Here is a 57,671-nt window from a genome sequence, read left to right as displayed (position 1 = left end):
ACCGTCAACAACTTTTTGACATCATGTCGACTGGTCCATCTAACTCACCGTTTATGCAATTTTGTAAAAACTATGCAGTTGATAATGTTAGCGACCTTGGTTTCTCGATTGCTAATGCAAACAAAGATTTAGGCTACTTCCTACAAATGGTAGAAGACCTAGGTACTGAATCAAAAATCGCTGAAGGTTCATCAGCTAACCTACAAGCAGCGTTTGACGCTGGTATGGGTCAAGGTAACGTTCCTGAAATTTTTGATTACTTCAAAAAGCTAGAAAAGTAATACTTCTCGACCTTATTGAGCGCTTTAAGCTTTTGGCTTAAGGCGCTTTAACACACATGACACCAATTGACTAAAGTCTTTGTGCAATGTCAGCTTTTTTAAATTCTGATGAAGCACTACTTTCAGTCACAACGAAAAAGAGTTAACTATGCGTTTGATTAACACAATAAAGCTTAGTCTAGTTCTCATCGGTTGCATATCCACACAAATAGCGGCCAAAGATTATTTTGTAGAAAGTAAACAAGCTTTTAATGATATCGCAGCTAATCTAGTTGCTGGCGACAAAGTAGTACTTAAAAATGGTACTTGGTCTGACTTCGAAATCCTACTTGAAGGCCAAGGTACAAAAAACTCTCCTATTTTATTGACCGCTGAAACTAACGGTAAAGTAATTTTATCGGGTCAATCGAACCTAAGACTTGCAGGTAAATACCTTGAAGCCTCAGGTTTAGTATTTAAAGACGGCTACACACCGAGCTCAGCTGTAATAGAGTTTCGTAAAAATAAAAATGAATTAGCCTACAATTCACGAGTTACTCAAACAGTAATCGATAATTACAGTAATCCAGACAAACGAGAGTCTGATTATTGGGTTGCATTATATGGACAACATAACCGCTTTGATCATAGCCATTTAGTTGGCAAACGAAATAAAGGTGTGACAGTTGCTGTTCGTTTAAACACTCAAGCAAGTCAGGAAAACTATCACCGCATAGACAACAACTATTTTGGCTACCGTCCAACTTTTGGTTCGAACGGTGGTGAAACCCTACGTATTGGCACCAGCCATTACTCATTAACTGATTCGCATACATTGGTAGAAAATAACTATTTTGAACGCACCAATGGTGAAGTAGAAATTGTTTCGGTTAAGTCAGGCAAAAACATCCTTCGTAATAACGTATTTTATGAAGCGCGCGGTACATTAACGCTGCGCCATGGTAACGGTAACCTTATAGAAGAAAATATTTTTATTGGTAATGGTGTTGACCACACAGGTGGTATTCGCGTTATCAATAAAGATCAAATTGTAAGAAATAACTACCTACAAGGTCTAACAGGGTATCGTTTTGGCAGTGGCTTTACTGTGATGAACGGCGTACCAAATTCATCTATAAATCGTTATCACCAAGTTGAAAATGCGACAATTGAAAACAACACATTTATAAATGTGCGTCATATTCAACTTGCCGCTGGTAGCGATGCTGAGCGTAGCGCTGCACCTAAAGATAGCGTAATGGAAAACAACTTAATCATAAATCAAGATGGTGAACAGCCATTTACAACATTTGATGATGTAAGCGGGCTGGTACTAAGTAACAACATTGCTGATACAAAAGTACTTTCTGAGCTAACGTACGGTGTAAAAAGAGAAAAAATCACGCTTAAAAAAGCAAGTAATGGTCTACTTTACCCAACATCTAAAAGTTTAAATGTAGGTGCAAAACGCGACTTAAAAGTACTTAAAAAAGAAGATACCGGTGTTAGCTGGTATGCAAAAGTACCAGCACTTGTTGAGTTTGATTCTGGTAAGACACATTCTGTTAAAGCTGATGTAAGTGCATTACTAGACGCTATTGATAATGCAGAGTCGGGCGATGTTCTAGAACTAGCGCCTGGCCAGTATGATGTTTCTAAACTGGTTAAAATTGATAAAACGTTGACAATTAAAGCAAAGCAGAACAAAAAGTCTAAACTTACTTTTCAACGCTCTACCTTGTTTGAAATACATGATGGCGGCAGCTTAAAACTAGATGGTTTATCTATTTCAGGTGAAAACGCGCCAGATGCAATAGGTAACAGCATTGTTCGTACGCAAAAATGGGGTATGGTTGATAATTACCGCTTTGTAATGACCAACTCAGAGTTAAATGCTTTAGATATTAATCATTCATTCCATTTCTTTATCACTGGTAAAGGTGCAATGGCTGACGAAATTATTGTTACAGGTAATACCTTTAATACAGTAACAGGTGACATTTTACGTCTAAATACTGAAATTGAAGACTTAGGTGTTTATAACGCGGAATACGTTATTGTAAATAATAATACATTTAATGATGTGCAAGGTGGTGTACTTAAGCTTTACCGTGGTGGTACTGATGAAAGTACATTTGGCCCTCATTTTGAAATGACAAATAACACGCTTAATAACGTCGGCCTTGGTAAGCGTAACAAAGAGCAAGCGAGCATTTATGTTCACGGTGTTCAGGTTACTAATATCAAAGATAATAAATTTGTTAAATCTGCTCCTATTGTTGTAGAGCACACAGTAGGCGAGCCTAAAACTGAAATCTCAGACAATACATTTGATGCAACCAAAGCACCAAGTGTTAAAGAGTTAAGAGTTAAAGGCCCACATACAGCAGTATTAAAAAATAACAACATTTTAAATAAGGCAGGGTAAATACTATGTACTTATTAAAATGCCAAACAGGTTTTAAAATAGCGGCTGTAGCAGCACTTACATTACTTACATCATTGGGTGCGCATGCAGCGCACCCAAACTTAGTAATTACTACTGATGACGTAAGTCATATGCGCCAAGCAATAGGCAGCGAAGGTAAATTTTCTACTGCGTTTGAGCTATTAAAAGCGCAAGTAGACGAACAAATAGCTCAACCAATTGCGGTACCTGTACCAAAAGATGGTGGTGGTGGTTATACACATGAACGCCACAAAAAAAATTATCAGCTTATGTATAACGCAGGCATCATTTATCAACTAAGCCAAGATGATAAATATGCAAATTACGTGCGTGATATGTTGCTTGAATATGCAAAATTATACCCAACGCTTGGTCTGCATCCAAAACGTAAAATGGACTCGCAAAATCCAGGTAAGTTTTTTTGGCAAAGCCTTAATGAAGCAATGTGGCTTGTGTACACAATACAAGCTTATGATCTAATTCATGACTCGTTAAATGCCGATAACATTAAAACAATCGAGGATGACTTACTACGTCCTGTTTCGTTGTTCACATCAGTAGGCCAACCCTCTACATTTAATAAAGTACATAACCATGGAACATGGGCAACAGCGGGTGTTGGCATGGCAGGGTATGTATTAGGTGAACCTGAGTGGGTAGAAAAATCATTATACGATTTAGAAAAGTCGGGTAAAGGTGGCTTTATTAAGCAGCTAGAAATGCTGTTTTCACCACAAGGTTACTATAACGAAGGTCCTTACTATCAACGCTTTGCACTATTACCCTTTGTAACGTTTGCTAAAGCGATTGAAAACAACGAACCACAACGAAAAATCTTTGAATATCGCGATGGCATATTATTAAAAGCGATTGATACGACGATTCAACTTAGCTACAACGGTTTGTTTTTCCCAATTAACGATGCAATAAAAAGTAAAGGTATCGATACTATTGAGTTAGTTAATGGTGTAACGGCAGCATATGGCTTAACCAACGATGCAGGCTACCTTGATATTGCTAAGCAACAAGACCAAATAATTCTCTCGGGTGATGGACTAAAAGTAGCTCAAGCACTAGATAACAAAATGGCAAAACCTTATTCGTTTAAATCTGTTGCCTTCGGCGATGGTAATGACGGTAAACAAGGTGCTCTAGTTGTAATGAGAACGCAGGTAGGTGGCGATCAAGCTCTACTATTTAAACCTGCTGCACAAGGCTTAGGTCACGGTCATTTTGATAAACTAACATGGCAGTTTTACGACCACGGTAATGAAATTGTATCTGATTATGGCGCAGCACGTTTTTTAAATGTAGAAGCTAAATACGGCGGTCGTTATTTACCTGAAAACGAAACTTACGCTAAACACACTGTTGCGCACAATACGGTAGTGGTTGACGAAACAACGCATTTTAATGCAAATGTTGAAGTAGGAAATAGTAATTACCCTACACTTAACTTTTTCGAAACGAATGAATACGGCACGGTTTCAAGCGGCGAAATAAGCACAGCTTATAAAGGCGTTGATCTTGAACGTACGCTTGCACTTATTAACTTACCTGAACTACAAAGCACAGTTGCACTTGATATATTTGATGTTGCTGCAAATAAAGCGCATCAGCTTGATTTGCCTTTGCATTATAAAGGTCAGCTTATAGATACCAGCTTTGAGCTAAAAGCGAATGCAACACAACTGTCTGCATTAGGTACTAAAAATGGCTACCAGCATCTATGGCTTAAAGCTCAAGCGCAACCTCAAAGTGGTTTAGCTAAAGTAACGTGGTTAAACGAAAATGGTCGCTTTTATACGCAAGCGAGTTTGGTTAAAGGTGATGAGTCTTTCTTGTTTACTCAAATAGGCGCAAACGACCCTGATTTTAACTTACGCAACGAAAACGGTTTTATTCGTCGTGTTGAGGGTCAAAAGCACCATAAATTTATATCTGTATTAGAGCCTCACGGTGAATACAATCCAAGTAAAGAATATACCTTAGAAGCTGTTAGTAGAGTTACAAAGCTTGAATATAGTCAGCAGGGCGATTTAACACTTGTTGAACTTGATATTAAAGGCAAGTCATATTTAGTGGCTATTAATAAAGCACCAACCTCAGCTAAAAATACATTCAATTATCAAAATAAAGAGTTCACTTTAAATGGCCGATTAGGCGTTTATATGATGAACAATAATCAGGAGTAAATAGGATGCAAAAGCAAAGCGCAAACTTTTCATTTGGCAACGAGACCGAAATTGAAGATTTAGGAAATGGTCTAAAACGTCAAATGCTAGGTTATAACGAAGAGCTAATGGCTGTTAAAATTTGGTTTGAGAAAGGGGCTATTGGTTATAACCATGCTCACAGACATTCTCAAGTAACGTATGTTGTTGAAGGTGAGTTCCACTTTAACATTGATGGCGTCACTAAAATCTTAAAACCGGGTGATAGCTGCTTAATCCCACCATTTGCTGATCATGGAGCTACCTGCCCAACAGGCGGAATCCTGATTGATACTTTTAGCCCAGCGCGTGAAGACTTTCTTGAGGATTAATTATGCAACTTAAAGGCTTACGTTGGTGGGTTATAGCGCTAATTGCGCTAGCTACCATTATTAACTATATCGACCGTCAAGCACTTAGTGTGCTTTGGCCGGACATCGTTGAAGATTTATTTCCTGATGAATCAGCGCTAGAACGCAAACAAATATACGCTAATATTTCAATTGTGTTTGTATTTGCTTATGCATTTGGTCAAGCCATATTTGGTAAAATATTTGACTGGGTAGGCACACGCTTCGGTTTTGTTTTATCGATAGGTGTTTGGTCTATTGCAACCGTTGCACATGCATTTGCACAAGGTGTACTTAGCCTTAGTATTTTTCGCGCAATCTTAGGTGTAGCAGAAGCCGGTAACTGGCCGGGCGCAGCTAAAGGTAATGCTGAATGGTTTCCTACTAAAGAGCGCGCCTTAGCACAGGGTATTTTTAACTCTGGCGCTGCTATTGGCGGTATTATTGCTATTCCTTTAATTGCTTATTTAACTATCTACTTTAGCTGGCAAATGGTGTTTGTTTTTGTGGGCGTATTAGGTTTTCTTTGGTTAGTGCCTTGGTTAATTTTGGTTAAAGCGCCGCCTAGCTCTCATCCTTGGCTTACTGCACAAGAGCGTGAATATATCTTAACAGGTCAAAGACGTGTTGATGATAATGGCGATGTAACAGGCGAAGACGAAGAAGAATATAACCCTTCAACTGCTGAGTTACTTTCTCGTAAGCAAAGCTGGGGTGTAATTATTGCCTCTGCTGCGATTGACCCTATTTGGTGGTTATTTGTTTTTTGGATACCTATTTACCTAAACGAAGTATACGGCATGGATGTTAAGTCTATTGGTATATATGGTTGGGTACCTTATGTTGGCGCTATGTTTGGTGCTTGGTTTGGTGGCTTATTAGCTCAAAACCGACTCAAAGCCGGTTGGAATACAGATAAAACACGTAAGCTAACTATAACGCTGGGCTGTTTAATTATGTTACCTGCGTTACTTGCAATGGCAAATCCAGGCGGACCAACGACAGCGGTACTAATTATGGCTGTTATATTATTTGGTTTTCAAACTGCAATTGGTAACGTGCAAACACTACCAAGTGATTTGTTAGGCAAAAAAGCTGTAGGTACATTATCAGGTTTCTCTGGTATGGCGGCAAAACTTGGTGCTGTAGGCCTTACATCGCTTGTGCCTATTCTTACTGCTGATGGTAACTATACGCCAGCATTTGTTATTGGTGCTTCTTTAGCCATTATAGCAATGGCAGCTGTTTGGATTTTAATTCCAAAAATAGAACCTCTTAAAAAGCCTCAATAATCTAGATAATAACTGCTATGCCAACATGTTTTGTATAAGCGCATAGCAGTTAACTACATAGGGTAACTTCCAAGATGAAAAATATTTACTTTATCGGTGAATGCATGGTCGAGCTTAGAGCTATGAGCGCAGCCACACTACACCAATCATTTGCAGGCGATGTTTATAATTCTGCAGTGTATTTAAAACGTTGCTTCCCGCAGGTTACTACTTCGGTTGTTACGGCTTTAGGTCAAGATAATTTAAGTAAAAAAATGCTAGAACGCTTTGAAAGTGAACAAATAAATACACAACTCGTATTTGCTCACGATACCAAAGTACCTGGCATGTATTACATAGAAACCGATGAGCATGGTGAGCGTAGCTTTATTTATTGGCGTAATGATTCTGCAGCTAAAAAGGTTGTTGATTTTTTAGATGCTGATGCACTCGAGCAGCTTAGCCAAGGTGATATGTTTTTCTTTTCAGGAATTTCATTAGCAATAATTGAAGAAAGTGCGCGTGAGCATTTTTGGAAAGTTGTAGAGCAGCTCAAAGATGCTGGGGTTAAAATAGTTTTTGATCCTAACTACAGAGCGCGTTTGTGGAATAGTGTAGAGGAAACTAAAGAGCAATATCATTTAGCCTTTACGCTTGCAGATATTACCCTACCAGGCGTTGAAGATTTAACAACACTTTATGACGTTCATAGCGTAGAAGCGGTTGTTGAATATTTAAAACCTTACCAAATTGAAGAAATTGTTGTTAAAAATGGCCCTGAATCGGTAGTGACAAAAGAGGGCGATACGCTTCAAAGCCACACCATAATACCGGTAACAAATGTTGTAGATACGACATCCGCAGGCGATGCTTTTAACGGTGTTTACTTAGGTGCTCGTTTATCTGATAAATCAATTTCAAGTGCTGTACAACTTGCTGCAAAAGCCGCCGGTGCGGTTATACAACAGCCAGGCGCTATTGCTCCAAAAGATATATTTCAGCTAGCAATGGTTGAAGCTGGTATCTGATACCAATTTTATTAAAAACATGATCACCTTAGCGTATTAAATAACTCACTAACTACGTCAAAAATTATTTATATAGAACAACTATGTATCATAATTTTAGCCTTGTTATTGAGCTATTTTCTTGTCGCTATAATAGCTCATTAATTTAATGCAATTGGTATAACAAAATAATTAACCTGAACTCTGGTTAAGAGATTTACTAACATATTGAATCATGGTGATATTTAAAATTATTTTCTCTAGCTAGAGATTTTCAGTGAAAACAAGGCGAATTTACGCGTCAATAGCGGGCCTATTGCAAGTAAATTCAAAGCAGTTAGCGCTGAAAATAGCTGCTTGAGATAGATTTATTATCTAGAGTTCAGGTTAATCAAACATTAAAGGCCGCCATACCTCGGCCGCATTACTTTTTATAAAGGAACAACGTTATGACTCGCTTTTCTGAACTTATGTCAGGACAAACACTGCTACCTATAATTCAAGCTGATACGCCAGAGCAAGGTGTTCAAATAGCGAAAGCTATGGCTAACGCTGGCCTTACTTTAGTTGAAGTAGTACTAAGAACAGAGGCTTCTTTAGAAGCATTAAAAGCTATTAAGGCGCAAGTGCCAGAGCTAAAAGTCGGTGCGGGTACAGTCATAAATACTGACATTTTAGAGCAAGCACTTGAAGCAGGTTCTGACTTTATTGTAACGCCAGCAGTTTCTCCTGCATTACTTACAGCACTTGCTAAATGCAATGTGCCGGTACTTCCTGGTGTATCAAACACAGGTGATATTTTAATGGCACTTGAATATGGCTTTGAAGAGCAAAAATTATTCCCGGCTTCGCTTGCCGGAGGAGCACCTTTTGTATCAGCTGTGTCGTCAGTATTTAGAGCAGTCAGCTTTTGCCCTACAGGCGGCGTTAGCGAAAGTAACAAAATGGACTATCTTTCTTTAAATAATGTATTCGCCGTTGGCGGTACTTGGATAGCGAAAAAAGAGTGGGTTGAACAAGAAAATTGGCAAGCAATTACTGATTCTTGTATCCAGGCTTTAAAATAGAAAGGATTTCATAAATGAATTATTTAGCCCCAACAATACTGCCAGGCGTAATCGTTGGCGATGAAGTAAGTGCTGTGTATGAACATGCCCGTACTAATCAATATGCGTTGCCAGCGGTAAATGTTGTTAGTACAACATCTATAAATGCGACGCTAGAAGCTGCTAAAAAGAAAAACTCGCCCGTTATTATTCAGCTTTCTAATGGTGGAGCTCAATTTTTTTGTGGTAAAAGCTTATCTTTACCAGAGCAACAATCAGCAGTGCTTGGGGCGGTAAGTGCTGCAAGATATGTACATTCAGTGGCAGCACATTATGAAGTAGCAGTGATGCTTCATACTGATCACGCAGCTAAAAAGCTACTACCTTGGATTGATGGTTTGCTTGATGAAGGTGAAAGACACTTTGAACTGACTGGCAAACCACTGTTTAGCTCGCATATGATTGATTTGTCAGAAGAGCCTTTAGAAGAAAATATCGAAATTTGTGAACGTTACTTAACGCGTATGGCAAAAATAGGTATGACGCTTGAAATTGAGCTTGGCTGCACGGGCGGCGAAGAAGACGGTGTTGATAACTCACACCTAGACAGCTCTTCTTTATACACTCAGCCTGAAGATGTTGCATTTGCTTACGAACGTTTAAGTCGTATTAGCCCTAATTTTATAATTGCAGCGTCTTTTGGCAATGTCCACGGTGTATATAAGCCGGGTAACGTTGTTCTTACACCAACTATTTTAAAAGATTCACAAGCTTACGTATCAGAAAAATTTAATCTACCAAGCAACTCAATTAACTTTGTATTTCATGGTGGTAGTGGTTCTGAGTACGATAAAATTGCAGAGTCTTTAACCTATGGTGTAGTTAAAATGAATATCGATACCGATACGCAGTGGGCGTGTTGGACAGGTATTTTAGACTACTACAAAGGTAACCAAGCATACCTACAAGAGCAAATTGGTAACCCTGATGGGGATGATAAGCCAAACAAAAAATATTATGACCCTCGCGTATGGTTGCGTCATTCAGAGCAAAGTATGGTTGCAAGACTAGAGCAATGCTTTGACGATCTAAATTGTGTAAATAGGTATAGCGCATGAAAAGACTAAATACAGTATTAAAAGAAGACGGTGTAGATACCGATCTTATTTTACTTATTCGCACAATTTTAGCGACCAGTAAAGAAATTGCTTTTCGAGTAAGCCAAGGTGAATTAGCCGGTGTTTTAGGTTCAACATTGAATGAAAACATCCAAGGTGAAGTTCAAAAAAAGCTAGATGTAATTGCAAACCAACTACTTAAAGACATCCTACTTGACGACAGCAGCGTACGATCAGTTGCATCAGAGGAAGAAGATCATGCGGTAGGTGGCCATCCTGAAGGTAAGTTTATTGTTGCTTTTGACCCACTAGATGGCTCTTCTAATATTGATGTTAATGGGCAAATAGGCACTATATTTACTATTTACTTAGCCCGTGATGATGTTGCCTTCGACAGCGACGAGCAATTTAGTCAGCCTGGTGTAAATCAAGTATGTGCAGGCTATGTGTTATACGGCCCTTCATCATTACTTGTAATGAGTACTGGCGGTCCAACGCGTTGTTATACATTAGACTCAACGCATGGCGGTTATCTACTGACAAATAAGCAGTTAAGTGTGCCAGAGCAGAGTCGTGAATTTGCCGTTAATATGGCTAACTACCGTTATTGGGACGAACCGACACAAGTGTATTTTGATAAATTGCTTTACACCTGTGAAAGCTTTGAAAAAAGCTCAATGCGTTGGAATGCAGCGATGGTAGGCGACGTTCATCGTATATTATGCCGAGGCGGGTTATTTTTGTATCCGCAAGATAAACGCAGTGGTAACGATAACGGAAAAATAAGACTGCTTTATGAAGCAAACCCGTTAGCGCTTTTAGTTGAAAACGCAGGTGGTAAAGCAACCTCTAGAGGAACGCGTATTTTAGATATTGCGCCAACTAGCTTGCATCAACGTGTGCCTGTTGCTTTGGGCTCAAATGAGCCTGTAGAGTTTTATAATAACGCTATTTTATAAACCAGTACTTAATAAAAAAGGGGCAAGAAAATAGCCCCTTTTTTACCCTTATTTTTCATTCTCTCTGTAAATAATCCTTTTTATACAAACTCACTTCATTTCTTAATTTTCTTATAGTCTTCAAATAAGAATACTTCATATATATTAAATAAATCTGATTTACTTAACCCCATGTAAAACCAATTTTTTACTATAAGGTTATGTATTTTCGCAGTAATTGTGCATGATTGAATTCAATTTTTGACCTGCGATAACAGTGCAGGGTTAACTTTGTGTTTATTTGTTGTTATTTAATTGGGTGGATATAGTGGAAAAAGTTATTTTATTATGGTTATATTACCAAGTTGGTTAACAATTTATTTGCAATTTAAATGAATTTGGTAATAAACGCATGATTTATTTGGTAACACACACAATAGATAACCAAATATTAAAACCATAAATTTGGAGAATAGAGCCACCATGAAATTAAAACATTTTGCGCTATGCGCTATTGCAGCTGCAATAGTTGGTTGTGACACAAACTCAAACAACAATGACAACAACTTGGGCTCTATTGCTCTTAGTGGAACTGTTACAAGCGGACAAACATTAACAGCTGAAGTTAGTGACCCTGATGGTATCTCAGGTGACGTGACTTACTATTGGTATGCAGATGGTGAGGCAATTACAGGTGCAAATAGCGCTTCGTTTACACTGACTGACGATCAGATAGGGTTACCAATTACAGTTCAAGGGCTTTATACCGATGATGGCGGTATCAATGAATCGCATATTACAGATCCAACCGCAGATGTTGCCGCAATCGCATTCCCTGCAAGTTTAACTATTACGGGCGACGCTCTAGTTGGTTCGCAACTAACAGCCAATGTAGCTGACGAAAATGGCTTTGATGGCGATACAGTAACTTATAAATGGTTTGCTGATGACATAGAGATTGCAGATGAAGCACTTTCAACGCTCACGTTAACAGACGCACAGTTTGGTACAGTTATAACAGTTAGTGCATCTTTTGAAGATAGCCGTGGGTTTAACGAGTCTGTGACTTCAACGGGTACAGAGGTTGTAGCACGAACAAACTCCGAAGGCGAAGTTACAATTAGTGGCACGCCAACCGTTGGTAATATATTAACAGCAGAAGTTGCTGATACCGACGGGACAACAGGAGATATTACTTACCAATGGCTTGCTGACGCACAAGAGATAGATGGCGCAACACAAAGCACCTTTACAGTTGATGCATCACTTTTAGGTCAAAAGATAAGTGTTCAAGTTGCTTACACAGATGATAATGGATTTATCGAGGATAATACATCAGAGGAAACAATTGCTGTTTCTGCTGTTGCGGTTGACGAAGCCGGTAGCGTCGCCATTATGGGCGTAGCGCCTTATTTGACAAGTGGCGAGTTAACCGCTGAGATAACTGATAACAACGGTGTTGAAGAGGCAAACGTTACTTATACTTGGTCTGCTGATGGCGTTGAAGTAGCCGACAGTAATAGTAAAACATTTACACCTTCTGCTTACGCTGGCTCAATAATGTCGGTAAAAGCTACGTATACAGATAACGATGGTTTTGCGAGTGAGGTTACAAACTCACTTGATACATTAGTTTACACACAATTAGTTAGTAACCCTGAAGCACTCCTTGGTGCTTTAAGCGGCGGTTTAGCTGATGGTGATGTTATTGGCTTAAACACCGGTGTTTATGCTGATATGGACGCAGTTTTATTAACCAGTGCAGTAACGCTTCGCGCTGTAGAAGGTCAAACTCCTGTACTTAGCGGTGAAGTATGTGTGCATGTAGCTGCTGGAGTAGATGGCGCTGGATTAACAGGGCTTACCTTTAAGAATATAGATACTAAAGCGGGTGCATTTTGTGAAACCGAAGAAGGTGCTGTTATTTACTCAGAAGGGGATAACTTTACTTTTTCGCAAAACACGATGGATGGAGAAGAAGCTACACTCAATAACTCTGAATACCATTGGCTGATGATAAAAGGTCAAAGCGCGTTGGTTGAGCGAAATACATTCTCTAATCGAAATGTAGCAGAAAAAGGGTCTGTGATAAAAATATCATCATCAAGCTCTGATCACGTTATTCAATATAATTTATTTAGCGACAGTGATAATCCAAACTTTGGTCAATCAAGTTTATATTTAATCAATGCAGGTAGCACAACGGGTAGCGGTGCAGCTGATAACGCAAACTTTACTATTCAGTATAACCGCGTAGAAAACTTTGTAACGGGTCGTCGTTTAATCAAAGTACAAACCTCAGGCGCAACTATCAAAGGCAATACAATTGTAAATCCTAATGGTGGTATTTCACTAGAAGATGGTGGCTTCAACAGTGTTACAGACAACATTATTATTCGTACTACAGATATTGCAAGCTCTGATGACCGGCCAGCGGGTGTATTAATTACACCACTTGGTCACACCGTAAGTAACAACTACATTGCAGGTATTCGTTCTGGTAATAAAGAAGCGGGCGGTATTGTATTTACAGCTAACCCATTTTCGCAAGATGATGGTGGTGTACCAAAGTCAGGTAATCAGGCAGTGCTTGATAGTGCCGGCGACTTTACACTAAATGTAACAAATAATACAGTTTTGAATTCACAGCAACCTATTGTATTTAGTACAGAAATAGGCTCTAAAGCACCAACAAGTGATTGTGATGAGTTAACCGCAGCGAATGCGCCGGTGCTATACGGCCTAACCAAAAATGCGTTTGTTATCAACTTTAATGGAAATTTAATTGCAAACGGTTTAGGCGATCAAACAGACGAAGACACAATAAATAGCAGTGCTACAACTCAAGGCTTATTTTACCCAAATACACTTGAAAGTGACCATGCTTTTGAATATGACTGTGACTTAATTAATCATGATAGTTCGGTGCTAAGTAACAACTTTGGTTATATGGATAGTCGAGTATCAGGCGATGCAAGCGGTGACTGGGTTGAAATTAGAAAACTAAATGGTAATGGCGCATTCGATACTGATGGTGCAATTGACCAAGACCCAGCAACTAATGGCAAAGAAGTACTTGAGTACGTTACAGCAACAAGTACGTTATTAGAAACTGACCCTGCAGGCCTTCAGGCAGAGGCAGGTGCTAAAGGTCTTCATTATATTCAATCATCTGAAGTCGGTGTTGGATCTACATGGAAAATACAAAACGATTAAATAACCAATTAATCAGTTAACTTTTAAAAGCCCCAAATTTGGGGCTTTTTTATTATTTATTAATAATCACCACACTTTCTCAACCTACATTACCCATTTATAAACTAGTTTAGAGCGGTTTATATTCTAGTAAAAAACCTGCCTGACCTACTGGTAATGCCGCTAAGTTAAAATTGGTATACCTTATGGTAATATTAAAACGTCAAATTGGTTGATCATCGTGCTGCGTTTAAGTATATTAACGTCAAAGGTCACATAAAATATACATAAGCATAACAAGCTAACACACTAAAATCACACAACAACAACCAGCGGAGAATTCAAATGTCGTTGAAGTCACGAGATAACAATAATTCTACAACAGGGCAGTTTGCAATGCGCCCAGTTGCAAAATGGGTAAGAACAGCGGTCATCGCAGGTATGGCAAGTTCTTGCGTATTTACAGCAAGCGCACAGGAAGATCAGGGAAAAGCGACAGAAGTTGAAGAAGACGTTGAAATAATTAGTGTTACAGGTACACGTAGAACGATTCAAGACCAAATAGCAATTAAACGTGAAGCAACAACGGTAGTTGATGGCCTGTCATCTGAAGATATTGGTGATTTACCAGCACTGTCTATCGGTGAAGCACTAGAATCAATTACAGGTGCTGCATCTCATCGTGAAAACGGTGGTGCAACAGAAATCACTATTCGTGGTCTTGGTCCATTTTTAAGTGCAACGCATATCAATGGTCGTGAAGCGACTAATGGTAGTGGTGACCGCTCAGTTAACTTTTCGCAGTTTCCGTCTGAACTTGTAAAAAAAGTAGCAATTTATAAAACGCAAGATGCGTCAATGATTGAAGGTGGTGTTGCAGGTGTTATTGCACTTGAAACTATAACTCCACTTGATTTTGGCAAGCAACGTGTATCAGCTGAAGTTAAATTAAACTACAACCCTGATGAAGGTAATGTAGATAACTCACTGCAAAGTGACGCGGGTTACCGTGGCACGTTTAGTTATGTAGACCAGTTTGAATTTGATAACGGCCAAGCCGTTGGTGTGTCTTTTGGTGTACAGCGCCAAGATATCAGCCAACCAGAAGCTGAATACAGAAGCTCTAGCCCATCAGGTTCTTCATTATGGGCGTGTTTAAACGATCCTAATAATACCAATGAAGGTTTTTATCGTAGCAGCGCAGGCGACTGTGAAGACCAAGTTAGTGGCAGTAGCAACCAAGGTTACGATACAGAAATTGATCCTGAAACAGGTAAAGCAGTAAGTGATGGTACTCCTTACGCTTGGACTGGCAGCAGCCGTAGTTACCGCCAAAACGAGACATCAGATGAACGTGATGCAATGTTTTTTGCACTGCAATACCAACCGTCAGCTGATTGGGATGTTAACTTTGATGCACAGATTTCAGATAGAACACAACAAGAAGCACGCCACGATTTAATCTTTTTACAAAAACGTGCAACACCTGGCGTAACAGGTCCAACACTTGTTACTAATGATGTAGGCGGTATTTTGCACTGGGAAGGTGAAGAGCGCATTGAATCAGCGGGTGAGCAATTTTCTCGTGAAGAAAACTACCAAGGTTACGGCATAAATATAGAACATACAGTTACTGATAGATTAACTGTTGACCTAGATTTAGCGTACTCAAAAACAGAACGTGAAGAACTTCAAATATCTAACCGTGGTAGAACATCAGGTCGTAATTTCTTTTCTTGGGATATGGGCGATGAGATCCCTCATTTCACACTGACAGATTTTGACGTAACAGATATTTCAAACTTTACAGATAGCCTAAGAACACGACTTGACCGTGAAAATGTTCGTGAAAATGAAGTTATCTCAGCGCGACTAGATTTTGACTATACCTTAGATGGCAATGTTTTCACCAGTATTCAAGGTGGTATTAGAACATCTGAAATGACCTTCCTACAGTATGGTGGTAGCCAAGGTAACGGTTCAAGAAACGAATTTACACTAGACTCTGGTACTGAAGCGCTTGATGTATTACAAGGTTGTCAAATCGATTTCCCTGAATCAGGCTTTTTATCAAGTGTATCTGATGGCGATATCGTAACAAATGTTGATAGTGACGGTAACGTTGTAGATAGCGGTACAGGTTCATCATGGGCTACATACGACAACGTATGTTTCTCACAAGCTGTAGCGGGTTCTAACGCTGATGGTGTGTTTGCTTACCCAGAAGTTGAATATGAAAATGCAGGTACAATCGATGTAACAGAAAAAACAACATCAGTGTACTTAATGGCTAACTACGATACTGAAATGTTTGGTAAATTCATTCGCGGTAACTTTGGTCTTCGTATTGTAGACACAGAAGTAACTTCGATTGGTTTTAGAAATAGCTTTGACGTAGTAACAAGCGACACCGGTGTACTTTCTCTGGTTGAATCTGATAATGGTTCATTGGATAAAATAAAAAGCGGTGGTGACTACACGAAGTATTTACCAAGTTTTAACCTAGTTATTGACTACAGTGAAGATATTTTATTCCGTGCAGGTATATACCGTGGTATGTCACGTGCAGATCCATCTGATTTAGGTTACAGCCGTACATTCCAAGAAGATACAGAAGGTACAGCAACTTCAATCAGCGATTTATTAGTGGGTGTAAATGGCTCTGGTAACCCGGACACTCAACCGCTTATGTCGTGGAACTACGATGCTGCGTTTGAATGGTACCCTAACGAAGATTCAATCTTAGCGTTAAGCTTATACTACAAACAGTTCAACGGTGGTTTTCAACAACAAACAGTAATTGAAGATTTTACTGTTGCCGGTGAAACTGTTTCATTACCAATTACTAACTCTGTTACATCAGATGAAGACAGTGAAATATTAGGTCTTGAAGCTTCATTTTCTTACCGCTGGGATAATGGCATCGGTATGAAATTTGGTTACAACTATGCAGACACTGATTTTGAGTTCCAAGATAGCTTATACGGCGATACGTTTGAGACTGACGTAGATGGTAATACTACACAGTTAACTGACGGTATTATTGAGTCGGCTTCAGTACCTGGTTTCTCAAAGCATGTATTTAGCAGTCAGCTGTACTACCAAATTGGTGGATTTGATACTGCTGTTATTTACAAATATCGTAGTGAGTATTTCCAACCATATACTACAAATGGTACTCGACTTCGTTATGTTGATGGCGTAGGCGTATGGGAAATGCGCGCATCATACAAAATTGATGAGCACTTTAGAGTTAAAGCAGAAGCAATTAACTTGTTCAGTGCACCTAAATCACAAGACTTCTTTGTTGAAGGTAACTTAGGTGAAGTGAATGACTATGGCCCACGTTTATTCTTAGGTTTAAGCTACAAGCTGTAATAATAGTTAAACATTAGATCACATTAAAAAGGCGGTTTTACCGCCTTTTTTGATCCTCAAATTCTTCAATTTTATATTTTCGATAATACTAACAAACAGTACTTAAAAAAAACTCACTCCAGAATTACGCTACTTGACTAAAAAACAATTAAATTGGTTAACCAATAATACTGTTTATTAAGCACGCCCAACATCATCGGTTTCTCCTGCCTAAATTATTTCATTTTTAAAACGATAACTATTCTAACCTTTGTTATTGACAGCCCTATTTCTAATAGAATTTAAAAACCATAAATAACATCAACTTAAAATGTAAGTTTTGCTTTTAACTTGAAATTTAGTTAGGTTTTTCTATTTTGGTAATAACATATTGCATAATATTTGATCTAAATTCATTACCAAAAGGTTGACCTTTGTAGGTGTGGGTGTAAATATAAAGTTAAGACTTTGTAATAAGAAAGGGCTTTTAATAAAAACAATAAAGTAGCTGGTTAAACATAGCATTTCACACACACAGGAAAAAAACTATGAGTCACAAGTTATCTAAAATTACACTGGCAGTTATATCGGCAACCGCACTTGGTATGTCTTTGTCTACACAGGCGCAAGAAGCTCCAAAAAAAGCTGCAGACGATCTTGAGGTTATCGAGGTTTCAGGTATTCGACAATCGCTTACAAATGCTCTTGCACAAAAGCGTTCAGCAGATAGCCTTGTTGAAATTATCGAGGCTGTAGATATTGGTAAGCTACCAGATCAAAACCTCGCAGAAGTACTTGAAAACGTAACAGGGATTCAAATTACACGTGAAGCAGGGGTAGGTACGGGCGTTCAAATTCGTGGTACCAACGCCAATCGTACAGAAGTGAACGGCGTATCAACAGTTGGCTCAGGGTCTGGACGAAGTGGCATTAGTTTTGAAGATGTATCAGCTGCAATCATCTCTGGTGTAGAAGTAATTAAGTCACCTGAAGCAAAAACAATCGAAGGCTCTGTGGGCGCAACAATAAACCTTAAAACAATTCGCCCGTTACAGTTAAATGAAACTCTAGGCTCAATTAGAGTTCAAGGTGAAGATAGTAGCTTATCAACAGATGGCGTGACTCCTAGGGTATCGGGTGCTTGGGGTGATAACTGGGAGCTTGATTCGGGCGGTAAGTTTGGTGTTGTATTTAGTGGTAGTTACAGTGAGCAAGACGTAACCGCATTTCGTCCTCGCGCAGATAGAGATAATTCGGTAGCCGCTGATAGTGGTGCTGCAAGTGCACAATCGTTTGATTTTCTACCAGTTCAATTTTTAATTCAAGATTACGATAATTACGAATACGAGACAAAAAACTTCGCAGGTACATTTGAATATGCGCCAAACGATAATATGAAATTCTTTTTTGATGCAGTTGTTAACGATCAAGAGCGCCGCCAAGAAAGCTCAAGAGTACAAGCATCTGGCCTAAGTGATCTTAGAAATGTATCAATACCGAGTGAATTTGAAACAGTTAATTTTGGTTCACTTGACGGACAAAACCTAGGCAGCATACAAGCGGCCGTAAGAGGCGTGATTCCGGTTGAAGACGGTGGTGGCGATCCTAATTTACGTTTTTCTAGCGATACTAATTCACGCATAACAAAAAGCAAAATATTTAGAATAGGGGGCGAATGGCAAGGCGATAGATTATTTGCAAGTGTTGAAGCCTCAACCTCTCGTTCTGATTCAACTACACCAAGCTTTAATACAACGCTTAATTTTATAAATCCAAATGTTGCTACTAATTCGTCAAATGAAAACGGGACTCCTTTTGAGTATGATCTTACAGGTGATGCACTTACGTTTGGGATTGCAACGGGGGAGGCAAACGCGCCAACAATGGCTCAATTACTCGACCCTGCAAATGTTGTTCTACGTGACGTAAACCAAGGGCAAGATGAGTCAGAAAATACAGAAGATGCGTTTCGTACAGATTTTACATATTACTTAGATGATGTAATAACGTCAGTCGATTTTGGTTACCGCTACAGTAAAACGAGTAGTGTGTCGGATCAAGTTCGCTCTAACGTTGGTTTAAGAAATATGGCTGATAGCCCAACGGGTGATTTATTTGCACAATTATTAACTGCGGGCCCAGATAACTTTAACGATGGTGATGGGCGAGCACTCTATATTCGTGATTTCTTACTTATAAACCCAGAGCTTGCATCCTCTGATCCACAAGCCGTATTAGCAGCGCTTAACCAAGCGATTGAAGCTAATAATGCAATAACGGGTTCCGATCGTGGTCCAATAAGCTCACCAACGTCTCAAGTAAATGCATTTTTTGATATTGAAGAAGAAACACATGCCTTATATGCACAAGCAAATTTTGAGTATGGCATGTTTCGCGGTAACTTTGGCCTACGTTATTTAGAGACTGAAGTTACATCGCTAGGTAACTCTGTTACTCAAGATGGAAGTGGCAACGAACTGGTTACTCAGCTAACGTCAAAAGGTGATTACGATTTCTTTTTACCACGATTCAATTTAGCCGCGAATGTAAGTGAAGATGTGATTGTTCGTTTAGGTTGGTCAAAAGATATTAGACGCCCAGATTTTGATGACCTATCTACATCTGTTACGTTTGGCACCAGCCCTAATAGTGCCGTTTCAATTGGTAATTCAGGCTTAGCGCCAGAAGAAGTAACCTCTTTCGATATATCCACAGATTGGTATTTTGCACCCGCTGCTTTGTTAAGTGTGGGGTACTTTCATAAAACACGTAGCGATTTGCACGTTACACAACAAGTTGACCCATTTGAAGACCCAAGCACAGGCTTTCGCGATACAAATGGTCCAGAGTGTGAAGGCGGCGGCATATTTAATCCAATTGCAGACATAAACGTGTTTGGCCCAGATGCTGGCGTAGGGTTATGTGTTCCTACGCAAACTACTATTAATGATTCTGGTGAAACAACGCAGCAAGGTATTGAGCTTGCAGCTCAATACGACTTATCAAGTTTTGAAAAAGAGCTAGGTTGGGCATCAGGTTTTGGTGTGGTTGCTAACTATACCTATCAAGAATTTTCTGGTGGTGAATCATTTGACACTGCAACGAGTCGTGCAAATGCAGTTTTTGCATTAACAACCGGTAACCCGGATGCAGACATAAGTGCTAAGCAATCACTAATTGATCTGTCAGAAAACGCATATAATATTACATTTTACTATGAGAAATACGGTCTATCTGCTCGAGCGCGTTACACGTGGCGCGAAGGGTACCGTTCAACTGACTTTGGTAGCACCTCAAGCTTCCCATGGGGTTTCCCTGTTGTACAAGAAGACAGAGGGCAGCTTAATGCCAGCATAAGTTATGATGTGAACGATCAGCTAAATATCGGTATTGAAGCCGTTAACTTGACTGAATCAGAAGTTAGCCAGTCTTGTGTTAACGAAGGTGCTTTACTTTGTTTCCAAGGTATTACAGACCGCCGTATTACATTTGGCGCTAGCTATAGATTTTAAAAGTTATAGTTAAATCGAGTCTATAAGTGTGTGTATTTAAAGACGCTAAAAGCAAGCCATCTGGCTTGCTTTTTTTTTACTTAAAATTAGTTAACATTTATAAAAATGATTTATTCCACTTTGTATTTTACTTTTAAATACTGTTACAGCGGCAATGTCTTGCGGCACTGCCACCAGTAATTATACCAACCTGCATAAATCTTTGATCAATTTAACGAATTAAATTGCACTATAACGTCGTTAAAAATTTTTTATTTAGAACAACTAGATACAAAAATTTTTGCCTAGTTCTAGCGTAATTTTCTTAACGTTAAATAGACCCCGTATATAAGCAGATTGGTATTATTATCGAGATAGTATTAAACCAATACCGTTACTTCTTAACCTTACCCTTAAGAACATAAATTTCACCATCGAAACTGCCTTGTATCGTCAGTCCTTGGCTTGCCAACTCTTGTAAATATTCAATATGGTCATTAGTGATATGCTGGCCTGGGACTAAAAGCGGAATGCCCGGTGGATATGGAGTAACTAAACCTGCACAAATGCGGTTGTTGCTTTTACTGATAGGCACAGATTCGCGGTCGCCATAAAAAGCATCGCTTGGAATACACGCCAAGTCGATGGCAGGTAAATTTTCAGGTAAGCGAGCTCTGCGCGTCGATTTCGATAGTTTTACCTTACCGCTGTCTAGCTTTTTCAACGCATTGTACAAACGAATTATTTTTGAGCGCGTGCCGCCAAGCGTCAGTAAAACCAAAATAGTGCTGTGTGTGTATTTTTCTATCTCTAGCCCAATTTCATCCAGTAGATATTTATGAATATCTTTTAATGAGTAAGGTAGCTCACTAATATCAATAAGGATTTTTAATGGGTCGTGACCCATATTATCACCACTAAAATGCGGGAATATTTCCATAAAGTCTTGCTTAGCTAATACTTTAATTTGCTTAAGCGAGGCCATCTGTTGTTTAAACTCTTCAACATGATTTAGCAGCGCATTGAGCAACTTGTAGCCTTCCATCTCTAATTGCTTTTGGCACACGTCAAGCGATGCAATAAGCTGATATTTGGGCGATGTGCTGGCGTAGATACTATAAATCTCTCGAAAGAAATCAGCATCAAAATCGGGATCGTTAATATGAATATAAGACGCCTGAGAAAACGCCGATACTACTTTATGCGCCGAATGCGTAATGTAGTCAGCCCCAGCATGTATTGCAGAATAATGACGAAAGCTAGGATGAAACAAAGAGTATGCAAACCAGGCTTCATCTATAAACACCTTAATACCATATTGATGAGCATAATCTACGACTTGTTTTAGGTCGCTAAGTAGGCCATCGTAAGTACAACCGGTAAGCACTAGTAATTTAGCATCAGTATTGTTTTCAATTGCTAACTTGATGTCGGCCAAAGACGGTGGCGCGAAAATGCCATATTTTGGATTTAAGATACTCGCCAAATAAATGGGGTAACTAGCTGATTGCAAGATGCCATAGTGTACTGACTTATGGCAATTACGGTCGACAATTACTTTATCTCCCTTGCGCAGGAGTGTCTGCAAGATGATTTTATTTGAGGTAGATGAACCATTTGTAACAAAGTAGGTGTGCTTAACTTCAAATGTCGCCGCGGCTGATTCTTGAGCGCGACCAATGGTATTGGTGCTGTCTGACAATGAACCTAGCGAGTCTACCGAAACCGACAGGTCGCCAACAAATACATTGCGGCCGTAAAACTGATAAAAATCTTTGATGTAAGGTGAGTTTCTAAAGCTAGAACCCCCACTATGACCCGGTGTATGCCAAGAGTCGTTTGCTTCACCAACGTAACGACGATACGCCGTCCAAAATGGCGTTTCAGAGCGGTCGTCAAAATCGTTGATCATATAACCTAAAATCGCTTCTGGGTCAGAAATCACTTCATCTTTAAAAAAGAAAGATTCGATTTCTTCTGATTCGTTTACGATCTCCAGCCCTTTAGTGTCGTCGCCAATAACATAAACCGGTAACTCAAGACGAATTGCCTTTAAATCCTCGATAAAGCGGCTATACATCCGCTCACCCACTTTGTTGTGCATATCCCAGCTTAGAACTACGGCTTGAATATCACCATCTTCCTCTACATGTTCCAACGCGCGTTTAAGCTCAAGGCATTCAATAATATCGATATGAATATCGTCTCGCTCAAAGTTAGGAATGGTCTTTGACAGATTAGTTGAAAGCCCTTGTAAGGTGGCTGGGTCTTGTTCAATTATCAAGATACGAAGTAGAGGTAGCATAGAGGGTTTCGCAATATAATTTTATAATGCTCACTAGCATAACCAAAGGACTGAGACTTGTGAAATTAATACTTTGAAAATGTTCTATTAATTGTTCTATTTCACTAACATGCCTTCACGTATAAAAATGTTTTATCTAGATGGATTGATAGGCGCGGCTTTATGTCGCACTTTTGGGGTTTTGGGGCTTGTGCTTTATTGCGCGAGGTAAACTCGCGACTACAGGGTTGGCGTTGTATTTGTAGGCGTGGCTTTCTGCCGCGCTTTTGGGATTTTGGGGCTTGTGCTTTATTGCGCGAGGTAAGCTCGCGACTACAGGGTTGGCGTTGTATTTGTAGGCGCGGCTTTATGCCGCGCTTTTGTGGTTTATGCTTTATTGCGCGAGGTAAACTCGCATCTACAGGGTTGGCGTTATATGCGTAGGCGGGGCTTTATGCCGCGCTTTTGGGGTTTTGAGGCTTGTGCTTCATTGCGCGAGGTAAACTCGCGACTACTTGCCGCGCTTTTGGAACTAATCAGTTTTTTCTTTAAACTCACACAAGTCTTCAATAATACAGCTGCCACACTTTGGTTTACGCGCTACGCAGGTGTAGCGCCCGTGTAGTATTAGCCAATGGTGAACGTCTACTTTAAATTCTTTTGGTACAACCTTTTCAAGCTTTTGTTCTACAGCGACAACATCTTTACCCATGGCAAGCTTTGTACGGTTAGATACACGAAATATATGTGTATCCACGGCTATTACAGGCCAGCCAAAGGCTGTATTGAGTACAACATTAGCGGTTTTACGGCCAACGCCTGGTAGGGCTTCTAGGGCTTCACGATTTTCTGGCACGATGCTGTTATGTTCATCCACCAAAATTTGGCACATTTTGTACACGTTGGCAGCTTTAGAATTAAATAAGCCGATGGTTTTTATATAATCACGCAGTGTATCGTGACCTAAGTCTAAAATGGCTTGCGGTGTATTAGCAACAGGGAACAACTTTCGAGTGGCTTTATTAACGCCTACATCGGTTGCTTGCGCTGAGAGTGTTACTGCTACTAGTAACTCAAATGGGCTTGAATATTCAAGCTCTGTAACTGGGTGTGGATTATCGTCGCGCAGGCGCGACAGTATTTGGTGACGTTTTTCTTTATTCATGCAACTTAAAACGTATTAGTGCTAATTGTTGCTCTAATACGTTTTCCCCTTAAGTTAAGCTAGTAACACGTGCTCGAGGGCCTTTTTCAGCCTCTGGCGGTGCAATTTGCTTTGATTTTATTTGTGCGTCAATTACGTTTTTAGCAGCAATAAGTAGTCCAAGACCTAAAAAGGCACCCGGTGGTAAAATTGCGAGTAAAAATTGGTTATCAAAATTAAATACTTCTATGCGCAAGCTCTGTGCCCATGGGCCAAGTAATAAGTCGGCACCGTCAAACAGCGTACCTTGGCCGATTAGTTCGCGCATAGTACCTAATACTAATAGTACAGCCATAAAGCCTAAGCCCATCATTAGGCCGTCAAATGCTGATAAATGAACAGGGTTCTTAGAGGCATATGCTTCGGCGCGGCCAATAATGGCGCAGTTAGTTACAATCAACGGAATAAAAATCCCTAATGATTGATATAAACCAAAGGTATAAGCGTTCATGAGTAATTGAACTATTGTTACAAAGCCCGCGATGATCATTACAAATACAGGTATACGAATATCTTTTGGCACCCAGTTACGCACAATTGATACGGTAACATTTGAGCCTATTAGTACGAGTAAAGTTGCTAAGCCTAAACCTAAGGCATTTGTTACAGTTGAGGTAACGGCAAGCAGTGGACATAAACCTAAAAGCTGCACAAGGGCAGGATTATTTACCCATACACCTTCTTTGTATAATGTTTTTAACTCACTCATTTAGCTACCTCCATACATTCGGCATTAGGTGCTGCAAAAATATCATCAAAATTAGTTTGTGCGAACAATACGGCATTTTTAACAGAGCCCACAACAGCACGTGGCGTTATGGTCGCGCCTGTAAATTGATCAAACTGGCCGCCATCTTTTTTTACAGCCCAGCGAGCGTCTTCTTCGCCTTCAACCGTTAAGCTTTTAAATGTTGTGATCCAAAGTGATTTTTTAACTTCTACTTTGTCGCCTAAACCAGGAGTTTCTTCGTGTTTAGTCGTACGCACGCCAGCAATAGTGCCATCGCTCAATACAGCTGTTAATAAGTTAATATCGCCACTGTAGCCGTTTGGCGTAACATGCCTAATAACAACAGCGACTGGTTTATTGTTTTTACGAGCACGGTAAATTACTTGGTTTGCGTGTGGGCCTAGTTTTTCGTCAGTAATAATTACGCAATCTTGTGATAATTGATTGTCGTACGATTTTGGGTCGAGCACTTCTTGTAGCTGCGCAGTAAGTTGCAGTTGTTCTTGCTCTGCAATTTTATCAGCAGTAAGTGCATTGATAGAGGCAACTAAGCCCGTTGTTGCTAACGCAAACGCAGTTAAAATAGCACCATTTTTAGCCATTGACGAAATGATCATTTTACTGCTCCATGGCCATAAGTACGTGGCTGTGTGTAGTAGTCTATTAGCGGCACTGCAATATTAATCAATAATACGCTAAATGCGATGGCATCAGGAAAACCACCAAAGGTACGAATTAAATAAATTAGTAAGCCAATTAGCGCGCCATAAATTAAGCGCCCTTTGTTAGTTGTTGCTGCAGATACCGGATCGGTTGCTATAAAAAAGGCCCCCATCATAGTGGCACCACTTAATAAGTGAAATAGGGTGCCCGGCTCTGTACCTGGTGATGCGATATAACCAATAGCACTACATACAGCTAAACTTGCGATAAAACTGACAGGAATATGCCAGTTAATTATTTTTGCTTTTAATAAGTATAAACCACCTACTAAAAAGCCTAAGTTAACCCACACCCAACCAAGGCCAGCCCATTCGTTAAATAATGGCTTTTGCATGCTTTCAGTAACGGTTAAACCGTGTGCTATGTCTGTTTTAACAGTATCCAGCGGTGTTGCCATTGTTAGGCCATCAACCCCTGCACGTACTTGATCAAGGCTAAACCCAGAGGCCGTAAAATCGGTGAATATTAGCCTTAGCTGATCAGCAAAGCCTATTGGCGTATTTATTAAATCGGTGACAGGCAACCATGCGGTCATTTGTACCGGAAACGAAACTAAAAGCAGTACATAAGCTGCCATTGCTGGATTGAATAAGTTAAACCCAAGGCCGCCATAAAGCTGTTTAACTATAACAATAGAAAATAAACAGCCAATCACGATTATCCACCAAGGCGCAAGTGGCGGAATACTCAATGCCAATAACACGGCAGTAAGCCACGCACTGCCATCACTTAATGCAGGCCAAACAGGGCGCTTTCGAATTAGCATTATTGCAGCTTCAAATACGCTTACAGCAACAAGCGCTAGTACCAGTTGAATAAGTACACCTGTTCCAAAAAAGAAAACTTGAGCAATTAGCCCAGGAATACACGCAGCAATAACGCTAAGCATTAATCGCGTTAACGATTTATGGCTGTGATTATGCGGCGAACTGGCCATGGTTAATTTCATGACTGATTATTTCCTTCTTTTTGTAACTTTTTAGCTTTTGCTCTCGCAATTGCAGCAGCCACGGCGGCTTTTTTCTTATCGTCGGCTGATTTAGGTTTATCTGCGTTAATAAGAACTGATGAGTCATCGGTGTTACTTTCTGCACTCTTAGGTGCTGCGCTATCAACTTGTAGCTCTTGGGGCTGAGTTTGTTCGGTATCTTCTAGTGTTTTAGCCGCTTTTTTAGCTTTAGCACGAGCTATGGCCGCAGCTACCGCTGCCTTTTTATCATCAACGGGTGCCGCGCTTTGTGGCTCTTCACTCACGGTTTGCTCGGCTTCTTCTAATGCTTTAGCTGCTTTTTTAGCTTTTGCACGCGCAATAGCTGCCGCTACTGCTGCTTTTTTGTCATCAACAGGCGAATCGCTTTGTGGTTCTTCACTCACGGTTTGCTCGGTTTCTTCTAATGCTTTAGCTGCTTTTTTAGCTTTAGCGCGGGCAATAGCCGCCGCTACCGCTGCCTTTTTGTCATCAACAGGGGCATCAGTTTGTGGCTCTTCACTCACTGCTTGTTCAGTATCCTCAAGTGCTTTAGCCGCTTTTTTAGCTTTAGCACGCGCAACAGCCGCCGCTACTGCTGACTTTTTATCATCAACAGGCGGCTCTTCACTTACTGTTTGTTCAGCGTTATCTAATGCTTGTGCTGCCTTTTTGGCTTTAGCACGAGCAATGGCCGCCGCTACTGCTGCTTTTTTATCATCAACAGGGGCATCAGTTTGTGGCTCTTCACTTACTGTTTGTTCAGCGTTATCTAATGCTTGTGCTGCTTTTTTAGCTTTAGCGCGAGCAATGGCTGCAGCGACTGCTGATTTTTTATCATCAACGGGTGCAGTCTCGGCCGATTCATCTGTTTGAGATTTTTGCTCTTTATATTTACGCGCTTGTTCTTTACGTAGTGCGCGCTCTTTTGCTACTTCGCTGTTGTCAGGTTCTAATTCAGCAGATTGATCGCCTAGCTTTTTAGCTTTAGCGCGTGCAATAGCGGCTGCAACAGCTGATTTTTCATCGCCGTTATCTGATTTATTTTTAACGCGGGCTAGTGCCTCTGCTACTTTTTGCTTTTCGTCAGCAGATTTAGCGGCAGGTTTACGTTTATGGCGGTTTTGACGTTCTTCTTGCTCACGATCTAAACGCTCTTTTCGTGCATCAAAACGCTCTTTTGCTCTGTCGGCTTTAATTTTGTCAGCTTGTTGTTCTTTAATTTCAACTTTGGCTATACGGTAGTACTGCACAAGAGGGATTTCACTTGGACACACATATGCACAAGCACCACATTCAATACAGTCAAATAAATTGTGTTCTTGTAGTTTGTCGTACTCTTTTGATTTAGCAAACCACTGTAATTGCTGTGGCAATAAAGAGGCAGGGCAGGCATCAGCACAGGCGCTACAACGTATACAGGCTTTTTCAGGGCCGGGCTCCGCAAGCTCTTTATGATCAGGCGCTAAAATACAGTTAGTTGTTTTAACTATGCCAATACGTACTGTGGGTAGCGTAAAGCCCATCATTGGGCCGCCCATCACAACACTTTGCTGCGGTACAGGTGAGAACCCTTGGCAATCAAGTAAGTGTTTTATTTCAGTGCCAAGTAGTGCCCATACATTCCCAGGCTTATGAATAGTGTTACCTGTTACCGTAACTATACGTTCAATGAGCGGTTTACCTTCATAAACGGCTTGTTGTACGGCAAACAAAGTCCCGGTGTTATGCACTAAAATACCAATATCGGCAGGAATACCAATGCTAGGAACTTCACGGTTAGTAAGTAATTTAATTAATTGCTTTTCACCGCCAGATGGATAGATAGTTGGCACCGTTTGAATAATGATTTTTGAGTTATGCTCAGCTGCTTGCTTCATTGCTGCAATAGCTTCAGGCTTATTATCTTCTATACCCACAATGCACAGTGTTGGGTTTAAAAGTTGCTGCATTATTTCAATGCCTTGGATAACTTCTTTAGCGTGTTCGCGCATTAAAACGTCATCGGCAGTAATATAAGGTTCGCACTCAACAGCATTTACAATCAAAAATTCGATAGGTTGCTTGGTATCCGCTTTTACATAAGTAGGAAAACCAGCACCACCCATACCGCTAATACCGGCTTGGTGAATAATATTTATCAGCTCATCATGACTAAGCTCAGCAGGATTTTTATTTTTATTTAGAGCTACCCATTCGTCTTTGCCGTCTGGTTCAATAATAACACTTAGTTCAGGTAGGGCCGATGGATGTGCTGATGGCATAGGTGCAATATCAGTAACCACACCAGAGCTTGGCGCATGCACAGGTACCGACCAGTTAGCAGCAGGCGCTGTAAGTGGTTGGCCTTTTAAGACGTGTTGGCCTTTTTCTACAAGTAACTTACCGTTTGCGCCTATGTGTTGCTTAAGCGCAACAATGAGTTTGTCGGGCAAAGGTAGGCGAGTGATACTCGCACTATTAGAGAGTGATTTTTGTTGTGGTGGGTGTATGCCGCCAGGAAATGCCCACACGGTGCCTTTTTTTATTTGTTCAAGTAACTTGTCCACTCAAACCTCTAATCTATTTGTGTAACAGGAATAGCATCTAGCTGCCATTTCCAGTTTTGTTTAGTTTCGGCTACAGGTAGCATATCAATGCAATCTACAGGGCAAGGCTCAACACATAAATCACAGCCAGTACATTCATCAATTAATACAGTGTGCATTTGACGAGTTGCGCCCAAAATGGCGTCAACCGGGCAGGCTTGAATACATTTGGTACAGCCAATACATTCATCTTCGCGAATATAAGCCACTGTTTTTATAGGTTCTGCTTGCTCGCCACCGGCAAGTGGTTTTTCATCAACACCCATTAAGCCGGCAAGCTTTTTCATGGTTGATTCGCCGCCCGGTGGGCATTTATTTATTTCATCGCCATTTGCAATTGCTTCGGCATAGGGGCGGCAACCCGGGTAGCCACATTGACCACATTGGGTTTGTGGTAAAATGGTGTCTATTTGCTCAACAATAGGGTCGCTTTCTACACGAAATCGTATAGCGGCAAATCCTAAAATCAACCCAAAAACCAGCGCTAACGAGCCAAGCGCTATTAAGGCATAAAACAAGGTCATATTAAAACTTCACTAATCCAGTAAAACCCATAAACGCCATCGACATTAAGCCTGCAGTGATCATTGCAATAGAGGCGCCTTTAAAAGGCGTAGGAACGTCAGCAGCGGCTAAACGTTCTCGTAGTGCTGCAAACAATACAAGCACTAAAGAAAAACCAACCGCAGCACCAAAACCATACACCGCAGATTGTAAAAACGAATGATCTTCTTTGATATTTAATAAAGCCACACCTAATACCGCACAGTTAGTGGTGATCAGCGGTAAAAATATGCCTAATAAACGATATAGAGTAGGGCTTGTTTGACGCACCACCATTTCGGTAAATTGCACTACAACGGCAATCACTAAAATAAAGCTCATGGTGCGTAAAAAGGCGATATCCAGAGGGATTAAAATATATTGATTAACTAAATAGCTAGTTACAGAGGCAAGAGTAAGCACAAACGTGGTTGCCAAAGACATACCAATCGCCGTATCAAGCTTACCTGATACGCCCATAAACGGACATAAGCCTAAAAATTGTACTAATACAAAGTTATTAACCAGAACGGTTCCAATCAATAACAAGACATATTCTGTCATGTGTGCCTCACGCTATAATAAACGTGGGTATTATCCTTTTTTCTTTATCGATTAACAACACATGAGAAGCAAATAAACGACTCAATCAGTAATGATATTAAAGTGACTTAAGATTTCAGGTGTAATTAGAATAGGATCGATATTATATGGCTTTAAAATATCTTTAAATTGATCGTGCTCTTGGTATAAATCTAATAGTGCTTTATTAAATAGGGCAATTTGTTCAGGAGATAATTGAATTTTATTAAAACCAATAAAATAGGGGGATTCGCTTTGTAAAAAGGCCAAATTAACATGATGTAAGTTAAACTGTTTTAGCCTAGCGCGTGCTTGTAAAGTATTGGCAAAGTAGCCATCTATACGATTGTTTTCTATCATTTTTACACCCGTACCATTGGCATCAGTGAGTAAAACAATATCAAATTCCCTCAATCCGTCTTTAATCATTTGTTGCTGTATTTTGATTAGTTGAAAAGATGCATTTGAAGGGCCAAAAACAGCAATTTGCATTTTTTGTAGATCATTGAGGCTTTTGATGGTTTTTTTTGCACCCTCAGGTTGAAAAAATCCATATTGCATTTTCATAAGCGGGATCGAAAAATAAAGCCATTCGTTGCGGTCAAGATTCCAGCCCATAGGAAAGTTTCCTTGAGCTTGCAGGTTTTTTAACATGAGCTTAGAGCGACGATTTGGTACGCTGATAAACTCACATTTATAATTGAGGCGTTTACACGCTAAGGTAAGTATATCAACAAAGGGGCCAGCGGCATTATCGTGTTCATCAACAAATGAAAATGGAGGATAGTTGTGAGTGCTAAAAACTAATTCTTTTTGCGGGCCGTTTGCGTACAAACTCAAAGGCATAATAAAAAGTATAATAAAGGTAATTACTCTTTTCATGATGCCTCCAATAGACTATATGTCTTTAGGTTTTTCTATGTAATAACCTTGAACGCCATCTAAACACAACGTTTCTATAATGTGCTTTTCTTCTTGGCTCTCAACGCCCTCAGCAAATACGCTAACACCAATGCGGTGGGCTAAATCGACCATTAAGCGCATAAAGTACTGATTGTTTTTATCGTCTTCGAGGCCGCGAGTATAACTTGCATCCATTTTAATAAAATCAGGTTTTAAATCGCGGAAAAACTTAAATGAAGTTAAGCCAACACCAAAACGTTCAACTGTAACGCGTGCGCCAACACGGTGAACCATGTCGATAAAGCGCTTACTAGCCTTGATGTTTTGCTGTAAACCAAACTCACTTACTTCAAATACTAGTTTAGATGCAATATGCGTATCTTTCAATAATCGGCGCTCTAGCCAAATTACAAACTGATCGTTGTGTGCACTAGAGGCTGTTACGTTTAAACCAAAAAACTTTTCAGATAAATTACGGCTTTTAACCTTTTCAAGAGAAGAGTCAATTATCAGGCGATCAATTTCTATTGCCATATCAAGCTTTTCGGCCATCGCTAAAAAAGAAGCGGTAGGCAGTACTTGATTGTCTTCTGTTTTAAATCGAACTTGTACTTCAGCGTAGGCTTTTATGCTTTTACCAAGCGGCATAATGTTTTGCATCACTAAATGCACACGCTTAGATTCAATAACTTCTTTAATAACCTTACGCCAGTTTTGATTACCAAAACCCGCACTTACGTTATTAACTAAATCGGTTTCGCGTTGTACGTGCCATGCGTTTACTTGTTTTGATTGCGCCATGCTCATCGCGTTATCAACAACAGAAAGCAATTCGCCTAACGGCTTACCTTTTTCGTATCCTACAATACCCGTATTAGCTACCGAGCTTAACTCTTGGTTTTGTTGGTACTGCGTGAAGCGCGATTGCAGGTTTTCACCAAAGCGCTCAGCTTCTTTTAAAGGAATGTGGGGGAGTACTACCGCAAAGTCAGAGCTGTTTAATCTAAATACTTGGCTGCCAGTGTAAGTGCCGCTTATGTGCTTAATAATATCGGCAACGCCTTTTACGTACTCATCACCTTTTTGATAACCACGGCTTTGGTTTATAGCTTGTAGTTCGCTACAACGAACCATAGCTAAAGAGCCAAATGTACTTTGCTCAGTGTTTTCAATATTTTTTTCGTAGTACTCAACAAACATATTACGATTACCAAGCGAGGTAATTACATCTTTGTACGCTTCATGCTTAATAGTCATAGCAGCGCTTTGTATGTCTTCGTTTTTGTTTTTTAAGAAATGTGATAATCGATTAAAGCTAGGTACTAAATCTTTTCCCATTTTTTTCAATCGAGTGCCATCTAGTGCTGTTTCTAAATCATTATCAACTTGGTTTTGATTGATATAAATATCGATAATGTCAGCAACTGTTGTACTTATGTTTTTATTTAAATGGTAAAAAATAGATTTCATTAGAATTATTGGAATAATAACTAAAATGGCAGAAATCAAAATAACAATAAAAAGGGACGTTTGTAGCTGCGACGCTAAATGCTCAATGTTAAGTACAAATTCAACTTTTATATCTGAGGCGTCATTTACAGCAAATTGAGGGCGCACTGAGTTAAAGTTAGAGAGTACAAAATCAGCAAACATTGGTAATTGAGTAGGGGGGTTAATGCTAAATATTTCAGCCCCTTGGTAATCTCTTAGAGTGAAGCTTGAAAACGTTTTACCATCTGCAATTGATTGTTTTAAGTTTTGAGCAGAAATATCGTCTAAAGAAAGGTCATTAATATACTTAGTAACAGTAGTTTGCGCACTTTTTTGTGCATCACTTACCGCAGTATCAAAGCTTATAGATATGAAGTAGCTTCCTGCTGCAACACACAATAACCAAGAGATAATTTGTATAAAAATAAGTTTTTTAAATCCAGCCATGTTTTCAGTCTTTTAATAATTCAAAAGGGAAGGAATCAAGTCCTTGATTAATAAACTAAGTACAGCGCATTAAGGAATAAACTAATGCTTTAGTTATATAAGGAAGAGTAGTGGAATTAGCTTGAGATGTCTATGAAATTCTTAGAATTGGCTCCCCCTCCCCGACTCGAACGGGGGACCTGCGGATTAACAGTCCGTCGCTCTAACCAACTGAGCTAAGGGGGAACTAAAGTAGTGATATTATTATGATGATTTGGCTCCCCCTCCCCGACTCGAACGGGGGACCTGCGGATTAACAGTCCGTCGCTCTAACCAACTGAGCTAAGGGGGAACTACATCATAAACATAAACTTGGCTCCCCCTCCCCGACTCGAACGGGGGACCTGCGGATTAACAGTCCGTCGCTCTAACCAACTGAGCTAAGGGGGAATCGTTTATGGTTGAAAAACTTGGCTCCCCCTCCCCGACTCGAACGGGGGACCTGCGGATTAACAGTCCGTCGCTCTAACCAACTGAGCTAAGGGGGAAGCGTCTTGCCTTTCAACGGGGCGAAATATTAATGACCGCGCCGCAAAGTGTCAACATATAAAAGTCATAAATTGAAAAAAGAGGTTTATTCGTTGTTTTTGTGTTCGATCTGCGTGTTTTATAGCTCTATTAAAGTTACTTTTTTAAAAATTTAAGAATAACAATGTGACTTTTATTATTGCTGATTCTTCAAATTGGTTAAATTAAACACGGTATTAAAGTGGCTTGTTATTAAAAAACAACTCAAAAACATAAAAACTCATTTTTTACTTAGCGATATTTTTCGTATTTAATTCGTTTTTTGTTTTAATTTTCTAAAAATATACCTATGCGTATATTCACAGAAATATTTTTTGATCTAAATTGTGATCTAATCACTATGTATAAAATGAGTATTTGTTTTATCCGTTCAAAAATAGAGCAATCAATAACTTAACTTTGTATTAAACGTTTTTTTATACCTAACGTACAACTATGTTAAGAAGAAAAATTGGTGAGCTACAGTTTTTAGCGTGAGTTTATAAAAATGCCACAATTAACAAATGGTCAATTGGTTGGATATCACCGAAAATGGAGGCTCTCTCAAAGCCTTTATAAATGCGGGTTTGAATGAGTTATCCACGGTTTCTGTGGATAACTCTGTTTATGAAACTTTAAGAACATCATCGGCACCAATGGTTTAGGGTGCTACAACGATTTCAAGCTTTTAAATCACTATTTTTAATTCAATATAAAACAATGGGTTATGATTTGATGCTGAATGGATGCAACTCGATGAGGGAATTTTTTCGTAACGATAAACCAAGCAGTACCTTTGTGTAAAAAAGCATCATATATCACTGGGTGTTTGTAATAAAAGTTATAAAAATGTGTTTTAATTGGTTTTTGGTGTGTTTAGGCTCTATTTTAACAAAAAGATGCAAAAACTAAGTTTTACTATTTTTTCGAATCTTTACTTCTTTAATTACTTCAATTGTAGTGATAAATCCGTGGCTTGAACTGCCTTGATGCTTTAAAATGATTCGTTCAGTAAAAGAGGCCTATTTATTTCATGCGCGCAATTTCAAAATCCCAGACTCGCCCAGATTTACTAAACGATCCCATCTTGCCCACATTAAAGACGATGACCATCCCGATGATATTCGGCATGATCACGCTAATGATGTTCAATATTGTCGATACATTCTTTATAAGCTTACTAGGCACTGAGCCGCTTGCAGCGGTGAGCTTTACATTTCCGGTTACCTTTACCGTTATTAGCTTAGCAATAGGGCTGGGGATCGGTACATCGGCAGTAATAGCAAAAGCGCTCGGTAGTAATAAAATAGATGAAGCGCGTTTTGACGCCAGTATTTCTTTAATGGTTGGTGTGGTTCTGGTTATTGTGTTGTCATCTGTTGGGTATTTACTGATTGACCCCATATTTACTTTGCTAGGAGCGGGCGCACAAGTATTGCCGTTAATACACGAATACATGAATATATGGTTTATCGGTAGTGTATTTTTAATAACCCCAATGATTGGTAACTCGGTACTGCGCGCCAGTGGCGATACAAAAACGCCAAGTATAGTAATGGGTGGAGCAGGGCTCATAAACGCCGTACTCGACCCTATATTGATATTTGGTTTTGGGCCAGTACCAGCGTTAGGTATTCAAGGCGCGGCCATAGCAAGCGTTATTGCATGGTCGGTTGCTGTGGTTATTATTTTATATATATTAGCGGTTAAAAAACGCTTGTTGAGCCTAAAAGCAGGCAAGCAAACAGTGACTGGCGCTATTCGTAAAATATTAAAAATTGGTTTGCCTGCTGCCGGCGCAAACATGCTTACACCGGTTGCAATGGCCGTAATGACCGCTATGGTTGCGCATCACGGGCCAGAAGCCGTAGCCGCATTTGGGGTAGGAAGCCGAATAGAATCTATTGCAAGTATATTAGTGCTTGCACTATCGATGACATTACCGCCATTTGTTAGCCAAAACTTTGGCGCTGGCAAATTATGCCGCGTTAAAGAAGCGTATACCGGCACACTAAAATTTGTAATGGTATGGCAATTTGCCATTTACGTATTACTCATTGCATTTTCAGGTGTTATAAGCCAATTATTTGGTAAAGAACAAGCCGTAATAGATGTAATTAAACTCTTTATTTATACCATCCCGCTAAGTTATGGCTTACAAGGGGTGATCATATTATCAAATTCATCGTTTAATGCTTTACACAAACCAATGTACGCATTGGTATTAAGTGTCATTCGGTTATTCATATTTTATGTACCATTTGCTTATGTAGGCAACGAAATAGCCGGATTATTAGGGCTATTTATTGGCGCTGCTTTAGGTAACTTATTTACAGCAATAGTGGCATACAAATGGTTTATGAAAAAACTAGAAGCGCTGAGCGGCGAATCGTTACAGGAGTGCAATAATTGAGCGACCATTTTCAGTTAAAATCACATTTTAAACCAGCAGGCGATCAGCCCACAGCGATTAAGCAGCTATGCGAAGGATTAGAAGCAGGCCTTGCACACCAAACTTTATTAGGTGCCACCGGTACAGGTAAAACCTTTACCATGGCTAATATTATTAACGATTTAAACCGTCCAACAATAATAATGGCGCACAATAAAACGCTTGCTGCGCAGCTATACGGGGAAATGAAAGAGTTTTTCCCTAAAAATGCGGTTGAGTATTTTGTATCGTATTACGATTACTACCAGCCAGAAGCCTATGTTGTATCAAGCGACACATTTATTGAAAAAGATGCCTCGATAAACGAGCATATAGAACAAATGCGTTTAAGTGCGACCAAAGCACTGCTCGAGCGCCGCGACACCATTATTGTGGCGTCGGTATCGGCTATTTATGGTTTGGGCGACCCTAAATCATACATGAAAATGATGCTACTTTTAAAAGTGGGCGAAAAAGTAGACCAACGCGACATGCTGCGTCGCCTAGCTGAAATACAATACACCCGCAACGATATAGATTTTAGCCGTGGTACATATCGTGTACGTGGTGAAGTGGTTGATATATTTCCTGCAGAATCTAGCACCTTCGCAATTCGCGTAGAAATGTTTGATGACGAAATAGAGCGCTTAAGTATTTTTGACCCGCTTACTGGCGCCGTCGAAAAACATATAATACGCACCACTATCTATCCAAAAACACACTATGTTACCCCGCGTGAAAAAATACTCGGTGCTATCGATAAAATACAAGAAGAACTAAAAGATCGAAGAGCCCAGTTACTCAGTGCTAATAAATTAGTAGAAGAGCAACGCGTAACACAGCGTACGCAATACGATATAGAAATGATGCGGGAGCTAGGTTATTGCTCTGGTATAGAAAACTACAGCCGCTATTTATCGGGCCGTACGCCGGGCGATCCGCCACCCACATTACTTGATTACCTCCCAGACGACGCATTGATGATTATTGATGAATCGCACGTAACCGTATCGCAAATTGGCGCAATGTATAAAGGCGACAGAAGCCGTAAAGAAAACTTAGTTGAGTATGGCTTCAGAATGCCTTCAGCAATGGACAACAGGCCGCTGCGCTTTGAAGAATTTGAAGCTATTTCACCACAAACAATTTATGTATCGGCAACACCAGGCGACTTTGAGTTAGACCGTTGTGTGGGCGCAATCGCAGAGCAAGTAATTCGCCCAACAGGCTTGCTCGATCCACTTATTGAAGTACGCCCAGTGGGCGATCAGGTTGATGATTTACTTTCAGAAATTTATAAAAGTGTAGAGAAGGGCGAACGCGTACTTGTAACCACTTTGACCAAACGTATGTCTGAGGATTTAACCGATTACTTAAGTGAGCACGACGTAAAAGTGCGTTACTTACATTCAGACATAGACACGGTTGAACGGGTTGAAATTATTCGTGATTTACGTGCAGGTGTGTTTGATGTGTTAGTGGGCATTAACTTACTTCGAGAAGGCCTGGATATGCCAGAAGTGGCGCTAGTAGCCATACTTGATGCAGACAAAGAAGGCTTTTTACGCTCAGCGCGTTCAATTATTCAAACCATTGGTCGTGCAGCACGTCACTTAGATGGTCGCGCTATTTTATACGGTGATAAAATTACAAAATCGATGGCTAAGGCCATGGACGAAACAGCGCGTAGACGCGAAATTCAGCATGCTTATAATATTGAACACGGTATTGAACCGCATTCACTAGCCAAAAAGATTCTTGATGCGATGGATGTAGGCGAAGAAGCCGGCCCTAAAGATAACCTTAGACTTGTTCGTAAAGACTCTAAAAAGGTACTTAGCGCAAAAGAAATTACAGTGCAAATTAAGCAGCTTGAAACCAAAATGCATGCATACGCAAGCGACCTAGAATTTGAAAAAGCGGGCTCTGTTCGCGATGAAATACATGAACTACAACAACAGTTGATTAATTAAAAATGACAGCAAACTTTACTCCTCTTATTACTGCGCTTGAAGATGCGCCAATTTTAAAAAATGAACTGTGCCGTGTTTTTCATGGCCGTGGCCATAGTGTTGAGGCGTTAAGTCATATTAATTTAGACTTTTATCCGCCAAGTTTGTTTTTGGTTTCGTACGACGAAATTGACGAGCAAACACTAAGCGAGCTTACCGATGTTGTGTGGCAGTGGGCACAAAAAAACCAGCCAGAGCTTATTAGCTCACTTGTGTATCAGCAACGCGCTGGTGTACAAAGCCAAAACACCGTCGTTTATGGGCAATTACCTAACCCGCATGTTGTAACTGAAAACGGCATTCGTTTTTTGGTTGATTTACAGAGCCGTCAAAATACCGGAATATTTCCCGATATGCGCAGCGGCCGTGAGTTTGTAATGGCTAATAGTAAGCATGGCAAAGTGCTTAATTTGTTTTCGTATACGTGTGGGTTTTCGCTTGCAGCAATGCAAGGCGGGGCAGATCATGTAATGAACATGGATATGAGCAAAGGTGTACTTAAAGTCGGCAAGCAAAACCATCAATTAAATGGTTTTGAGCGTGGCGTAAGTTTTTTACCTCACGATATTTTAAAGTCGTTTGGAAAACTAAAAAAAGCAGCCCCGTTTGACTTAATAATAGTTGATCCGCCAAGCTTTCAAAAAGGCAGCTTTATATTAACTAAAGACTATCAAAAAGTGCTGCGCAGGTTGCCAGAGCTACTTTGTGATACCACACAATTGTTATTGTGCGCTAATAGCCCAGAGCTTAGCGAAGAGGCGTTTAAAGCGTTAATAAACGAGCACACCCAAGGCGCAATTGAATTTGTTGAGCGCCTAGCCCCTACCGAGCGTTTTATTGAAGTAGACAGCGACAGAAGCTTAAAAGCACTTATCTACAAAACGTCACAATCTGCTGATTAAATGAAGCTCAGCAAACGCCTAACTGCCATTGATACATTAATTTCGCAGCATCACGATATTATTTGGGATTGCTGCTGCGACCATGGTTATTTAGGCATGGCGCTATTAAAACGCGCAGCTGCAAACCAGGTTATTTTTGTAGATATAGTCGCCACTTTAATGAACGACCTAGAAACGCAATTATCATCTATTAATAAATTACAAAAAACCTGTAATAAAAAACCGCAGTGGCAGGTCTTATGTCAGGATGTAGGCAAAATTGAAATTGCTCAAAGTAAAAGCCAAGTAGTTGTAATCGCAGGTGTTGGCGGTGAGCTGTTGTTAAGTTTAATACAACAAATTATTGCTAATAATGCAGTGGATCATTTGAATAATGTTCGTTTTATTTTGTGCCCAGTGCATCACACTTATAAGTTGCGAGTCGGTTTAAAGCAATTAGGTTTAGGGCTTGTAAGTGAGCAAATAGTTTACGACAACAAACGTTTTTATGAAGTGATTGAAGTGAGCTTTAGTAGCAATAATGAGATTAGTCACACCGGTAATAAAATGTGGGACTTTGCTAGTGCAGAACACGCTGTGTACCAGCGCCAACTCATAAATCATTATAATAAAATGCTCAATAAAGATAAGCCATACTATCAAAAAGTTATAACAGACTATCAAGAACTCACCGATAGTTAAAAAAGCCCGAAAGTAGGGCGTACATGTGATCTAATTACGACATTGACGACGTAATGTGTTCATAGTTTATATCGCACAACGCGAGTTTATTTGGTTTATTTATGTCAGATAACAAGAGTCACATTAATCATTTGCTTAGCAATGAGCAAAAATGGCAACACAGTTACGAGCAACCTATTTCTTATGCACCCCTTGTGCAATTGGCTAATAGTAGCTGGGTAGTGCCACAACATTTTTTACGTTACAAGCACACGCTTGAAAGCGTAAACGAAGTGCTTGAGAGTATAGAATTTTCGGCTCACTTTAGAGTGCTTGCTGCACAAAAAGGTGAAGAAATTTACCTGCAAGTAGCAGTGCTGAGCCCAGATAACTATCAAAAAAGTGCATCTGCAAATGAAGGCAAAGCCAAAAAGCTATTATTTGGCAGACGCTGGATAGTAGAGGAAAACTTACCTACTTCAGAACTTATTCAAACTGCATTTTTAGCGTTAAAAGTAGCGCGTGAACATGAAGTAAGAGAGCTTTTTCAGTTAATGCAAAGCGGCGCAACAAGTACGCCATTTAATAACCATCACGACTTACCGGTAATGGCGCAAAACCCTGAGCTTGTTAAAAGTGAAAGTGCTGAAAGCTGTGTTGATGAAGTGCTTAAACGTATTGTATTTGCAGGAAAAAGTATTGAGCTTAAGAGCCAGCAGCAAATAGCCGAGCAACATTTATATACTGTTGAGCTGTTGTGTGAAGATTGCCAACTTAGCGAGTTTAATAAAAAAACAATCGCGTTTTTAACAGCAGACTCATCCGCTAATAGCTTTTTACACGCCTTAATTACAGCATTAGTAGCCACAAGCAATGATTACGTAAACGAGCAATTTAAGTACAAAGGTTTTGCCCGCTTTAGTAAACACGTTGTGGTTGAGCAAATAGGTAACTTAAGTATCGCTATGCGCTCGCCAAGTACCGTAGGGCTCTGCTCTATGGGTAAGCAACATGCTAACCAGTTAAATTTTGAGATAGACAGCGGGCGAGCACCACAGGGCTGCGGGCAAGCTATTGGTGGGTTTTTAGCTGCTCATGGTATTGAGCAGCCAGAAAATGCACATTTATATCCAAATTACTTATAACAATTTAAAGCTTATTAATTTCATCTTTAACGCTAAAGCTTGAATCGGTAACAATAGCCTCAAGTGTTTGTACACGCTCTTTTAATGCAAGCACTTGTGCATTTGTTTCAGCTAATTGTTTATGGGCATCGCTGTTGTTGTTTTGCATTTTATGCTTAAACTCAAGATGCTTTTTATACATATCGTAAACCACTCCTGAGCCAACCGAAATTAGCACAATAAGTACAATCATCGTAGTTCCAGACATAACCTCATTCCTTATCATTTTATTATTCGTTTATGGTTAAAGTATAACCTTTAAGCGCTTTTGATAAAGCTGACAATTGTAACTTAATTTGTATACTTTACTTAAGCTCAGGTTTGAGCGTGTTCATCATTTATACACTTCAGATATTGTTTAATGGCTGCATAGCCACCATATAATAAACATACTTTAGCCAATACAGTGAGTTGCCATGTTAAATAATAAAATACCTCCCGTTATTGTTGTGCTGTTTTTTGCAGGCATAATGGCGCTTATTGCGCATTACAGTGTTATTGATTTCACCGCATTTATTACCTACTTAGCAGCAAGTTTGGTCATTATAGGGTGTGTTTTTTGTATTGCAGGGTTGGTGAGTTTTAAAATAGCAAACACCACTGTAAACCCTAATAAACCTGAGCAAGCGTCAAAACTTATTACTAGCGGTATTTATCGGATTTCGCGTAACCCAATGTACGTAGGTTTTGCATTTATTTTAGCAGGGTGGGGTATTTGGTTAAGTTCCTTGTGGGCACTTTTATGTATTATAGGGTTTATTGCGTATTTAACGTTTTTTCAAATAATACCCGAGGAGCGTGCGCTCACTAAATTATTTGGCGAAGAGTTTACCGCCTATAAAGCGCGCGTAAAACGCTGGTTGTAATCTCTACGTTAAAATTAAACAAACAAAAAAGGCTATCGATGATAGCCTTTTTTGTTTACAGCAATTGTATTACTAATTAATTGCTGCTTATTCGTATTCTAACGGGTCTGTAATGTTATTTAGTGCAAATGCTTCAAGGCGTTCTTGGCACGCGCCACATTTACCACAGGCCTTTTCACGGCCGTTATAACAAGTCCACGTTTGGCTGTAATCTAATCCCATTTCAATACCGTCGGTTAAAATACCAATTTTAGTATTGTTTAAGTATGGGCTAAAAATTTCTACAGCGTCGTAATTAGCAATACGACACACATCATCCATTTTTTGCACAAATTCAGGACGGCAGTCAGGGTAAATAGCATGATCCCCAGAGTGAGCGCCGTAATAAACTTGGCCAGCTTTAAGTGATACTGCGTAACCAACAGCAAGCGAGAGCAAAATCATATTACGATTAGGTACAATCGTACTTTTCATGCTTTCTTCTTCGTAATGGCCTTCAGGCACATCAATGTCATCAGTAAGTGATGAGCCACCAATAAGTTGGTTAATCGCCGAAATATCAACAATTTTGTGTGGAACGTTTAATTTTTCACACACACTTGCCGCCACTTTAAGCTCTTTTACATGACGCTGACCATAGTCAAATGATAGGGCATATACATCATGGCCTTGTTGCAGGGCTTTATTTAATACGGTAAATGAGTCCATACCGCCGGAATAAATAACAACTACTTTTTGCGTCATATCTGTTTTGCTCTTAGTTTTAATAGAGGTTTATATCAGGGCGCGATATACTACACGGCCGCAGCTTAAATAACAATTTTTGCACAGCGCTTTTTGGTTTTTTAATAGTAGCAATTTGGCTGCTAGGTAGTAAGTGAGATCTCTTTTGTACAAAATTAATGAAGTGTTTGAAACCATTCAAGGTGAAGCTAGCTTTACTGGCACACCCTCAATATTTTTACGTTTGCAAGGCTGCCCAGTAGGCTGCTCTTGGTGCGACACCAAGCAAACGTGGGATGTTGATAATGTATATAAAGTATCGCTGGACGAAACCGTAGAAAAAAAGGCCGACTCAGATCATTGGGCTAACGCCAGTGCAGAGCAAATTTTAGCGTTGTTTCAATCACGTGGTTATACCGCAAAACACGTAGTAATTACCGGCGGCGAGCCATGTATGTTCGACTTAAATCCAGTATGTAACTTATTGCACGAACATGGTTTTAGTACACAAATAGAAACCAGCGGCACGTTTGAAATACTCGCCCCAGAGCAAACATGGGTAACGGTATCGCCAAAAATTAATATGCGCGGCGGTTATGAAGTACTTACCAGCACCATGAAGCGTGCCAACGAAATTAAACACCCCGTTGCTATACAAAAGCACGTAGAAGAGCTTGAAGAGTTATTTGCTAAAACAGGCGTTAATCCAAAGCTTGTTTACTTGCAGCCAATTAGCCAAAAAGTATCAGCAACCAAATTAGCAATCGACACCTGTATTGCCAAAAACTGGCGCCTATCAATACAAGTACATAAGTATTTAGGAATTAGTTAAAGCCAGCTTAAAGTTATAGTACGTAGGTTGGGTAGAGCGTAGCGAAACCCAACGAACCTCCAATTCCACACCGTTTTATAACAACGCTCTATAATATTTAAATACACAGGCCGTATAAGCGAAGTGCCATCCGACAACCCTGTACTTTATAGCCTGAACTTTATAGCCTGAACTTTATAACCTAAGATTACATCTACCCTAAAGCTCATATCTTCTTCGTTAATTGTGCTAATTAGTTTACTATGCGCGACTTAAAAATATTCTACTACTTACCACTAGGCTTATATGTCCGCAAATGCACTCTACACCGACCTTTCTGATTACTACGACTTAATGTGCGCAGATATAGATTATCAAGCCCAAAGCAATTCTATTCACAGGCTGCACCAAATTTTTGGTAATGGCGCAAATACCCATCTCGATTTAGCATGTGGCACCGGCCCGCATGTACGCCACTTTATTGATTACGGCTATAAAAGTAGTGGGCTTGATTTAAACCAGCCAATGCTAGATAAAGCAAAAACGCGCTGCCCAGAAGCGCAATTTTCGTTGCAAAACATGAGTGAGTTTAAAGTAACCGAGCAATTGGATTTAATTACCTGCTTTTTGTATTCAATCCACTACTGCGACGGCATTAATAAGTTAAAAGAGTGCCTTGCTAGCGTACACAGCGCATTAAATGTAGGTGGAATATTTTGTTTTAACACGGTTGATAAAAACAAAATCGACAGCGATTCATTTGTAGAGCACACCGCAACAAGCGAAAACAGCTTCTTCACATTTCGCTCTGGTTGGCATTACAGTGGCACTGGCAGCAAACAACTATTAAAACTCAGCATAGAAAAAACCACCGCAGATAAAACACTTGTATGGCACGACGAGCACCCAATGGTTGCTTTTAGTTATACCGAGCTTAAAGAAGCCTTAAAACCGTACTTCGAAATCCACATATTTGAACATGACTACGACAAAATAACCCCATGGGCAGAGCGCTCAGGCAACGCCATTTTTGTCTGCGTAAAAATTTAAGACAAACACGTATGTTGGGTAGAGCGTAGCGAAACCCAACGAGCTCCAACGAACCTCCAATACCCACGGCCCAATAACCCCGCATTATATATTTGAAAACGTAGGTCGGATAAGCGAAGCGCCATCCGACAATACACCGTATATGAGTTCTATTCTCGATATAATTCGTATAGAGTATTATTTTCCACTAATAATGGTTAAAGCTCTAATTTATAAAGATTAAGCGATAACCGACTTTTTAAAGAGGGCTAAAATGAAAATGGATTTTGACTGGAGTAAAATCAAAGTTATTGATGGAGAACAGTTCTCATCAGATAATCTTGATAGGGCAAAATATGCTACTTATTTAACTTCTTTAATTAAAGAAAAAGGTGGTACTGATAAGTCCAACTTATCAAATTACGTTTTAAATCTCGATGCAGAGTGGGGCGCAGGTAAAACCTATTTTTTGAAAAGGTGGAGTGAAGATTTAAAGGGGAATCATCCAGTTGTTTACATAGATGCGTGGGCAATTGATTACCTAGAGTCACCTCTAATGACAGTCTTAAGTGAAATAATTGAGCAGTTAAAACAACTCACTAATAAAATTGATCCTGATGAAACAAAAAGAAAGTTAAACGAGGTTGTAAAAGCTGCAGCACCGAGGATCGGTAGTGCGTTGATGAAGAGGTATTTAGGTTTTGATTTTAATATTTTTGAATCAACAGAAGAAGGGGAACAGCAAACTTCAAATGATTCAAAGAACGTGGACTTTTCTAAAGCAGGTGAGAGAGTTTTAGAGATTTTTTGCAAAGAGGTTACTGACAGCAAGGAGAGTGTAAAGACTCTAAAAGAAGCAATTCAACGATGGGTCGAATATGTCGTTAATACCCCAATTGAAGGTATGGAAACTATTACTAATAGTTTTCCTGCATTTATCTTTATTGATGAATTAGATCGCTGCAAGCCAACCTACGCCGTAGAAATGTTGGAAGCTATTAAACATGTTTTTGATATACCAGGCTTAGTTTTTATTGTGGCAACAAATACGTCGCAGCTTTCCCATACAATAAAAGCTGTCTATGGCGCTGATTTCAATGCAGAGGAATATTTAAGCCGATTCTTTGATAATAAGTATATCTTAAGAAATAAGATATCTCCTGCTTTGCTACATAACCACTGTAATTCTTCAGCTTTTAGTCAAGAATTTCTGGTAGGCAGACAAGTAATAATTTTTCCTTTTATCTACTTTAGTGTGGATAATTTTTTTGATCTATGTTGCGATGTTTTCTGTGCTTTAAAGTTATCACCTAGGCAGTCGATTAAAATATTAAATCGATTAGAGTTAATTGTTTCCAATATAAATTCAAAGGCTACTATAGACGGTCCTTTTTTAGTGATTCTATTAGCATTAATGGAAAAAAACATTAAGCTTTATGAAGAGTTTTTAGATTACTTTATATTGAATAAAAAAATCGATAACGGTACTTGTCCTGAATTTTCGTTATACTCCAAATTATTAAATATACAGATACCAGTATCGATACGGTATGATAGAGATCGTTTACTTTATGAATCGGTTGATGATTCTAGTTTGCCTTATGAGACTTCCGACTCTCCGAATGAATCTAAAAGTTATGAGCATAAAAGTAGTCTATGTAACTATTTGAATAGCTTTGGTGATTATTATCGCCAAACAAGTGATACAGATGTTTTGGGTAAAAAATATAGACTTCTTTGTGACACTATAAGTGGTAATAGTCGAGTAGGGCTAAACACGACATATTTACGTTTTACATTGAGCTTTTTAATTTTCAACAACACTTTAAATTTGGATTCTTATAGGGAGTTGGCTGAGATTTCTGCCAGCTTAGATTAATTCCTGAAACCTCGCACGGCTATTAATTAAGGCAAATTAACCACAATACCGAAAACAATAAGGTTTTTCGGTGTTGTCCCAACTCTAAATTACTTTAAACAATCGCCAGAAATATTAGCCGCGCTTGCCCGCGAATTAGCAAGACATCCATCTTAAATTTTGCTCTTTCTAAAATTAAAGAAACCAAAGGGGTCAATTTTGACTTCATACATCAAAATTATCGACTGCATATTCATACCGCGATCATGCTTTTACCTAATCAAAGTTTGAGTGAGTAACATAAAAGCGTTGCCCTATAACAATACTTTTCCGTATCTTTTTAATAGCTCAAAGGCTATTCAGCCGTTAAATGAGTTTGGGCTACTTAAGAGTGAGCTGTAGTCTTAAACTTACAACTATAAAAATTAATACTCACAAGGAAGAACACTTGCATATCCAAATTGCAGAACATATTAAACTAGCTCCTTTAGTGGAAAGCGATGCTGCGGACATTTTAAAGACTGTTAATTTAAGTCGGGCAAGTTTAGGTGAATTTTTGCCTTGGGTAGAAGGGGTAAACAATATTGAATCAGCTAAAAAGTACATACTCGACAGAGTAAACAGCGGGCTAAATGGTTCGCGGTGGTATAAAATTTATTATAAAGATAACCTGAGTGGTATTTTTGCAGTTAAGTCTATTTGTCCTGAGTTAAATGTAGCGGAGCTTGGTTACTGGTTAAGTAGTGATGCACAAGGAAATGGTATTATCAGTCAAGTAATTACAAGAGTGCCAATCATACTTAAAAATACAAGTGCTACAGTAATTGAGTTTAGATGCTTGGAACAAAATGCAGCTAGCATTAAAATTGCTTTAAAATCAGGTGCAAGTTTAGTCGGTACTATTCCAAACTTTGTATCTGTTGATAATACACGACAACAACTTAATATATATCAAGTGGCTTTATAAATAACCCTGAATACCAGACTCTCCAGTAATAACTCCGTCTATTTAATTACTTTTCTCATCAATTTCTTTCCCGCAATTATAACAGTTGTTAGTTGGGAGCTTATAACTAGAAATAGAGCGCATTACTTGGTTTTTCTTACAGGCAGGGCAGGCGTAATTAATTACAGAGATTATAAGCGCAATAGCGAAAACGAAACTACCGATATAAAACGGGTTTGAGTAAAATTGCATACTTGGTTCTGAAAAGTTAAAACCAATAATACAGATGATTAATGCAGTTAAATAAAGTTTAAATTTTAGGCTTTTATTCAAGGTTTAAATATCCAATTGGCAAGGTGCTAATAATAAGTGCTTTGGCAGTTTTAACAAATTATTTACTCTATTGCTATTTAAGTTTTATATAGCGCAAATGTATAGGCATAAAAAAAGCGTTGCCCTTGAGCAACGCTTTTCTGTATTTGTCTAATAGCTGGTAGCTAACTTATTCTGCTGCAAGATAATCCAAAACCACTTGATGGTGATCTTTAGTTTTAAACTTATCAAATAGGTGTTTTATTTTACCGTCTTGGCCTACTAAAAATGTCAGGCGGTGAATACCATCGTACTCTTTACCCATAAACTTTTTGTAGCCCCATACACCAAATGCTTCTGCAATGGCGTGGTCTTCATCGGCTAATAAATCAAAGTTAAGCTCTTTTTTAGTTTCAAAGTTTTTAAGGCGCTTAATTGGATCTGGGCTAATACCTACAACGCGGGTGTTAAATTTAGCAAGCTGTGCTTGCTCATCGCGTAGGTTTTCGGCTTGTACAGTACAACCCGGCGTTGACGCTTTAGGGTAAAAGTACACAAGCACTTGTTGCTCTTTTAACAGCTCGCTTAATGTTACTGTTTCGTCGTTTTGGTTTTGTAGGCTAAAAGCGGGTGCAGTATCGCCAGCTTGTAATGGACTAATTGTGTTCATGTTTAGCATCCTTAACGAATTCGTTTAAAAATATAATCTACGTTTAGCGTGTGAGAAAGGCTCTCAAAACTAATTTTAAATTGATCTATATCTACATCAACAGGTATGTTGAATTCAAGTTCACAACGCATTTTAATGTTGTCTTCTTGAGAATAAGTGTCTGACTTAAGTGAGCAAATACTAATATTATTGTCGGCAAAAAAGCGGGTCACTTTGCTGAGTGTGCCTGGCGTGTCTATGCCAGTGTATTCTAGGGTGTAACCTGCACAAAACTCGCTAGGAGTATGGCTCGCTGTGCGCTTCATCATGGTTAGCAGGCCAAGTTCCATGGCTTTAGTTGGCAGTACGTGCTCTATGCGGCTTATTGCCGACATGTCGCCGCTAAGTAGCATTATGAAGGTAAATTCGCAGCCTAAAATAGCAATACGGCTGTCAATAATGTTGCAGTGGCAATCGCTAACCAGTTGGGTTAGTTCACTTACAATACCGGGTCTGTCTTCGCCAATCGCTGTTAAAACAATTTGATGATTTGAAAATGCAGTCATGAGTTCAAATACCTTGTTACTTGGATTATATCAACCGAGTTGGCAACACCAAAAATACACACGAGAAGTTGCACGGCGGCGAAGTTTAACACAAAAAGGCCTCTAAACTACAGCACACCCTAATTAAGCGCTTTTAAAGTGCGGTGTTTCTTGTTTTTACTGGCACGGGAAAGTACCATAGCTAAAATTTGCTTATTTGCGCTTAGTTTTATTGCTAAGTTGAAGTGCTGAACTTTATTGCATTTAGGCAGCCAAATAATAAATGTAAAGTTAATATTGATTTTACACTGAACCAAATCGGCATTACCCACTCATATATTTGTTAAAACAATTAAAGGGTATGCTAAGGAGAAATATCTGTGCAGTATTGGATCCCAAAAGCACTTGCAGTAAGTGTATTGGTAAGTTTATCAGGGTGTAGTGTATTTATTAATAAGGCACATGACGAACGTAACTATCGTACGCATGAGCCTGTAAAAGCACCAACGTCGTTATCTCAACCAGCTCAAGACCCAGTTTATAAAATGGATGTAGGTCAATACGACAACAATCCTGAAGCTACAAATTACCGCCCACCGGCACAAGTATTAACAATTGCTAAAGGCAGTTGGGTAGAAGAGACAGATAAACAAGCGCGTATTTATTTTGATAAAAACGATGGCATTGCTGATTTAGATGAATTTCTTTGGGACACGATTCAATCAGTCCTCGCTGATAACAATGCAGGAACCACTAAAGAAGACAAGCTACTAGGTACTATTGAAACTGATTGGTACTCAATCATTAAAACCGAAGAAGGTTTTTGGTGGTGGGGCGATGAAGTTAACGATGACTTAGAAAAATTTAGATTCACTATTGAAGAAAAGTCACATCAGCGTACTGCGTCTTTACGTGTAGAGCTGATTGATTTTAAAGGCGACCATACGCTAACTGATTTGTTAAAACAGCAGTTAGAAGTACGTGCGCTTAACCAAGTAGTGAGCGAGTTTGATTACCGTTACCGTCAACTTGAAGTTGATATGCGTAAACGCCAAGGTATTATTTCTCTTGAAATGGGCTTTGATAACAAAGGTAATGCAGCACTTGTAACTGAGCAATCTTACGAAGCTGTGTTTGACCGTTTCTCTGGATTTTTAGAGCGCTTGTCGTTCACTATTGTTGAAATTAACCCAGATACGGGCTTAATTACTGCTGATTATACTAAACCTGAAACAAGTGTTTGGGATTCAATTTGGGGTGATGACGTAGCTCAACTACCTATTGATGAAGGCCAATACCAAATTTTAGTAAGTAAAACTAAAGAAGGCGGTACTAGCTTAACGTGGATGGATGACAAAGGCGAAACGCTTGAGCCAGGTACTATGAATGGTTTACAACAAGCATTAGAAGCAGCACTCATTCAGCGCGGCATTAAAATTTAAATAATAATAAGTTTTACCACAAAAAGAGCGCTATGCTCTTTTTGTGGTTTTTATAGGTTAATAAATATGTCTCAGCTACCTCATCGTTCACACTACACGTGGCGCACTTGGTTTACTTTTTTGGTTCCTTCGTTAATTGGTGTGTTTTTATTTATGACACCCATTAGTACCTCGCAAGGAATGACCATTCCTATTGCCGTTATGGCAAAAGCGGTTCAAGCAATGATGCTTGGCTCTGCTCAAGCAATTATTACTCTCATTATTTGTATTACAGGGGTTATTTCTGTAATTACTAAAGTGTTTAAACCCGCCGCTATATGTAACTCACCTTTATTAAAGCATTTATTTGATGTGAGCTGGACATGGCTGGTGGTGCGCTTATTTGGTATGGCGTTTGGTTTAATGACGTACTTAAGCCTAGGCAGCGAGATGATTACCTCGGCCAATACTGGCGCGCTGGTATTAAATGACTTATTGCCGGTGTTGTTTTCGGTATTTATTTTAGCGGGCTTATTACTGCCGCTATTAATTAACTTTGGTCTACTAGAGCTTGCTGGTACGTTAATGACTAAAGTAATGCGCCCTGTATTTGGTGTACCGGGTAGAAGCGCGGTTGACTGTACTGCATCGTGGTTAGGTGATGGTAGTGTGGGTATTTTGATGACTGCAAGGCAGTACGATCAAAAGCACTATACACAACGCGAAGCGGCTATTATTGGTACTACGTTTTCAGCGGTTTCAATTACGTTTAGTTTAGTGGTGCTTGGGCAAGTTAAACTTGAATACCTATTTGCACCGTTTTACGCAACGGTATGTTTAGCCGGTATTGTTGCCGCTATTATTGTGCCGCGATTACCGCCACTGCGCTTTAAAAAAGACTTATTGATTGATGGTACTGAGCCAGATAGAGACGCTGAAACAATTCCGGGTCATAAAACCTTATTTGGTCATTCGTTAGATGTTGCATTAGCCAAAGCAGATAACTCAACGGGTGTTAAAGGTACTATAAAAGAGGGCTTACATAACGCGCTTGATATGGTGTTTGGTGTATTGCCTGTAGTTATGGCGGTAGGTACATTTGCACTGATCATTGCTGAGCATACGCCTATATTTCAGTATTTAGGTATGCCGTTTGTGCCATTTTTAGAGTTATTACAAGTACCCGAAGCGGCAGCAGCGTCGCAAACTATTATGGTTGGTTTTGCTGATATGTTTATTCCGTCAATATTAGCTGCAGGTACAATTGAAAGTGATGTAACGCGCTTTATTATTGCTGCAATGAGTGTAACTCAGCTTATTTATATGTCTGAGGTGGGCGCACTTTTACTTGGCAGTAAAATACCGGTAAATATTTTAGAGTTGTTTATTATATTTATTTTGCGAACGCTAATTACTTTACCTGTTATTGCGCTAATGGCGCATTGGTTAGTAGGCTAAATTAACGAAAATACAATTAAGCGAATTGGTATTATTAAAAAAGCCCTGATTAATCAGGGCTTTTTTGTGTCTGTTGTATTTTTAATATTGGCGTTGGGCTTTTTAAACTCCGTTTTTGCAGAGAGTCTAATTAGCGCAATATTACCAATAATAATGGCAAAAACAACGGCGACAATAATTACAATATGCCAAGTTTGCATCGCAGTATCACTTAATATTTAGTACGTTTAAGTGTGACTGTTTTACGCTATAACAGCAATTAAATTACTCAAAACACAATCAATAATTTTAAACGCAATCAATAACTTTAAAAACGTCTAGCTACCGAAAGCGTTAAAAAGTTAAGCCCTGGGTTTGGCTCTTTAAAGCCTGCGTTTGAATAGTGAATAACTCTAAGGGCAACGTTAGTATGACCAAAGTCGGCAACAAGGCCTATGCGGTCTTCAAACTGGTAGTGAGTACTTATGTTTTTACCGGCAAACTGCGTTTCATCAATCAGTGATACACCAATCCCTGCCTCTACATAAAATGGGGTGTTGTTAAAACTAAAGGCAGGAAATTGCAGTACAGGTGACATAGCAAGTACTAGGTTTGATTGTGTTTCATCGCCGTGGCGGTATTCCCACATATTTACGCTGGTTTCAAAGTAAAAGCGTGCATCACCAATTATATTTTGCATGCTAGGTGCATGATACTGATACGCAAGCTTAACGCCGTTTACGTTACCTTCGCCTTTGAGAAAATCAACGGCATAACCGTGGTTCGATTGAGCAAAAGCAAGTTTGCCAAAAAGTGAAACTACTAATACAAAAGAGATAATAAGTGTTTTAAGTGACGTTTTCATAGGTGCCAAATGTTTGTCTGATTCAAGTGATAACTAAATGATAAGGGCGACCTATTAACAATTACAATGAGGACAAAATGCCGGTTGTATATGACCTGTTAATGGAGGTTTCTAACTGCTTGAATTTATTTTAGTTATTTTATTGGTGCGATTTGGGCATTAATAAGTTGCTTATTTGTGCCTTTTTTATTGCGTATAGTTCGCGTAAATTACAGCCATCTTAATCACACAGACATATACAATTATGAAACTCTTTAAACTATTCGTTTTAGCCACTGCTTTTTTTAGTAGTTCGTTATTTGCACAAACTCAGCAATCGCCAGATCAGTTACTTGAATCAGTAGCCGATAAGCTATTTGCAGACATTGGCCAAGTAAATTCAAAAGGCACAGCAAGTAAAGAAGCGATGGCTGCCATTGTTGAAAAACGTTTAATGCCACATATTGATGTTAAGTTTGTGTCGTTTAAATTATTAGGTAAACACATTAAAGGCATTGAGCGCGAACAGGCAGTTCAATTTATTGATGCAGTAGAGCATTACTTAACAGGCACATACGCCGGTGCACTAATGAAGTACACAGGTCAAAAAGTAGTATTTGAGCGTAATAACGCAAAAAGTGACTCTGAGTACGCAACAGTTAATACACAAATTATTGAGCCAAATGCGCCTACAATCGACTTAAGTTTTAAGCTTCGTTTAGGTAAAAATGATGAGTGGAAAGTATACGATATTGTTGCCGAAGGTATTTCACTATTAAGTGCTAAGCAAAAAGAGATTATTCAACGTATTTCTGAAGTGGGTTTAGATCAAGTTATTAGCGAGTTAAAAAGTAAATAGACTATTTGTCTGGCTCTGATTAAGCCCAACTCCAACCTCAAAAACGGCCAATTACTTATGTACTTGGCCGTTTTTATATTTGTAAGTAAAGGATTGTTGTTATTGCGTAATTTTGCGCTAGCAGCAAAACAAAGGTGTGCTAGAATATCGACACTTTGATTAAGCGTGGTGTCAGCTAAAAACTGATATAACTTACCACCCCCAAGCCACACTGGAGTTGTGTTGTTTTAATGGAAAATGTACTGATTTGGCCAAAGGAATACCCATTACTTATTAAAGGACTGGTAGAACAAAACGGTGCCTTTATTTTAGATGCTTTGGAAGCTTGGCCTGCTTGTCGTTCTACAAATGAAGACGATGGTGTATGCACCACCGTGTTACCGCCTATTTATTATTTGGCATGGCTAACCCCGCTAGAACCATTTGAAGAATGTTACTTTCAACATATCTCTGAATATGACGAAGACGCACAAGCGTATATTAGTGCGGTTAAAAGCCATTACTACGATAATGAATACACCCCTGAAAGCTTAGTGCTTATGCTATGCCAGCGCCTAGAAAAATACGCAAGTGTGGCTGCACAAAATACCATAGATACGCCACTGTCTTTAGTCGATTTGTTTTTTAGTAAACGCTATTTCACGTTAATTGAGCATGCGCTAAATAATAAAAGTAAACTTTCGGCAAAAGATACATTAGCCCTTTGGAAAGAAGTTGATTTTAGAGAGCGCTTAAGTGCGTTTATTCCAGAGTCTATTGCTGATTTAGATACTCTTTCTGAACTTGCCAGCGAAAAAGTAGCAGCGGGTAAAGACTATTTTACGTTGCTTACACAGGTTTCTCCTGATGTTGACTCTGTTGTACTGCTAGAAAAAGCATTATTAACGCACCTGCGTAAAAAAACAGCCAAGCAAACAATGGCAATGCGTTTTATTGAGCAAGGCGCTACAGGTGTTCTTGCTGATGAAAACAATAAAACAGCTTTTATGTGGGCCGCCGAAAAAGGCTTTGTAAATGTGGTTGAAACGCTACTTGCAAAGCAAGACAAAAAAGCGGTTGATAATTTAGGTAACACAGCACTTCATTACGCTGTATTTGCTAAAAATGAATCGTTAATGGTGCTGCTTATTAAAGCGGGCTATAACTTTAGAGCGCGCAATAAAGAAGGTTTAAGTTGTTACCGTTTGGCGGTTAGTATTAAAGCTAATAACTTGGTTAAATGTTTAGAGCGTGACTTTGGTATTAAAGAGCTTTCGCCAGAAGGGCAGTTTGATCGCATTAAAAAAGTACATGTGCTGCACGCTATTGTCACTATATTGCTGCCTTTGCAGTTGTTCTTCTTTTTTGATGAAACACTCTCTATTAAAAGTGAGCTGACGCTGAGTTTAACTATGGCGGCAGTGATTTGTTTTTTCTTTGCGACCACTTTAAAACGCTGTGCGTTATATCCACATATTAAACACCCTTGGGGTTTATTTGTGCTTAGAGGCTTTTCGTTTATTAGCTTAATTGCTCAAATAGGGTTGGCGAGTATTGTGGTGCTAGCTGCCTTAAGTGATTTAGTTTAGTCACTTTTAAACAGCTAATAAAAAACGCGCTTAAAGCAATTTAAGCGCGTTTTTTGTATTTATAACCGTTTATGGTTAAGCCTTATTTACCGTGCTCATTTGCTGCTTTTTCTTCAGCTAGTTCTTCTTTAAGCTTACGGATTTTTAAACCTTGTTCTTGTCCGCGGTGTCTTGCGTAGTAAGTACAACCAATAAACATTGAAGAGGCAAACACAAGCTCTAGCAATACCCAAATTAACTCATCTGGCGCTGCCCACAGCATGGTAAGCCCGTGAATAAAATACAGCATTACAACAAAGTTAGCCCACGCATAAGTGTATGTACTGTCTTTAATTATGCCTCTTAACGGCAGTAGTAACGGAATAATAGGCAAAAATAAAGACACTAAACTCGCATTACCACTTAGAGGTGGCACAAAATACATCCACAGTGGAATAAGAACAAGTAAACCTACATAGCCAAATAGTGCGGCACGCTGAAACTTTACTGTAATCGGCTTTTTAGCTGGGTTGTCAGCTGTATTCATTTAAGTTTTCTCGCAATGTGAGTAAGGCGTTTACCAACGCTTTGGCATATTTTAATTTCGTCTTTGCTTAGCTGTGCACTATTAGCGCTGCCAGCAACGTGTGTTGCACCGTATGGTGTTCCACCTGTTTGTGTTGCAAGTAGTTCGGGTACATCGTACGGCACGCCCAGTAGCATCATACCGTGGTGTAATAGTGGCAGAGATAAGTTAAGTAAGGTTGCTTCATTACCACCATGCATACTGCTTGATGACGAAAACACACACGCTGGCTTATCTATTAACTGACCTTTTAACCATAAGTCGCTGGTGGTTTCCCAAAAGCTTTTAGCTTGAGAGGCCATCATGCCAAATCGGGTTGGTGTACCAAATGCTAAACCATCGCAATTTATCAAATCATCTTTGGTGATCACAATGTCGTGCGCATTTTTAGCCACAAAGGTGCGAAGTAGTGCTGTAGCGCCTTGTTGCTCTATCGACTCTGCTATTTCGTGAGCCATTGCTTCAACGGAGCCATGGCTTGAGTGATAAAGCACCACTATGGTTGCACTCATTATAAAACGCTTAGTACGTTTTCTGGTGGACGACCAATCGCTGCTTTATTGTTATTCACTACAATAGGGCGTTCAATTAGTTTTGGATTTTTTACCATGGCATCTATTAATGCTGATTCACTGCTTTCATCTTTTAAATTAAGCGCTTTGTAGTCATCTTCTTTTGTGCGCATTAATTCACGTACGGATGAAAAACCAAGTTGGATTACAAGCGTTGAAATTTGCTCGTGTGTAAGAGGCGTTTTTAAATACTCTACAACACTTGGCTCTATTGCTTTACTTTGCAGTAGCGCTAGCGTTTCGCGTGATTTAGAACAACGTGGATTGTGGTAAATAGTAACAGACATAAAATGATTCCAAAGTGTGAATTGCGTCTATTTTAGGGTAACCGCTTGCAGACTTAAAGTCTTGCAAGCTCTTTTTGTAAAAGTCGATACTGGGTAAGTAGTGCTTTTAAACGTTGTTGCTTTACAAGTTGAGTAGGCTCTACAAAGTTTAGTGCTTTTTGTACTTCGTCTGCGGCTTTTAAATAAGCACCATATTGCGCTAATACATCGGCGTTAGCTTCGTGATAAGAGGCTAATTTATCTTGTTTTTTATACGCGTCTGCAAGGAGTTGTTTGCCTAAGTTATGATCTGGCTTTTCGAGTAAAAAACTCTTTAAAATATTTTCAGCAAGCTCATATTGCTCAGCTTCAAGTGCTGAGTTGGCATAGTTAAGTGTAATTACCTGATTATTAGGGCGATACTGATTTAAATCCGCTAAAAACTTAACGGCTTCGTCTGCCTTTTTTTGTGCAATAAGTAAATCGGTATGGGTATCTATATAAAATAAGTTCTTAGGATCGTTTTTTAAAAGCTCGTCTAATATTGGTGCTGCTTCATCAAGCTTTTTTTGATCAAGCAAGCTTATGGCTAAGCCATACTTTAATGCAGTGTTGTTGTAGGTGTTTTCGCGCAGTAGCTTTCTAAATAGATCTTCTGCGTTTTCTGGTTTGTTGTCATAGCGGGCAAGCACTCGACTTTTTGCTAAATTAAACTCAAGACTCGCATTCATAAGGCGCACAGGAAATTGCTCTGCACGCAAACGTACATCTGATACACGACTCTCTGGTAATGGGTGAGTTAGCAAAAATGCTGGTGGCTTGTATTTATAGCGAATTTGCGCTGCAAGTTTAGTTAAAAACTCACTCGATGCACGGGGATCAAATCCTGCATTATTAAGTGTTTGCATGCCTATGCGGTCAGCTTCTTGCTCAGCTGAGCGGCTATGCGTTAACTGGCTAAAAGCAGATTGTGTTTGGCTGGCAGATATAATGGCAATACCCGCGTCGGGTGCAACAACGGTTGCTAATATACCTGCAATCATACCGGCAATTGTCAGCGCGCTGTTATCTTGTTGCTGCTGTATTCTACGTGCTAAGTGCCGCTGTGTTACGTGAGCAATTTCGTGACCAAGTACCGAAGCAAATTGGCTCTCGTTATCGGCTTGAGCTATTAATCCGGTGTGTACACCTACATGCCCGCCATAAAATGCAAACGCATTTATTTCTGAGTTATTTATCCAAAAAAACGAAAACGGAAAACGTACATCGTTAGCATTAGCAACAAGTTTACGGCCAATAGTTGTGAGGTATTCATCTAGCACTGGGTCATTTATTACTGGCGATGAACCTCGTATTTGCATCATCATTACTTCGCCAATAGCTTGTTCTTTTTCAAGTGGCAGTGCTTGTAATGCAGATGTTCCTAAATCAGGAAGTGTAAAATTGGTTTGCGCTTTTAAAGGTTCGCTTACTAATAAGCTAAACGTAAGCGCGGCACTGCATAAAGT

General features: G+C 39.4%; 46 protein-coding genes and 4 tRNA genes (2 of these 50 only partly in view). 26 read left to right on the top strand and 24 right to left on the bottom strand.

The genetic code is table 11. The annotated features are described in order from the left end of the window. The 12 genes from QL995_RS09055 to QL995_RS09000 form a co-directional block, all read left to right on the top strand. Positions 1 to 281: the 3' end of an NAD(P)-dependent oxidoreductase gene (locus QL995_RS09055; protein ID WP_007585320.1), read on the top strand. 598 nt of this gene lie to the left of the window's left edge; the window shows 281 of its 879 coding nt (coding positions 599–879); the start codon falls outside the window, past its left edge; its stop codon occupies positions 279 to 281. A gap of 148 nt (positions 282 to 429) precedes the next feature. Then, entirely contained in the window at positions 430 to 2,688 is a 2,259-nt protein-coding gene (locus QL995_RS09050; protein ID WP_290294016.1) for a polysaccharide lyase 6 family protein, read from the top strand. 5 nt (positions 2,689 to 2,693) lie between these two features. Beyond that, entirely contained in the window at positions 2,694 to 4,904 is a 2,211-nt protein-coding gene (locus QL995_RS09045; RefSeq protein WP_290294015.1) for a heparinase II/III family protein, read from the top strand. Between the two features lie 5 nt (positions 4,905 to 4,909). Beyond that, the gene (locus tag QL995_RS09040; protein WP_002962963.1) at positions 4,910 to 5,254 is read left to right on the top strand and encodes a cupin domain-containing protein; all 345 of its coding nucleotides are present in this window, start codon (positions 4,910 to 4,912) and stop codon (positions 5,252 to 5,254) included. 2 nt (positions 5,255 to 5,256) lie between these two features. After that, positions 5,257 to 6,564: an MFS transporter gene (locus QL995_RS09035; protein ID WP_024592292.1), complete on the top strand. Its 1,308-nt coding sequence runs from the start codon at positions 5,257 to 5,259 to the stop codon at positions 6,562 to 6,564. Positions 6,565 to 6,638: 74 nt separating this feature from the next. Further along, on the top strand, positions 6,639 to 7,571 hold the full coding sequence (locus tag QL995_RS09030) for a sugar kinase (RefSeq protein WP_010555333.1): 933 nt from the start codon (positions 6,639 to 6,641) through the stop codon (positions 7,569 to 7,571). A gap of 428 nt (positions 7,572 to 7,999) precedes the next feature. After that, complete coding sequence (eda, locus tag QL995_RS09025) at positions 8,000 to 8,617, top strand: bifunctional 4-hydroxy-2-oxoglutarate aldolase/2-dehydro-3-deoxy-phosphogluconate aldolase (protein WP_007585331.1); 618 nt, start codon at positions 8,000 to 8,002, stop codon at positions 8,615 to 8,617. 14 nt (positions 8,618 to 8,631) lie between these two features. Next, a complete protein-coding gene (fbaA, locus tag QL995_RS09020; RefSeq protein ID WP_024591529.1) occupies positions 8,632 to 9,714 on the top strand; it encodes a class II fructose-bisphosphate aldolase in 1,083 nt (360 codons plus the stop codon). Further along, complete coding sequence (locus QL995_RS09015; protein ID WP_010555334.1) at positions 9,711 to 10,673, top strand: class 1 fructose-bisphosphatase; 963 nt, start codon at positions 9,711 to 9,713, stop codon at positions 10,671 to 10,673. The genes fbaA and QL995_RS09015 overlap by 4 nt, the downstream gene beginning before the upstream one ends. A 462-nt stretch (positions 10,674 to 11,135) precedes the next feature. Continuing rightward, positions 11,136 to 13,868 (top strand): poly(beta-D-mannuronate) lyase, encoded by a 2,733-nt coding sequence (locus tag QL995_RS09010; RefSeq protein WP_290294013.1) that lies wholly within the window; start codon positions 11,136 to 11,138, stop codon positions 13,866 to 13,868. 324 nt (positions 13,869 to 14,192) lie between these two features. Continuing rightward, positions 14,193 to 17,225, top strand: coding sequence for a TonB-dependent receptor (locus QL995_RS09005; protein ID WP_007585340.1), 3,033 nt, complete (start codon positions 14,193 to 14,195; stop codon positions 17,223 to 17,225). A 527-nt stretch (positions 17,226 to 17,752) separates the two neighbouring features. Further along, on the top strand, positions 17,753 to 20,716 hold the full coding sequence (locus QL995_RS09000; protein ID WP_024591526.1) for a TonB-dependent receptor: 2,964 nt from the start codon (positions 17,753 to 17,755) through the stop codon (positions 20,714 to 20,716). Positions 20,717 to 21,089: 373 nt separating this feature from the next. Here the strand turns inward: QL995_RS09000 and QL995_RS08995 are convergent, their stop codons facing one another. The 14 genes from QL995_RS08995 to QL995_RS08930 all read right to left on the bottom strand — a co-directional run bounded on the left by QL995_RS08995 (position 21,090) and on the right by QL995_RS08930 (position 33,684). Beyond that, positions 21,090 to 23,000, bottom strand: coding sequence for an aminotransferase class V-fold PLP-dependent enzyme (locus QL995_RS08995; protein WP_033027026.1), 1,911 nt, complete (start codon positions 22,998 to 23,000; stop codon positions 21,090 to 21,092). Between the two features lie 511 nt (positions 23,001 to 23,511). Further along, a complete protein-coding gene (nth, locus tag QL995_RS08990) occupies positions 23,512 to 24,144 on the bottom strand; it encodes an endonuclease III (protein WP_010553677.1) in 633 nt (210 codons plus the stop codon). 49 nt (positions 24,145 to 24,193) lie between these two features. Next, positions 24,194 to 24,892, bottom strand: coding sequence for an electron transport complex subunit E (locus tag QL995_RS08985; protein ID WP_010553676.1), 699 nt, complete (start codon positions 24,890 to 24,892; stop codon positions 24,194 to 24,196). After that, positions 24,889 to 25,530 (bottom strand): electron transport complex subunit RsxG, encoded by a 642-nt coding sequence (gene rsxG / locus QL995_RS08980; protein ID WP_002962266.1) that lies wholly within the window; start codon positions 25,528 to 25,530, stop codon positions 24,889 to 24,891. The genes QL995_RS08985 and rsxG overlap by 4 nt, the downstream gene beginning before the upstream one ends. Beyond that, a complete protein-coding gene (rsxD, locus tag QL995_RS08975; RefSeq protein WP_002962268.1) occupies positions 25,527 to 26,585 on the bottom strand; it encodes an electron transport complex subunit RsxD in 1,059 nt (352 codons plus the stop codon). The genes rsxG and rsxD overlap by 4 nt, the downstream gene beginning before the upstream one ends. Beyond that, positions 26,582 to 29,152, bottom strand: coding sequence for an electron transport complex subunit RsxC (gene rsxC, locus QL995_RS08970; protein ID WP_290294012.1), 2,571 nt, complete (start codon positions 29,150 to 29,152; stop codon positions 26,582 to 26,584). The genes rsxD and rsxC overlap by 4 nt, the downstream gene beginning before the upstream one ends. 8 nt (positions 29,153 to 29,160) lie before the next feature. After that, complete coding sequence (gene rsxB / locus QL995_RS08965) at positions 29,161 to 29,715, bottom strand: electron transport complex subunit RsxB (RefSeq protein WP_290294011.1); 555 nt, start codon at positions 29,713 to 29,715, stop codon at positions 29,161 to 29,163. Between the two features lies 1 nt (position 29,716). Then, entirely contained in the window at positions 29,717 to 30,298 is a 582-nt protein-coding gene (gene rsxA, locus QL995_RS08960) for an electron transport complex subunit RsxA (protein ID WP_290294010.1), read from the bottom strand. An 81-nt stretch (positions 30,299 to 30,379) separates the two neighbouring features. Then, the gene (locus tag QL995_RS08955) at positions 30,380 to 31,198 is read right to left on the bottom strand and encodes a transporter substrate-binding domain-containing protein (protein WP_290294009.1); all 819 of its coding nucleotides are present in this window, start codon (positions 31,196 to 31,198) and stop codon (positions 30,380 to 30,382) included. Positions 31,199 to 31,213: 15 nt separating this feature from the next. Beyond that, positions 31,214 to 33,157: a GGDEF domain-containing protein gene (locus QL995_RS08950; protein ID WP_007585367.1), complete on the bottom strand. Its 1,944-nt coding sequence runs from the start codon at positions 33,155 to 33,157 to the stop codon at positions 31,214 to 31,216. Between the two features lie 148 nt (positions 33,158 to 33,305). Next, positions 33,306 to 33,382 (bottom strand) — tRNA-Asn (locus QL995_RS08945). Positions 33,383 to 33,411: 29 nt separating this feature from the next. Next, positions 33,412 to 33,488: transfer RNA gene (locus QL995_RS08940), tRNA-Asn, on the bottom strand. Between the two features lie 21 nt (positions 33,489 to 33,509). After that, positions 33,510 to 33,586, bottom strand: a tRNA-Asn gene (locus QL995_RS08935). A 21-nt stretch (positions 33,587 to 33,607) separates the two neighbouring features. Continuing rightward, positions 33,608 to 33,684, bottom strand: a tRNA-Asn gene (locus QL995_RS08930). 1,052 nt (positions 33,685 to 34,736) lie between these two features. Here QL995_RS08930 and QL995_RS08925 point away from each other — a divergent pair. From QL995_RS08925 to QL995_RS08905, 5 genes are all read left to right on the top strand, one after another. Then, positions 34,737 to 36,116 carry an MATE family efflux transporter gene (locus tag QL995_RS08925; protein ID WP_024591018.1) on the top strand — a complete coding sequence of 460 codons (1,380 nt, stop codon included), beginning with the start codon at positions 34,737 to 34,739 and terminating at the stop codon, positions 36,114 to 36,116. Then, the gene (gene uvrB, locus QL995_RS08920) at positions 36,113 to 38,107 is read left to right on the top strand and encodes an excinuclease ABC subunit UvrB (RefSeq protein WP_007583893.1); all 1,995 of its coding nucleotides are present in this window, start codon (positions 36,113 to 36,115) and stop codon (positions 38,105 to 38,107) included. Before QL995_RS08925 ends, uvrB begins: the two co-directional genes overlap by 4 nt. 2 nt (positions 38,108 to 38,109) lie before the next feature. After that, complete coding sequence (locus tag QL995_RS08915) at positions 38,110 to 39,048, top strand: class I SAM-dependent methyltransferase (protein WP_024592356.1); 939 nt, start codon at positions 38,110 to 38,112, stop codon at positions 39,046 to 39,048. Beyond that, the gene (locus QL995_RS08910) at positions 39,049 to 39,729 is read left to right on the top strand and encodes a tRNA (adenine(22)-N(1))-methyltransferase TrmK (RefSeq protein WP_290294008.1); all 681 of its coding nucleotides are present in this window, start codon (positions 39,049 to 39,051) and stop codon (positions 39,727 to 39,729) included. Between the two features lie 101 nt (positions 39,730 to 39,830). Next, complete coding sequence (locus QL995_RS08905) at positions 39,831 to 40,853, top strand: hypothetical protein (RefSeq protein ID WP_290294007.1); 1,023 nt, start codon at positions 39,831 to 39,833, stop codon at positions 40,851 to 40,853. A gap of 4 nt (positions 40,854 to 40,857) precedes the next feature. Here QL995_RS08905 and QL995_RS08900 read toward each other — a convergent pair whose 3' ends face one another. Next, positions 40,858 to 41,100, bottom strand: a complete 243-nt coding sequence (locus QL995_RS08900; RefSeq protein WP_007583900.1) for a hypothetical protein — start codon at positions 41,098 to 41,100, stop codon at positions 40,858 to 40,860. A 208-nt stretch (positions 41,101 to 41,308) separates the two neighbouring features. Between QL995_RS08900 and QL995_RS08895 the strand changes: the two genes are divergently transcribed. After that, the gene (locus QL995_RS08895; RefSeq protein WP_290294006.1) at positions 41,309 to 41,758 is read left to right on the top strand and encodes an isoprenylcysteine carboxylmethyltransferase family protein; all 450 of its coding nucleotides are present in this window, start codon (positions 41,309 to 41,311) and stop codon (positions 41,756 to 41,758) included. Positions 41,759 to 41,845: 87 nt separating this feature from the next. Here QL995_RS08895 and queC read toward each other — a convergent pair whose 3' ends face one another. Next, entirely contained in the window at positions 41,846 to 42,502 is a 657-nt protein-coding gene (queC, locus tag QL995_RS08890; protein ID WP_007583902.1) for a 7-cyano-7-deazaguanine synthase QueC, read from the bottom strand. Between the two features lie 145 nt (positions 42,503 to 42,647). Between queC and queE the strand changes: the two genes are divergently transcribed. The 4 genes from queE (at position 42,648) to QL995_RS08870 (ending at position 47,146) form a co-directional block, all read left to right on the top strand. Then, positions 42,648 to 43,313, top strand: coding sequence for a 7-carboxy-7-deazaguanine synthase QueE (gene queE / locus QL995_RS08885; RefSeq protein ID WP_290294025.1), 666 nt, complete (start codon positions 42,648 to 42,650; stop codon positions 43,311 to 43,313). 285 nt (positions 43,314 to 43,598) lie between these two features. Further along, on the top strand, positions 43,599 to 44,342 hold the full coding sequence (locus QL995_RS08880; RefSeq protein ID WP_290294005.1) for a class I SAM-dependent methyltransferase: 744 nt from the start codon (positions 43,599 to 43,601) through the stop codon (positions 44,340 to 44,342). Between the two features lie 253 nt (positions 44,343 to 44,595). Further along, complete coding sequence (locus QL995_RS08875; RefSeq protein ID WP_290294004.1) at positions 44,596 to 46,200, top strand: P-loop NTPase fold protein; 1,605 nt, start codon at positions 44,596 to 44,598, stop codon at positions 46,198 to 46,200. A gap of 349 nt (positions 46,201 to 46,549) precedes the next feature. Then, positions 46,550 to 47,146 (top strand): GNAT family protein, encoded by a 597-nt coding sequence (locus tag QL995_RS08870; RefSeq protein WP_290294003.1) that lies wholly within the window; start codon positions 46,550 to 46,552, stop codon positions 47,144 to 47,146. A 481-nt stretch (positions 47,147 to 47,627) separates the two neighbouring features. Here the strand turns inward: QL995_RS08870 and bcp are convergent, their stop codons facing one another. Together bcp and QL995_RS08860 are read right to left on the bottom strand one after the other, a co-directional pair. Then, positions 47,628 to 48,107, bottom strand: a complete 480-nt coding sequence (gene bcp / locus QL995_RS08865; protein WP_002963124.1) for a thioredoxin-dependent thiol peroxidase — start codon at positions 48,105 to 48,107, stop codon at positions 47,628 to 47,630. 11 nt (positions 48,108 to 48,118) lie between these two features. Then, complete coding sequence (locus QL995_RS08860) at positions 48,119 to 48,652, bottom strand: ACT domain-containing protein (protein WP_007583906.1); 534 nt, start codon at positions 48,650 to 48,652, stop codon at positions 48,119 to 48,121. A 359-nt stretch (positions 48,653 to 49,011) separates the two neighbouring features. Between QL995_RS08860 and bamC the strand changes: the two genes are divergently transcribed. Both bamC and QL995_RS08850 read left to right on the top strand, forming a co-directional pair. Next, a complete protein-coding gene (gene bamC / locus QL995_RS08855) occupies positions 49,012 to 50,073 on the top strand; it encodes an outer membrane protein assembly factor BamC (RefSeq protein WP_024591010.1) in 1,062 nt (353 codons plus the stop codon). A 66-nt stretch (positions 50,074 to 50,139) separates the two neighbouring features. Next, the gene (locus QL995_RS08850; RefSeq protein WP_007583911.1) at positions 50,140 to 51,510 is read left to right on the top strand and encodes a YjiH family protein; all 1,371 of its coding nucleotides are present in this window, start codon (positions 50,140 to 50,142) and stop codon (positions 51,508 to 51,510) included. A gap of 53 nt (positions 51,511 to 51,563) precedes the next feature. On the opposite strand, the gene QL995_RS08845 is transcribed toward QL995_RS08850, so the two are convergent. Further along, entirely contained in the window at positions 51,564 to 51,710 is a 147-nt protein-coding gene (locus tag QL995_RS08845; RefSeq protein ID WP_121954333.1) for a DUF2897 family protein, read from the bottom strand. Positions 51,711 to 51,817: 107 nt separating this feature from the next. Continuing rightward, positions 51,818 to 52,354 carry an acyloxyacyl hydrolase gene (locus QL995_RS08840; protein WP_101163303.1) on the bottom strand — a complete coding sequence of 179 codons (537 nt, stop codon included), beginning with the start codon at positions 52,352 to 52,354 and terminating at the stop codon, positions 51,818 to 51,820. Between the two features lie 244 nt (positions 52,355 to 52,598). On the opposite strand from QL995_RS08840, the gene QL995_RS08835 reads away from it, so the two are divergent. Together QL995_RS08835 and QL995_RS08830 are read left to right on the top strand one after the other, a co-directional pair. Further along, entirely contained in the window at positions 52,599 to 53,192 is a 594-nt protein-coding gene (locus QL995_RS08835) for an ABC transporter substrate-binding protein (protein WP_007583914.1), read from the top strand. 230 nt (positions 53,193 to 53,422) lie between these two features. After that, complete coding sequence (locus QL995_RS08830; RefSeq protein ID WP_010555074.1) at positions 53,423 to 54,760, top strand: ankyrin repeat domain-containing protein; 1,338 nt, start codon at positions 53,423 to 53,425, stop codon at positions 54,758 to 54,760. 82 nt (positions 54,761 to 54,842) lie between these two features. On the opposite strand, the gene QL995_RS08825 is transcribed toward QL995_RS08830, so the two are convergent. The 4 genes in view from QL995_RS08825 to QL995_RS08810 are tightly spaced (at most 53 nt apart) and all read right to left on the bottom strand, a layout consistent with a single transcriptional unit that may run on beyond the window. Next, entirely contained in the window at positions 54,843 to 55,286 is a 444-nt protein-coding gene (locus tag QL995_RS08825; protein ID WP_010555075.1) for a DUF2069 domain-containing protein, read from the bottom strand. Next, the gene (gene wrbA, locus QL995_RS08820) at positions 55,283 to 55,837 is read right to left on the bottom strand and encodes an NAD(P)H:quinone oxidoreductase (protein WP_007581039.1); all 555 of its coding nucleotides are present in this window, start codon (positions 55,835 to 55,837) and stop codon (positions 55,283 to 55,285) included. The genes QL995_RS08825 and wrbA overlap by 4 nt, the downstream gene beginning before the upstream one ends. Then, the gene (arsC, locus tag QL995_RS08815; protein ID WP_197237051.1) at positions 55,837 to 56,184 is read right to left on the bottom strand and encodes an arsenate reductase (glutaredoxin); all 348 of its coding nucleotides are present in this window, start codon (positions 56,182 to 56,184) and stop codon (positions 55,837 to 55,839) included. The genes wrbA and arsC overlap by 1 nt, the downstream gene beginning before the upstream one ends. Positions 56,185 to 56,237: 53 nt before the next feature. Beyond that, a protein-coding gene (locus tag QL995_RS08810; protein ID WP_007581042.1) for a M48 family metalloprotease crosses the window boundary here: on the bottom strand, positions 56,238 to 57,671 show its 3' portion. Its footprint extends 24 nt past the window's final position; 1,434 of the gene's 1,458 nt are visible here — the last part of the coding sequence; its start codon lies off the right edge, out of view; its stop codon occupies positions 56,238 to 56,240.

Origin of the sequence: Pseudoalteromonas sp. APC 3358 (assembly GCF_030408075.1) — a bacterium.
In the GTDB taxonomy this organism is placed as follows: Bacteria; Pseudomonadota; Gammaproteobacteria; order Enterobacterales; family Alteromonadaceae; genus Pseudoalteromonas; species Pseudoalteromonas arctica.
This window is presented reverse-complemented; position numbering and strand designations above follow the sequence as displayed.

What these genes read in the sequence shown, in the direction of transcription:
- QL995_RS08955 (WP_290294009.1), bottom strand. Translation starts at nt 31,198, where the DNA reads ATGAAAAGAGTAATTACCTTTATTATACTTTTTATTATGCCTTTGAGT.
- QL995_RS08950 (WP_007585367.1), bottom strand. Translation starts at nt 33,157, where the DNA reads ATGGCTGGATTTAAAAAACTTATTTTTATACAAATTATCTCTTGGTTA.
- QL995_RS08915 (WP_024592356.1), top strand. Translation starts at nt 38,110, where the DNA reads ATGACAGCAAACTTTACTCCTCTTATTACTGCGCTTGAAGATGCGCCA.
- QL995_RS08995 (WP_033027026.1), bottom strand. Translation starts at nt 23,000, where the DNA reads ATGCTACCTCTACTTCGTATCTTGATAATTGAACAAGACCCAGCCACC.
- nth (WP_010553677.1), bottom strand. Translation starts at nt 24,144, where the DNA reads ATGAATAAAGAAAAACGTCACCAAATACTGTCGCGCCTGCGCGACGAT.
- QL995_RS08895 (WP_290294006.1), top strand. Translation starts at nt 41,309, where the DNA reads ATGTTAAATAATAAAATACCTCCCGTTATTGTTGTGCTGTTTTTTGCA.
- QL995_RS08840 (WP_101163303.1), bottom strand. Translation starts at nt 52,354, where the DNA reads ATGAAAACGTCACTTAAAACACTTATTATCTCTTTTGTATTAGTAGTT.
- QL995_RS08905 (WP_290294007.1), top strand. Translation starts at nt 39,831, where the DNA reads ATGTCAGATAACAAGAGTCACATTAATCATTTGCTTAGCAATGAGCAA.
- QL995_RS08880 (WP_290294005.1), top strand. Translation starts at nt 43,599, where the DNA reads ATGTCCGCAAATGCACTCTACACCGACCTTTCTGATTACTACGACTTA.
- QL995_RS08850 (WP_007583911.1), top strand. Translation starts at nt 50,140, where the DNA reads ATGTCTCAGCTACCTCATCGTTCACACTACACGTGGCGCACTTGGTTT.
- QL995_RS09015 (WP_010555334.1), top strand. Translation starts at nt 9,711, where the DNA reads ATGAAAAGACTAAATACAGTATTAAAAGAAGACGGTGTAGATACCGAT.
- QL995_RS08825 (WP_010555075.1), bottom strand. Translation starts at nt 55,286, where the DNA reads ATGAATACAGCTGACAACCCAGCTAAAAAGCCGATTACAGTAAAGTTT.
- QL995_RS09035 (WP_024592292.1), top strand. Translation starts at nt 5,257, where the DNA reads ATGCAACTTAAAGGCTTACGTTGGTGGGTTATAGCGCTAATTGCGCTA.
- eda (WP_007585331.1), top strand. Translation starts at nt 8,000, where the DNA reads ATGACTCGCTTTTCTGAACTTATGTCAGGACAAACACTGCTACCTATA.
- QL995_RS09030 (WP_010555333.1), top strand. Translation starts at nt 6,639, where the DNA reads ATGAAAAATATTTACTTTATCGGTGAATGCATGGTCGAGCTTAGAGCT.
- QL995_RS09010 (WP_290294013.1), top strand. Translation starts at nt 11,136, where the DNA reads ATGAAATTAAAACATTTTGCGCTATGCGCTATTGCAGCTGCAATAGTT.
- QL995_RS08870 (WP_290294003.1), top strand. Translation starts at nt 46,550, where the DNA reads ATGAGTTTGGGCTACTTAAGAGTGAGCTGTAGTCTTAAACTTACAACT.
- QL995_RS08900 (WP_007583900.1), bottom strand. Translation starts at nt 41,100, where the DNA reads ATGTCTGGAACTACGATGATTGTACTTATTGTGCTAATTTCGGTTGGC.
- bcp (WP_002963124.1), bottom strand. Translation starts at nt 48,107, where the DNA reads ATGAACACAATTAGTCCATTACAAGCTGGCGATACTGCACCCGCTTTT.
- QL995_RS09005 (WP_007585340.1), top strand. Translation starts at nt 14,193, where the DNA reads ATGTCGTTGAAGTCACGAGATAACAATAATTCTACAACAGGGCAGTTT.
- QL995_RS08985 (WP_010553676.1), bottom strand. Translation starts at nt 24,892, where the DNA reads ATGAGTGAGTTAAAAACATTATACAAAGAAGGTGTATGGGTAAATAAT.
- QL995_RS08835 (WP_007583914.1), top strand. Translation starts at nt 52,599, where the DNA reads ATGAAACTCTTTAAACTATTCGTTTTAGCCACTGCTTTTTTTAGTAGT.
- QL995_RS08830 (WP_010555074.1), top strand. Translation starts at nt 53,423, where the DNA reads ATGGAAAATGTACTGATTTGGCCAAAGGAATACCCATTACTTATTAAA.
- rsxB (WP_290294011.1), bottom strand. Translation starts at nt 29,715, where the DNA reads ATGACCTTGTTTTATGCCTTAATAGCGCTTGGCTCGTTAGCGCTGGTT.
- QL995_RS08875 (WP_290294004.1), top strand. Translation starts at nt 44,596, where the DNA reads ATGAAAATGGATTTTGACTGGAGTAAAATCAAAGTTATTGATGGAGAA.
- QL995_RS09045 (WP_290294015.1), top strand. Translation starts at nt 2,694, where the DNA reads ATGTACTTATTAAAATGCCAAACAGGTTTTAAAATAGCGGCTGTAGCA.
- rsxG (WP_002962266.1), bottom strand. Translation starts at nt 25,530, where the DNA reads ATGATCATTTCGTCAATGGCTAAAAATGGTGCTATTTTAACTGCGTTT.
- QL995_RS08845 (WP_121954333.1), bottom strand. Translation starts at nt 51,710, where the DNA reads ATGCAAACTTGGCATATTGTAATTATTGTCGCCGTTGTTTTTGCCATT.
- QL995_RS08925 (WP_024591018.1), top strand. Translation starts at nt 34,737, where the DNA reads ATGCGCGCAATTTCAAAATCCCAGACTCGCCCAGATTTACTAAACGAT.
- wrbA (WP_007581039.1), bottom strand. Translation starts at nt 55,837, where the DNA reads ATGAGTGCAACCATAGTGGTGCTTTATCACTCAAGCCATGGCTCCGTT.
- rsxD (WP_002962268.1), bottom strand. Translation starts at nt 26,585, where the DNA reads ATGAAATTAACCATGGCCAGTTCGCCGCATAATCACAGCCATAAATCG.
- QL995_RS08860 (WP_007583906.1), bottom strand. Translation starts at nt 48,652, where the DNA reads ATGACTGCATTTTCAAATCATCAAATTGTTTTAACAGCGATTGGCGAA.
- QL995_RS09050 (WP_290294016.1), top strand. Translation starts at nt 430, where the DNA reads ATGCGTTTGATTAACACAATAAAGCTTAGTCTAGTTCTCATCGGTTGC.
- QL995_RS09000 (WP_024591526.1), top strand. Translation starts at nt 17,753, where the DNA reads ATGAGTCACAAGTTATCTAAAATTACACTGGCAGTTATATCGGCAACC.
- queC (WP_007583902.1), bottom strand. Translation starts at nt 42,502, where the DNA reads ATGACGCAAAAAGTAGTTGTTATTTATTCCGGCGGTATGGACTCATTT.
- rsxA (WP_290294010.1), bottom strand. Translation starts at nt 30,298, where the DNA reads ATGACAGAATATGTCTTGTTATTGATTGGAACCGTTCTGGTTAATAAC.
- QL995_RS08910 (WP_290294008.1), top strand. Translation starts at nt 39,049, where the DNA reads ATGAAGCTCAGCAAACGCCTAACTGCCATTGATACATTAATTTCGCAG.
- fbaA (WP_024591529.1), top strand. Translation starts at nt 8,632, where the DNA reads ATGAATTATTTAGCCCCAACAATACTGCCAGGCGTAATCGTTGGCGAT.
- arsC (WP_197237051.1), bottom strand. Translation starts at nt 56,184, where the DNA reads ATGTCTGTTACTATTTACCACAATCCACGTTGTTCTAAATCACGCGAA.
- QL995_RS09040 (WP_002962963.1), top strand. Translation starts at nt 4,910, where the DNA reads ATGCAAAAGCAAAGCGCAAACTTTTCATTTGGCAACGAGACCGAAATT.